Source organism: Leptospira ryugenii (assembly GCF_003114855.1).
Classification (GTDB): Bacteria; Spirochaetota; Leptospiria; order Leptospirales; family Leptospiraceae; genus Leptospira_A; species Leptospira_A ryugenii.
In genome coordinates this window covers 207,080-260,492 of record NZ_BFBB01000005.1, presented here as the reverse complement: position 1 = coordinate 260,492, position 53,413 = coordinate 207,080, and the positions used below count along the sequence as shown (strand labels likewise).

Below are 53,413 nucleotides of genomic sequence, written 5' to 3'. Positions count from 1 at the left end.
TTATAGCCAAACCATCGCAAGCCTCACAGAGCGAGAGTTCACTGTGACCCAGACGGCCCAAAACCCACTCAACCAAATCGCAGAGATAAGCACAACGAATCCTGGCAAAAAAGGCTTAGCACCCGATGCTATGGATTTGGGCTATACGGTTCGATTGGACTTGGGGCAATCGTTATCCCCAAACATTGGTTTGTCTTCGGTTCCAAAGGTTCCAGTTGCAAGACAAACCTATTCTCTCTTCCAAGCAAACTCTCAGCTCAAAGTGGAAACCTCTGTAACAGAAGTGGATGTGGCAAGCACCTTCCAAAAGACAAGCAATGGGATTTACCAGTACAGCCAACTCCTTTCCATGAATGAGAACAATGACCGGTCCGCACTCTTTGAACAAAGGAGGATGATCAACCAAAATGCATATAACATTGATTGGGGGGCAAGGTCCGTAGCTCGTTTTGATGACAATGGTAATCTTGAAGGGGATGCTAGATTCAAAGACATCCTTACCATTCTCACAGACACAAAGAAGTCCAAACCTCTCATCGACTCCTGTATGGCAGATACCAAGAAGTCCTACCAAGATTGTTTTAACAAAGTTCATGGCCAAACTCTCGATAGACTGATAAAGATAGATGGAAGCCTCCGCTTTGAAGATGGGATGATCGTTCGTTCTCTTACCGAAAATGAGAGTAAGCTCCTTGGTCTCTCTCCGATCCAAGATCCAAAACAACCAGACGCTAGGCATGGAATCTGTTATATCAATCCTAATGACCCAGAGTGTGTTGCCTTGAAGTTACTAAGAAAGGACTTCGATGTGGATTTTAACGAGAGCACACGAGTCGCGACCTTCACCAAAATCATCAGCAATGGCAAAATTGGTGGCCGCAATGCCAAAGGAGAATACATCAGCGGGACGCAAGCAGAACGCAGAAGTATGTATCTATCGAGTGTAGATCCAGTTATGGCTCCGAAAGGCAAAGACCTCTTTGACATCTGGGGGAATGATGATTGGAAAGATGTGGAAGCACAAAACATGGCTGTCAACCAAACATTTTACAGCCGTAAGCTTACAGCTGATTCTAAAACCATCCAAAGCTCTGTTGCCTCTATCTTAAAAGTAGAATCAGAAAATGATGCCAAGTTCCGCAAAGCAAAACAAGACCAAGAAGCCCAAGATTCCCTCATCAAAGACCTGATCATAGCCTACATCTCGGGTGGGATGGCTGGTGTCAAAGGAGCCATCAAAAGTAAAGTAGAAGATAAAATCAATGCAAGCCTTGCCGAAGCCTGGGCACGAGCCTCAGGTGCCGACGAAGACCAGATCTCTATGCTCGCGGATGCTGTGAGTTTTTTGCGTGGGAAGGTGCAGGAAAAGAAAATCAAAGATAGAGCTAATTCGTTTTCCACAAACAATCCTTTGCGTGCGATCGAAAACTCTTTTGCAAAGGTTAATAGTTTTGCCAACAACGTTTCGGGAGGTTTGACGGGAACGATGACAGGCCTTATGGTCTCGGCAGGAACCACCATAGTCAAGACGATGGCTAAAGCGACGGATTCAGTATTTAATGCCGTTGGACCTGGGGTTGCAGCAACGATCAATCCGATGTTAACTGTAACAGGTAAGGTGATGCAATCTACTTCTGATTATCTGGACAAACAACTTCCAAAAATGACTGGAGGAAAAGACGCGATCAGTGCCATACGCGCCAATGAAAAAGGCCTCATCCAAAAGTATGCAACGACAGCACTCGCGACAAGCGCGGGACTCCCACAGGAAGTGGCATCCAATATCATAGGAGATTACGTTGGTTCTCAGGCAGCAAAAAAAGCAAGACGTGCTGTCGCCTCTAATCCTTTAGGAAATGTAGCATCACAGATTGTCGGTGTTGCAGGTGGAATTATCAAAACTGCGGCTGCTGGATTGGGTATGAAGGAAAGAGACCTCCAGCAGGTCTTTAGCCAAGGGAATCGGATTGCGAATGCGGGGAGTCTTGATTCTTCCACTGCAGAGATTCAATCCGAAGCCATGATGAACCAGATGTTCGGTATGAAGTCATCTGCCTTAAGTTATACGTCATCCACACCCACACTCAAAGACAAAAATGGATTTACGAAGGAACTCTTCCAAAGAGAAGCCGTTAAACAATTATCAGTTGGCATGAGTGAAAATGAAAGAGCCATCCTAAATTCCGCTTTTCGCGCCAATGTCAGCAAACGTGAGCAGAGTAGGGCAGACAAAAAGGCGCAAAAAGAAGCGGCAAGGTCAACAGCGATTACAGTAATTACAACGGCAGTTTCTTTTGGTGCCCTATCAGCGCTAGGGCCCTTAGGTTCAGCTATCCAATCTGGAATCAATGCGGTCGGCAATGTTGTATCTGCAGGTATCAATGCGGTAGGTGGGGCAATTAGCTCTTTAGCACCGACACTCGGCAGTATTGCAAGTAATGTTGGGTCTTTCTTGAATGTGGCAGCTGCGTCAGCACCTCAAGTGGGAACAGCTGCGATCCAAACCACAGTGCAAGTCATTGATGGAAGCCGCAATGGACCAGAGGGTATGTTAGCTGGTCTTGCCAATGGAGTTCTGAGTTATTTTGGTAAATCAGGTTCATTCGACCTCGGTGATGTAACCTCAAGTCTCGGGCCAAAATTAGGAAAATTTCTCAGTCACTCGGCAGTCGGAGTTGGTGTTACCTATGACAAACAAAACAAATGGGGAGCTATGATCGGACTTGGTAGCGGATCGGTGAATGCCAATATAAGCTTTTCTGAGAAAGGAAATACTACCATATCTGGTTCCGCCGCACCCATTCCAGGCATGGAGAAATTACAATTTACCGCAAGCACAACGACAAATGGCTCTACCTCCATTGGAGTCAATGTGAACGCCGGGAAAGGCCCAAGGGAAGGCTGGAATGTGGGAGCCAATTACGATATCAACGGGGGAGGCCTATCTGGATCTATAGGGTATACAGACCCCAATACAGGCCTAGGGCTAACATCTACCATTGATCAGTATGGTCTCTCCACTTCAGCCCAGTTGAATGGGATTAACCTTGCGACCAATGGACCCAATGGCTTTGTGATGGAAGAGATAAACTGGGCCGAACAAAATATCAACTTAGCGCAAGATAGGACAAATCGATTGCAAGAAAGGGCCAATCTCATTGCAGACGGAGTGCCACCAGCCGTTGCCGAACGTATCATGAATGCGCAACTCAATAATGAGACGTTGTCAGAGTCTGACCAGGCACTTGTTAACCGAGCTCAAGAACGTCAAATCTTACGGGATGCCGGCAAGTCCGATGAGGATATCAATAAAATGAGCCCAGGGGAAAGGGGAGACCGCGTGGCCGACTTATCCAAACCTCGTCCCTATGACCCAGAGACAATCGCCGTCAGTGCAGCGGCAAGCATAGGAACCTTCTTTGCAGGAGCTTTTGCCTTTGCCGGAGGTGGAAATGCAAACAATGGAGGAAACCAAACACCGACAAACAACCCTGCAGTTGCCGAACGACCTGTACGGATGAGGAAAGAAGAGGAGGGGGATAGTGAAGTCGAGGTAGATAGGGATGGGATACGATTAGATAATAATGAACGCCCTGTTTCTTTAGTTGATGCTACTGATAGAAATCCGTTTAGCCAGTTTTTTGTTCCCGATGGATATCAAAACGGTTTTTATGATCCTAGACTCGATCCTGACTATCGTCGACCTGGCCAAAGTGATGAATCTGAAGAAACTATAAACCACGTCATTGATCGCAATACGAGAGGAATTTATAAACTTAGCGAGGAACAGCTAGAGACTTATAGAGAAAAGGAAAAAAACCTTGATAAAAAACTCAAAGCTTCTGAGCCACCAATCAAATCAAAAACGGAGAATTTGTTAGCCTCGGAAGAAAATGAGTTAACGAATCTTCGTAAAAAGAGAACAGAATTAACTGAGGCTTTTAAACAAAAAATGAGGAATGATATACGCAATAGTTCCTCGGATTCTCCATATAAGGAAAGTGCGGATTTGGCAAAGGTGCGCAAAGTATACGAAGCTGAACTTGCAAAGTTAGATAAAGGAATCAAATCACTAAACGCCAAAGCGGATATTCCATTTAAGACACCTGTTAAACCATCAGATATTGTGGCTGAAGCAACAAGCCGAACAAACTATGAAAAGATAATGGGTCTCTCAAAAGATGAGGCTATCCAAAGAAATCGAGAACTAACGGAAGAGAGAGCTTTAAAAGGTAAGGTGGACAAGGATCTGCAAGACCAACGTTCCACGATAGACGGATTAAATAAAGCAGTCAAATTATTGGAGGAAAAACAATCTTCTAGCAAACTTTCGGAAGCTGAAAAAACTAGACTAGGATCTGAAAAGAAAAATCTCCAAGAAACAGTGGAAAGAGAGCGACAAGTATATGCTGACAAATTAGCAAAGCAAGAGTCTGTCTATAAAGAGGCATTTGAAAAGAAAACGAGAGAGTCCAAAGAGATAATCAACAAAATCTATGATGATCAAATCAAAATCAAAGAGACGGAGCTAGAATCGAAAAAGGATAGTAAAGAAAAAACTGATATCGATAGAGTTAAAAAATTAAAGGCAGAAATAGCCCAACTGGAAACGAATAAAAATACGGCGATCGATTCAATTGATAATAAGTATAAATCCAGTAAGGTTATCGTAATGGATCAGCCACAAGATGCCATCCCAGATAGGTATGCGAAATTTCATGATCCAAAAGCATTGATTGATCGCCATACGAAAGCGAATTTGGAGTTTATCAATGAAAAATTGTATTCTGAAGATAAACCGGATTTTACAATGAAAGACCTACCTGGAAATCCACCTCGTAAACAATTGATCATAAAAGATAGCAACGGTCTTGAAAGTGGTGTCATCATCTTAGGAACGGAAAGTGTAAATCAGCATAATGATTATGGAGAGAAAGTTGTTGTAATCTCTGATCGTTTAGAAGATATTCCAGCTGGTCATTGGGATTCTGATCTCGGGAAGTATGTCTATATACAAGCTGGAGGTAACACATGCCAATCGTATACATTGTTAGGGCAAATGGTGCAAGAAGGTGTTAAATTTCGCGACAATTCGGATATGGGAAGGAAGCTGATACATGAATTGACAAGGCTCCAATACCAAATGGGAGAAACAGGGAATATGTCAAAAGATACAATTAACGCCTACAATAGAATTTTAGATCAATTTGGGTTGAAGGCTAGAAATATCATGGATGATAAAGCAATCAAAACGATTGAAGATAAGCACAATGCCATCAAAGAACAATTGAAAAAAGGAAAGATCGTGAATTCGGGAATGTATTTGGATGCGCCGCCAGCGGAACCTAAATATAATGAAAAAGGTGAGATAAAAGAACCTTCCCAAGGTCATAGAGTGAACATCGTCGGATTTGATGACGAAAGAGGAGAATGGATCGTAAACGATTCTAATAGAAAAGATCAGCTAATACGATACCCATATGGTAACTATGAACTCGGAAATCGTTGGTCTACCGTTTTGGAGAAAAAATAAATGAAACGTTTATTTCTATTTTTTGCATTTATGGCATCATCAGTATTTGCGGGTGATGGTGAGGACTTAGAAAACGTTCGGAAAAAAATAGAAAAACAGAATAATGGTTTTATGACTGGAACATTGATTACTTCAATAGAAGACAACTGGTTCTATGGTGTACATTATTATAAAAACGATGGTTCTTTTAAGAAGCTATTAACGCTAAAAGAAAGAGAAGAAATTATCGAAAAATTTGGTGATCGGCGAAGATGGTTTGTGAGCAAATGGCAAGGCAAGCAACCTGCAATCTATGTTTCTGCCGATTATGTCCCAGCATTTTATAATCAATCAAGTCAAAAAAATAACAAGCTAACAACCGATTTGAAAGATCATTTTGATTTCTATTTTAAGAATTATTGCGAATTTGATGGAGTAGTTGATACTCGTTATGCGCGGATTAAGAAGATGCGGCTTACCTATTTCGACGCACCTTATACTGCTATAAACAATATGATGAATATTAAAGTTGTAGGTAATTTCAAGAAAATTATCAGTTACGATATTGATATCAAAGAAGACGATAATGTCATTGATGCGATGCAAACATACTATCCAATTAAACCGACGACCTTATTCGGAAATATTTTTGCCATCCAGTTGAAGGTATTAGAAGTATATCCTGGAGAGAAAGAGATGCCACTCTGCACATCCGATTATTATATGGGACGAAAAGGCTTGGGAACTTACGATGAGATTTTAAAACAGATAGATGAGTTGCCGGAACTTAAAGGGAAGAGGAATCCGTATTAAGCACTCCCCCGCACCACCGACCGAAGCGTATATCCTTTGCAAAGCAAGGATTGGAGCGAAGAGCGGGATCGATTGTTGAAAAACGTCACGATCCACTAACCCTTCCGAGGTGCCTGACTCTTTCTGTCCTCCGTATTCTGGCTATTCTTTTGGCGTAGAAAGTGGTTCCATAAAAGTGAGCTTTGGAGAATTCTTGATCAACAAGTTCAGAAATGCAGATGTTGCCTTCGGAGTTAACACAGCTCCCGTATTAGATCAGAATGGAATGCGTGGCTACAATTCCGAATTAATCAAGAGATATGACGTAAAAGGCGTTAAGATGAAAAATGATTTTGAAACAATCGGAGTTGGCGCTGATGGCAAGATAACTGGAGTGACAAATCCAATTAGTGTGAGTGGTGTAAAGTCTCATTTAGACAGCATACCGCTCTCTGAAGGTGATGTCACATTGCAGATATATGGTGATACAAATGAAAACCAAGGAGCGAATCATTATTTTGTTGTAAAGCGAATCAATGGAGAATGGTATAATTTGAATAATAATGGTAAACGAGACCAGGTAACAGGATTGCCACCTAAATTGGATTATGGGCAGATAAGCCCGGACAAAGGAGTAAAGGTATATGGAATTTTTAAATAAGTTTAGAATCACAGTCAGCTGTCTAATGGTTTCTTTAATTCCAATAAACTGTCAAAAATTTGAAGAAATAAGTGACAAAGAGCTTTCAAAATTCGATGGTATTTACGATTTCGAATTCAATAATAGTTCATTTGAAGAGAAGTTTGATGAAACTAAGAAAATCAAATTTCATTACATATACAATTGTGCAGAGATCAACACTGAAAGTAAGCAACTAATCATTCAGCTAACTAAAAATACAGAAAAGGTCTTTTTTGACATAAAAAAAGTCGATGATACTCACTGGGTTTTTATTTCCAAACAGGGAATCATGGATGGAGATTTAGGTCTCTCTTACGGACAACATCGCGAAATTGGATTATCCTTTACCGATGTAAAGGGAAGGAAAAGAACGACATCGATTAGTGCAATTGGGGATAAAAGCCTCGAGGCATGCATTGAGCGAAACAATGCAAATTATGACAATGAAATCCAATTTGTGAAAGAACAGAACAATGATGGGGAGAAGTAAAGAATTCCTTAAATCCCCCGCACCACCGATCGACCGAGCGCCCTCGTCGAGCGAAGAGCGGGATCGGTTCCACAACGGGATTTTTCACCCACTTTTTAGTCCGAGGTGCCCAAGCCTCTTCTCCCCTATAAAATAGGCAAAACCAAAAAGACCTGGCCTCGAAACCTGCTTGACAACATTTCATCATATGATGAAATGAACGAGTATGTTGGATGAAAGCTGTGACTCTCACGAACACCGTCCCGTGGCGGAGCTACTCGTTGATCTGAGCCCTTTGGCCTTGGAAAAAGCGGCCCGCCTCTTCCGCGCTTTGGGAGATGAGGCCAGACTCTCGCTTTTGGTTCGTTTGGCAGAACGAGAGGCTTGTGTCAGTGAGATCGCTGAGTCTACCGGGGAGGGTGCATCCACCATTTCCCAGAGGCTTCGGCTTTTGCGCGGGGAGGGGCTCGTAAAACGGCGGAGAGAGGGCAAACACCTCTACTATTCTCTCGTAGACGAACACATACAAAATTTACTAGCGAATGCCATAGACCATTCGCAAGAACCAAGAAGGAGCTAAGTATGAGCCACCACACTCACGAAAACCACAACCACGTCCATGGGCCCAATTGTGGGCATACTGCCATCCAACATGGCAGCCATATTGACTATGCCCACGATGGCCACTTGCACCACAACCACGAAGGACATTATGATGAGTGCGCAATTGAAGTTGGCGCAGAAAACCCAGCTACGTGTACCTCAGGACACAGTTGCACAGGCCATGATGCCTCCCATGTGCACGGACCTGGCTGTGGGCACGAAGCAATCCCTCATGGCGACCATATTGATTATCTTGTGATGGGGCATTTACACCACCAACACAACGGACATTGTGACCACCACGGTAAACTTGAGTTAGTTGGTTAATCCCTCTTTTCTAAAATGGCAAAGCCACATGTCTGTGGCTTGTCAGAGAATTCTTGAGAACTGAATGGATGGCTAGGCAGAGGATTGTGTATTGGTTAAGGCGCAATAGAAAAGAGATACCGTTCAATGACCGCTTTCAACTTTGCTTTGTCTAGAGGTTTGGTTAAAAAATCATCCATGCCAGCCCCTTTGCAGAGACTTTCTTCTTCTTTTAGGGCAGCAGCTGTTAGGGCGACGATAGGCACATGGCTACCTGTCTTTGATTCTTCACTCCGAATTAACTTAGTGGCTTCGATCCCATCCATAACAGGCATCTGCACATCCATTAGAACCAAATCAGGCCTTTCGAGTAGATAAGCATCCACAGCCTCACGGCCATTATGTGCCTCAATAATCTTGGCATTGGGAACCAAATTTTTTAAAAGAAATTTCACTAGGAGTAAATTGGTGTCCACATCTTCCACAGCCAAAATCTTAAATTTTACATTTTGTTGGTAGCTGCGTTTTGCCTGGTCTTGTTTGGGCTTTTCCATATCCAATTGAGGATTTGGCGAATGAATCGCACATAGGAAACTGAACAAATCATTTGCTTTTACAGGTTTTGTTAGCTGAAACCGTATCCCAAGCAAGTCACATTGTTTTTGCAATTCGGCATCATCGGAAGAGGAATGCAGTAGGATAATAGGTAGCCTTTCTTTTGGTATGCCCAAGGTATTTCGGATTTCGGACACAGTCGCCAAACCATCTAACGATGGCATATGGTAATCACAAATCAGGACATCGAAGGAATCTTCTTTGAGTTTCTCAATCGCATCTATCCCTCTCGCCACAGAAGTAGTTGCCAGTTTCCAAGATTCCAATGTCTTTTCTAAGATATAGCGATTGTGTGCATTGTCATCAACAATGAGACAACGTTTGATTTTGGAAAGAGCGGTCAGGTCGCGTGCCTCACCATGTAAAACATTGGTTTCAAACGCAAAAGAAAACGTACTACCTTCGCCCAAGGTACTTTCCAGTTTGATTTCTGTTTTCATCTCTTTTGCGATCATATTGGAAATGATCAAACCCAAACCAGTTCCGCCAAACTTCCGTGTAACGGAGCTATCGGCTTGCGAGAATGCTTTGAATAACTTTTGTTTTTGTTCGTCTGAAATCCCGATCCCAGTGTCTCGAATGGCAATGGAAAATACCCCCCTTTCTCCTTCTGTCTTCTGAAACCTGACCTTGAGTTCGACCTCTCCTTCTTCAGTGAACTTAACAGCATTGCCAAGAAGGTTAACTAACACTTGTTTGAGCCGGATGGGGTCTACAAAGGCAAATCGCGGTATATCCTGTTCGATATCTAAAAGGATTTCCAAATTTTTATTGCCAGCGGAGTATTTAACGATGTCCACAGCTGTCTCGAATAACTCGAGTATGTCGCACTGGATGGATTCCAGCTTCATCATACCCGCTTCAATCTTCGAAAAGTCAAGGATATCGTTGATGATATCCAAGAGTGCATTCCCAGAGGCATTGATGATCTCAACGTGTTTTCTTTGGATGGGGGATAGTTCCGTTTGGTTCAACAAATTCGCAAATCCAAGCACTCCATTGAGGGGTGTCCGGATCTCATGGCTCATATTGGCTAAAAATTCGGACTTCGCTTTGCTTGCTGCCTCTGCTGCGATTTTTGCATCATTGATTTCTTTTTGGATCTGCAGACGTTTTGAAATGTCACTAAACCAACCATAGGCGAGTCTTTTACCATCGGTAGTCTGGAAAAAATTTGCGGTGATTTCTACTGGTACTAACCTACCACTGGCAATTCGGTGTTGGCTTTCGAAACTCATTCGTCGCCCACGGCTCAAGTCATCAATCCACTCCTCGAGCCTGTCAACAGGAAAGACAGGGTCCCAATCCCGGATCCGCCATTTGTAGATATCTTCCTTTCTTGCACCAAAGTGTCGTTCGGCGGCTTCGTTGACATAGACCATTCTCCCTTGCTCGGAGAGATCCAACATATAAAAACAATCTCCAGAATCTTCAATCACACGCCGGAAGAGCTCCACTTGAGCAAGAGTGTTTTTTAAGTCCTCTTGTGCCTTTTTTTGTCCGGTTATGTCTTGGAAGGTTCCATAAATGCGTAGGCATCGGCCCTCTCTCATTTCAGGAATGCCGATAGTGCGCACCCAAATCGTTTTGCCTCGGTAAGTAACAAACTCTAATTCTTCATCATAGGGTACACCGTGTTCTACACAATCGTGAAAGACTTCCTTGATCCTTTCTCGGCTCACACCTTCTTTATAAAAATGTAAACTGCTCTCTGGATTTGGTACATAGCCCAGAGGCACCTCATGGATTTCCGCTGTAACTTCGGACCAAATCAGCTCTTGGTTTTGTAGATCCAACTCCCATCCACCCACACGAGCTACCTTACTTGTTTGGTCTAAAAAGTCCTTGGTGCGGCGGAGTGTTCGTTCGAATTTTTTGCGTTTGGTGATGTCTTGGTGGGTACCAAACATCATCAAAGGTTTGCCATCTTCCGTCCAAGAAAAGACTTTGCCTCGGTCATGCACCCATACCCAAGACCCATCCTTGTGCAACATCCTTGCCTCAAATTCATAGAATTCGGACTTTCGTTCGAAACAATGTTGCAGGAGACGATTGGACTCTGCTAAATCATCGGGATGGACTAACTTCGCCCATGTTTGGATGCTAATGGGCTGGAGTTCTTCTAAACTGTAGCCAACGATTTCCGCCCATCTTTCATTGAAGATGGTTTCTCCGGTTTGCACATTCCATTCCCAAGTCCCGACATTTGTGCCTTCGAGTACTGAGTAATAACGATTTCTAGTATCTATAATGTCTTGGATGGGCCTTGCTTCTGCCAAAACAAATTCTACATATCCCTTTTCATCATAGATAGGTTTTAGGCTGAAGATAACGGTTGTAACTTGGCCATGCGAAATTAAATTGGCAACTTCATACACAATCCGTTCGCCAGAAAGTGCCTTGGAGAAATTGTTTCGGAGATTGTTTTTGATTTCAGAGGAGACATTCCACCAATGTGTATCCCAGAGTGGTTTTCCGAGCACCTCTTGCTTTTGTATCCCAGCAGTTGTGAGAGCCGTTTCATTAATGTCTAGGATCTCGCCTCTTTGGTTGAGAAAGCTGGTAAAGGTATATGTTGAATTGAAAATACCTTTGAACTTTAGCTCACTTGCTTTGAGTTCTGTGATGTCTTGAAAGCTTCCTACCAAATTTCGATTTAAAAGTTTCCCAGTGCTCCTAACCCATTTTTGGTTTCCTTTGGCCGTGATGAAACGACAGACAACGTCAAAGGAGCTATTGTCCTCGATTGCTGTTTGGATAGCAGTCGTGATGATGGCCCTATCATCTGGATGGTAAAAATTGATACCAGTTTCCACAGAGGGAATGTGTTCGTGTCCCACCTCATGGATGTGGTAGACTTCTTCTGTCCAGAGCACCTTCCCTGTATCTAGGTTCACTTCCCAAGATCCGATTTGATTGGTTCTCTCGGTCTCTTCCAAGAGAGCTACATACTTTTCTAAATTGTTTTGAATCGTTTTTTGGTTTTGATTGGCTCTTCGTAATTCTAATAAATGGATGACTTGTCTTGAGAGGCTTCGTAGAAGCTGGATTTGTTCTTCGTCCAATGCCTTGGGTTGATCATCTAGCACACATAATGTGCCTATTGCATGTCCTTTCTCTGTTAAGAGCGGAATGCCTGCATAGAATATGACTTGTAAAGGGCCCGTCACCAAAGGGTTGTCAAAGAAACGCTCATCTTTACGTGCATCTTGAACGATAAAGGCTTCTTCTGGAAGGTTGATGGCATGTCCGCAAAACGAGACCTCTCTGCTAGTCTCTCGTTCTTCTAATCCATGGTGGGATAGAAACCATTGTTTGTCTTCGGTCACCAAAGATACCAAGGCAACTTTGGTTCCACAAATCCTTGCTGCCATTTGGGTCAGGAAGTCAAAATCCGCTTCTTCCTCTGCACCTAAAATAGCAAAGGAATGTAAGTCGCGGAGTCTTTCTGTCTCATTGGATGGGATATCGGGGGCTTTCATGGCAAAGGGCTGGGAATCCTAATTATCCCAAGGTCCATGGGAATCCTTCCAAGAACTCTGTCCACAAGAGAATCTGGTTCTGTATACGATAAAGAACTGGGAGGACATGTGTATCACTTCCTTTCCTTACTTTAGACGGAAGCAAAACGAAAAAAAATCAGGAAGGAAATGCAGCTTTTTTTTCGTATCTCTGTACATGGGAATCCAAGAACACAATGAACCAGCTTCGGTCATCTTAGAGTGGATCATCCAATCCAAGTACTTACCCGAAGGAGAGATCTTAAAACTAGCTTTAGAATCCGCTGTCCGCATGACAGAGAGTTCTGTGGGCTACATTCATCTGTTAGATGAGAACCATATAGCGCAAGAATTTTATACTGGAAGCGAAGAAGATTTTCGCAATACTCATTTTACAACCCACGAAAGTATCTCTGTTTTTGAAAAAGCGGAGATTCGTCTTGTTTTGGGAGTGGGCAATAAAGCTGTTCCTTACGACGAAAGTGATAAAAAAGTATTGGTCTTTGTTGGAAATGAGGTCTGGCAAATCATCTTTCGCAAACGTATGGAAGAAGACCTTCGCAGGCGTGAAGAGCAATTGCATGATGCTCAGGACCTTGCCCAAATTGCTTCCTGGGAATTTGACCTCAGCAAACAAAAATTCACATACAGCCCCCAATTCCCAAAGATCTTAAACGTAGACCCAAACACCATCCCCGATGGTCGGCATATGTTATTTGCTCGGATACCAGCAAATGATAGCCAACTGCGAAAGCATATAGAAGAAATGTTTTTGGGCCATCTTTTGGATGGAGAAAATGAAATCTCCATTGAGATGTTGGGAAAGGAACACCATTTACATCTTCGTTATAAGACCTTAAAAGATGAAGACCACATTCCGAACTTTGTGTACGGAACTATACAAGATGTGACCGAACAGAAAAAGTCTGAACTGAAAATCCAACATAGTGAGTGGAATTTACGAAGCATCATCGAATGTTCACCAAACGGTATCCTCATCTTAAAAGGAAGAAAGATACAATTTGCCAACCGAGCCTCTGCAAAACTTTTAGAAACCCATCTCTTTGATCTATTGGATAAAGACATAGCTAGAGTTATACCTGTCTCTGAACTCAAATCATTCCGAGATTTTTTGTCTGAACTCGAGGAGGCAAGCTCCCTTGGCCGACTTCTCGAACGAAATGTACGCTTGAAGTCCGGAAAAAAACGTTGGTTGGGCATCTGGACCATAGAGATCATGTACGACGGTGATGTGGCAAACTTGGTCCATCTCATTGACTTGAGCCGACAAAAGGAACAGGAACTTCAACTTTTACAGAGTGAAAAATTAGCAACGATAGGACAGTTGGCCGCCGGTGTGGCTCATGAAATCAACAACCCCGTTGCCTTCATCCGCAGTAATCTCGAATGTATGGTCCAATACCAAAAAAGCCTGGAGACATTTTTTGACCTCTTCCTGAAACTCCAGAACACGAAAGAGACTCCAGAGTTTGTGAAACTCTGGAACGAACTGAAGGCAGTGTACTCGGAAAACGACATGGAACAAATCCTCAGCGATATGCGATCCCTTGCTTCCGAGTCTCTGGAGGGTGCAAAACGAGTCTCCGAAATTGTATTGGAAATCAAAAGTTTTGCTCACGTAGAAAAAGAAGAAGGGCCAGATGATTTTATCATCAACGATGTCGTTCGCTCTTCTTTGAACTGGATCTGGAACAAAATCAAATACGATTGCGATGTGAATCTCAAGTTGGCTCCCAATTTACCAACGGTCCAAGGCCGTTCGCAACAGATTGGCCAAGTGTTACTCAATGTTCTGTTAAATGCAGCCCATGCGATTGAAGAAAGAAAACGAAAAGACCCAGTTTTTGCCACATCTTCTGGCAAACCAGGGAAGATAGAAATTGAAACAAGTATTGTCAAATCTGCATTTGATTCCGGTGCAGATGGAATTTTGATCACAATTGAAGACAACGGAATTGGAATCCCCAAAGAAGTTGCTAACCAAATCTTTGATCCTTTTTTCACCACAAAAGAAGTGGGAGAAGGAACTGGATTGGGACTTAGCATCTCGGTGGATATCATTAAAAAACAAGGGGGGAGAATCTTTGTAGAATCAGATCCTTATAAATTTACAAAGTTCTCCATTATGTTAGTAACGAAGTCGGAGAAGGTAGTTAACAAGGAGTAGGTTATGGACTTTGATGAATTTATGGCACTTGCCATTAAAGAAGACGAAGAGAAAAAAGAAAAAGGAAACCAAGTCACAAGCCAAAGCAATCCCAATGGCAGACGGTATCATATTGTTCTTGTGGATGATTTGCGCAATATCTCAGCCAGTATGAAGCGAGAAATTTTATTGGCGGCAAAATCTAGCGATCTTTCTGTGTATGTTTGGGAATTCCAAGACCCTGAGGTCGCCCTACAGAAAATTCCCAAAATCAAACCAGATCTTTTGATCACTGACATTAAAATGCCGTATTTAACAGGTGATAAATTGGTAGAAACTGTGAAGAAACAGATGCCAGATTTGCCGGTGATCGTTGTTACGGGATTTGCCACCAAAGAAAATATCCTTTCGGTCTATAGAAGTGACAAAAATTCCATTGTCCTCTCCAAACCTTGGGAATCAAAACGCTTAATGGATACGATTGCTGGTTTGATCGGTGCTCCTTTGGAATGGCCAATCGAGGTTGAAGCAAAAAAATAAATAAAATAATCGGTTGAATGAAAATTCACCCTTTGTTTCCTGTTAGAGTAAACAAAGGAAAATTAAGTGAAAACATTCATTCTACCGATTCTGGTTTTGATCCTATCCTGCCGAAACGCGCAATCACCTGATGCCGATGCCCTCCAAGGCAAATCAGATGAGACGGCGGGCGCGGTTGTCACATTTGTTTACGGTAAGGTCCAAGTGAACCGAAAGGGCATGGAATGGAATGCGAAAGTAGGCGACCAAATCCGAGTGGATGATTTGATTTTGACCAAGTCTGGATCCATCGACTTACAAACCTATCGGGGCGAAGTCATCCGTATCAAAGAAGCCTCACAAGTAAGTTTTACAGCACTCCCAGGCAAAAAGAGTGAAATGAACACTCTGCACGTTGTTTATGGAAATTTACTTATCAAAGGTGCCAAACTAAAGAACAAAGAAGAGTTGAAGATAACCTCGCCGACAATGGTTGCCGGTGTGCGTGGAACTACTTTTGCGTTTGAGCTCGTCAAAGATGGAGTCCCTAAGGTGAAAGTTTACGAAGGTGCCGTGGCTATGGCTTTTCGTACGCCATTTCGTACCATCAAAGACAATTCTTTAGCAGACACGGAAGCTTGGAAAGAATTGGTAAAGAGTTTGGATGAAACAGAAATCATCCTTGAGGCTGGAGAAAATTCAAAGGTAAGCCCCAAACTGAATGAGCTTGTATTTATCATCAACCAAAAGGTTTCGGAAAAACTTCTCAGCCAATCAGATATCGAAGCATTTCAAATGAAACCTGAGGAGATCAGCAAAGAAAGCTTCACCCAAACACCACAAGAAAAGGCAGAGATCAAAACTTTGGTGCAATTGGAAGACCAGAAGATCGAAAAGGCATTGTCCGCAAGCGACAGTACCGACCCGACCCTAGCGGAAGCCATCAATTTGGAACATGATACCAAGAGAAATGCTGCCTTCCAAGAGATTGCCTCGGAGGCAAAAGAGCAAGATTTGGACAAAGAGTCTGAGATCCAAACCTATTATAGCATACTCGAGTCCATCCACACAACCAAAGGTGAGGTATTTACTGGTGCCATTATTGCCCAGTTAGGCGATACACTCATAGTTCATACAACGAAAGGTGTTCGGGAAATGAAGGCTGACGAAATCGAATATATTGAATATAAGAACTTTAGATTGAAGGCTAAGGCAAAGAAAAAATAGGCAGAATCGCCAGGCCCTCTTAGGGCATACAAAAACCGGCACGAGGTGCCGGTTTCTCCAGGAGTTTAAGAGCTAGGATCTATCTCCATCCTTCCGACTTAATTTGTCCATGGTCCAAATACAAACCAGAAGTTCCTACAGAAGGAGCTCTAAAGTGGCCAGAGTATTGGTAGTAGGTAACGTTACGGTTGAATGGCCAAATCCCTTCGCTTTGTGTTAAAGGAGATTGGCATTTGCTTAAACCGCCAGTTCTGTTGTAACCGCAAGAAGAGTGATAGGCAACTGCATAGTCGTCTTCCCCTGGAAGGATAGCGGAAGCACCGAACATTCCTTTATATCCAGGAACATGGAAGATACCTACCGAACCAGTGTTGTTATGGTTGAAGGCACCACGAGCTGTCCCCACGATGAGAGACTTGTCCATTGCATTTCCTGCGAAACCAAATGTAATCGCATTGAGAGCAGATGCCAGTTCTGAACCACCAGAGGCAGCAGCAAGAGCAGTCACCTTTGTGAGGTTGAATCCTCTAGAAGAGGCAGTGCCTCCTAAATTTGACAGCCAAAATTCAATGGCATAGCAACCAGCAGAATGGCACACGATTTTGCAAGAGTTGGATCCTCTGCAGTAGGTAGAAAGACCAGTTGTGATATTGGTTTGTGCACGAGCAGAACCATAGGTTCTAGGGTCAGTGGTCCCATCGTATCCGATGAAGATCTTGGATCCGCCGACAGAATTTGTAGAGGAACCCCAGTAGTTGTTCACATCATTCGTTCCAATTCCGTTGTGGTTGGAGGAGGACTTACCATGGATAAAGATGGTGTGGGTCTGTGCACTCAAAGATCCTGCCAGCAGGATGCTCATGAGGAGGGTAAGGCTGAGGAAAAGGTTTCGCTTGGTCATTGTTTTCTCCCGATTTGGTTTCAAATATTGTGAAATATTGGCAATTCTGTGGCAAGTAAAATTTTATCGAAATCCCTAAATTTTCCAAACGGTGTTCATTCCCCTGGCTTTTCTTAAAAAAAGGCAGACAAATTCCAAAAACCAGTACATACCTTTCGCATCGATTCAGGTTGGGATGGGGGAAAACATTGGAGTCCATTAAAGAAGCAAGTGAACGTTTGGGTTCGGTTCGCAAAGAGATCCACAAAGCCATAGTGGGACAAGAGGAATTGGTCGATGGTTTGCTTCTTGCTCTCATCGCCAATGGGCATGTGCTCATTGAAGGTTTGCCTGGTTTAGCAAAGACTCGGGCAGTCAATCTACTCTCACAAGTTTGCAAAGTCTCTTTCAAGAGAATCCAATTCACCCCGGACCTTCTGCCCGCAGACATAGTGGGCACGCGGATCTTTAATCAGAATAAGGCGGGGTTTGAAAACCAATACGGACCTATCTTCGGCAATTTTTTATTAGCCGATGAGATCAACCGAGCACCCGCTAAAGTACAATCTGCACTCTTAGAAGCTATGCAGGAAAGACAAATCACCATTGGTGAAGAGACAAAACCTCTCCCGGCTCCATTTTTGGTGTTTGCAACTCAAAATCCCATCGAACAGGAAGGTACATATCCATTGCCAGAGGCACAATTGGATCGCTTTCTCTTAAAGTTAATAGTCTCATATCCAAAGAAAAAGGAAGAATCGGAAATTATTAAAATGGTGGTATCGGAGACAAAGATCCCAGATTTGCAAGCCATACTATCTGCTGAAGAAATCCTATCTTGCCAGAAACTGGCGCGAGGGATTCACCTCGAAGAAAAACTCATAGATTTCATTGCCGAACTTGTTCTTTCCACTCGCAATCCTGAAGAGTATGGCATGGCAGATTTTAAACAATGGATTTTACATGGAGCAAGTCCACGGGCTTCTTTAGCACTTGCACAAACGGCGAGAGCAGCCGCACTCCTAGCAGGTAGAGATTTTGTGACTGCTGAAGATGTGCGCCAAATTGCTCCCTCTGTGCTACGGCATAGAGTTTTGTTAAACTATTTAGCTGAGGCAGAAGGCATTCTGGCAGAGAACTTTATCTCAAAAATTTTAGCTACGATCAAAGCACCAGCATAGGCCATGTCAAAAGGACCCGATCATAGTTTAGATTTGATACGAAAAGTACGCCTTTTGGATCTAGTTTCCAAAAAGAATGCAATCTCCCTCTTGGATGGGCATTACCTTACTGAAATTTCAGGTAAGGGAACTGAATTTAAAGAGGCAAGAAAGTATGTGATGGGAGAATCCATCAGGCTAATTGATTGGAATATGACGGCTAGGCTCGGAGAACCGTTTGTAAAAGTTTTCCAAGAAGAAAGAGAAAGAAATATCTATATCGCTTTGGACATCAGCCCAAGTATGTATCTCGGTTGGCAGGAGAGAACCAAGATCGATTATGCGGTAGAACTCGCCGCAACACTAGCTTATTCTGCCATCAAATCTGGAGATCGATTGGGTTACCTTTTTTTCCAAGACAAAGTAGTAGCAGAAGCACCTGCCAAACGAGGAAAACGTCAATTTTATCATTTTCTTAACCAGATGGTACGCTATAAGGAGAATCCACCTAGTTCTGGTAAGACGGACATTCGAGCAGCCATCCATAGCTTACAAAAGAAAAAAGGCCATCGTTTTGTGGTTTTTCTAATTTCAGATTTTATAGATTTGGATTTACCGGATGATCTTCGTTATTTGGTGGCATCTCATGATCTGGCATTGGTTCATGTGTATGATCCTTTTGAATATACAAATTATAAATACTTTCGATTTTTAGGGAATGATCCCGAAAATCCTATGCACAATGCATTTGTTAAGAAAGAAATTAGGAGTTTAGTAGAACAGGAAGCCCATCTCAAGGAAATTTCAAGCAAGTATGGCTTAACATGGTCCTCTTTTTCAACAAACTCTGATCCGAGCCGAATGCTCAGACACTTTTTTGAGAGCAAAAAAAGGATATCGCGCTAGTGGAAATCTCCTCTTCTTTTTTGAATCCACTCCCCATTCTTTCAGAAGGAGAGGTGTATTTTTTAAAAACCATTCTTCCCATCCTTCTCGCATTGCCATGGGCGATAGCTATCCTTTTTCTATTGATTCGTTTTTTGCTTCGTTGGTTGTCTTCCTTAAAACCCAAAGGATTGCCAGAAGAATTTAATAAGAGGTCGATTCCGCATGTCCAAGAGACACCGTATCAGTGGAAAACTCTCAAACTTAAAGAAATAAAGGAATTGGCTCAAACAAATCCTCGTTTGGCGATTATGGAATTGAGTTCCCATATCAGAAAAGTAAAACACCAGGGGAAACATGAAAATCTCTCTTTGGAACATTTCATTCTTCTTCCCAAGAAAAAAAAATCACATAGATTTACGGATATTCGGTTAGAAAAAAAATCACTTACCGGAGACCTAAATTTACTGTATGTCGATATTGTTTTACATTCCTATCAAAGAGAAGAGCCGAGTGTCGCCTTGGCTGAAGAGCTGATCAGTCGCTATTCAGGTTTTAAGCAAGGTGGCAAAAAAACATGATAGGTTTTGATGCTCCTTATTTTCTTCTCGCATTGGCATTGCTCTATTGGATCTATAAAAGAGGATTTAGCACTCTGTTGCTTCCCTTCTCTCCCATATCCTGGTTAGGTGATGGTAAGGTTAACCGAAGTTGGAAGCTCAGCTGTGTTCGCTATAGTGAATTCATTTTCTATGGCAGTTTGGTTTTGGGATTATCTGAACCTTACATTAGCGTAAAACGGGATTCAATCAAAACAGAAGGGATAGATCTTTCCATTACACTCGATCTCTCTGCCAGTATGCAAGCAGCTGATTTCAAACCCAATCGATTGGAAGCAATGAAAACTCTAGTCAATGAGTATTTAGAAGACACTAGAGGCAATCGCACTTGTGTTGTTGTCTTTAGTGGACAAGTATATTTGCATTATCCGTTTTCATTTAACAAAAATGCACTCCAAAAGGCTATTTCGAGCATTCATTTTCAAACCTTCGAACACAATCGTGCAGGAGGCACACATATAGGAGACGCAATTCTATTTTCACAAGAAGAGTTGTCCCGCCTCAAAGCAGAAGGAAGGGAGCAGGCGATCGTATTGATTACAGATGGCGAAAATACGGGAGGCCTCGATCCAATCCTAGCAGCAAAGCTCGCTTTGGAAAATGGCATTCATCTCTATATCATCGGTATGGCGAGTGCAGATCTCATCCCGGTCTTTGAGCCTGATGGAGACCCGTACATAGGTTCTGATGGAAAACAACTTGTGACAAGTCTCAAAGATGAAAGTTTACAAGCGATAGCTGATGCCGCCGGTGGGATGTATTACCGTGCAAAAGAGGGCCAATCACTCAAATCAATTCTATCTGAAATCAATGCACTCGAAAAGAAACCTCTAGAGGTAAGCCAAGTCAAAGAAAAGATCTCACTTAATTTAGTAGTTACATTTATCATTTTTTTCTCTTTCTGTTGTTATTATCTAGGAGCCAGTTTTTGGATCAGGAGGCCTGTTCGGTAATGGCTTTTGAATACCCACTTCTCCTTTTTCTTTTGCCATTGGGATTTGTTTTCTCAATTTGGTTGTTCTATCTTGAATTTTTTGCAATTAAAGAAATTGAACAGTCTGTACACAAAAGTCGTCTTCATAAAATTAGTGCTTTCTTTCGTACAAACAAAATCGGGGACGTCACAAAAAACAAATTTTGGATCTACCAAATCTTCTTTTGCCTATCCTTTTTATCTCTTTTACTTTCATTTTCTTTTCCTTATGAATCTGGTGATGCAGAGTTTGAAACAAAACAAAGTGCTGCGTATTTTGTTTTTGATGCTTCCTGGAGTATGCAGGCTGAGGACACTTCCAATAAAGAATTCTATGAGTTTATACCTAGGTTTCGGTTTGAGGAGGCTCGTTTTCATGCGATGAAAGTATTGAGTGAGCGAGACGATTTCGCATTTGGTGTCATCACGTTTGCTGGTGAATCGGCACAACATAGCCATCCCATCGCCGATAAGAATTGGATTCGAAAGATTCTCTATGAACAGATGGGAACACATAATACGTATTATAGTGGTACAAACTATTCTGCGGCCTTTTCTGATTTGCTAAGTTCTTCCAAATTTTTAGGGCAGGGATTTCAAGTGATTCTATATTCTGATGGCGATGCTTCTGAAGAAGAAAAATCCAAAGCCCTAGAATCATTGACGATGTTCCAAAGATTGAAAATACCAGTGCATGTCATCGCATTAGGCCAAATCACGGGGGCCGAAATTGAAATGAGTTACAATTATCTAAACGAGGTGGAGCAAATTTCAGACGTGGTAACGGATGCCTCGGGTAAAAAATACGAAAGTGCCAATGAGATATCTGTGCAAAAAAGGATGAGCTTTCCTGACTATGCATTTCTCAAACAAATCGCCGATCGTACAGGAGGCGTTTACATAGAAGTTGAAAGCGAAACAGATGTCCTTAGCAAATTATATGAAGCACTCGAAGCTTCCAAAGACAAAACCCAAATACTACTTTGGGAGGCGGGATCCAAAAAGAGTTTGGTCCATTGGTGTTTTTTCCTTCCATTTTTATTCTTTCTCTATGATCTTATTTTTATCAGAAAGGTGATTCAAATTGGAAAAGTTAGCTGAGGAAGATCAGATTGTTCGCTTGTGGCGTAAGTGGAAATGGCTGTTTTTCCTCATTCTATTGGCCATTCAAGGTGGGATCTACCAATGTGCACAATCCCGTTTAAGCCATCCCTCAATCTCGCCTAACCAGGCGGGTATGCGCCTTTATCTATCCAACACATTCCCTGAAGCTGAAGAGAAATTCACCGAAAGTATTTCCTTTGGATTTCGTACTCATATACCCTTATTTAATTTGGCCTTATCATTGGCAAAACAATCAAAATACCAAGACTCACATGAACTAACAGAATCGATACAATCCCAAAATTGGTTTTTTTGGGAAGCCTACCATCTGGATGGACATAATTTATTCTTTTGGGGTAAGTCAGTTTTAAATGAAAAGGACTGTGATTACCAAGAAACAATTGTTTTGTGGGAAGCTGCGCGTGGAAAACTATTTCGCAGCTCTATTTTTTCCCTGCTTCAACTCAATCTGACCATGTCTATGGAATCTCAAACTACTATGGCAGAAGTAGCTAAGCATATCAAAGCCTTGCCTGCTTGGCGTGAAAACTGTCTGAACCCTCCAAAGAAGGGTGAGGGAGGGGGAGAAGGAGAAGGTGCAGCATCCAATGCAGAGAATTCTTCTAATCATCAGACCTCTTCAGATCCAAAAGGCAAAGAACAGAACTCCAAAGATTCGAAAGACAATCCGAAACAAAAATCGAATGGCCAAAAAGATTCAGATACAAACGAAGATAGAAAAGATAAAAATTCCGATGTAGCAAAAGGTGATAATCCTTCTGATTCTAAGGATGGCAATCAACAATCCCAAAAATCCAAATCAGAGATCGAAAAGAAAAAAGAAGAACTAAGCACAAAAAGAGAAGAAAAACGAAACCAAAACTCACTTGGAACGGAGGAGAGAAAAAAAATCAATGAGTCAGCCTCCGATTTGTACAACTCCGATCCAGAAAAGGGATATTGGAATCGCGACTACTACAGACATATCCAAGAGATACCTCTACGTGCAAAAGGAGAGGATTTAGAGAAGGCCATGAAAGAAGCCAAACCTTAAATTTGTTTATAGATTGGCAAAATCACTTTGAAACAGGTATCGCCTGGTACACTCTGTACTTCGATATGACCCATATGTGCATCGATTATTTTTTTGGCTGTTGGTAAGCCGAGGCCTGTTCCCATACCGAACTCTTTTGTCGTAAAAAAAGGCTCAAAAATATTCGGTAGATTCTCTGGACTTATGCCTTCTCCATTGTCCTGGATATTCAATTCAATAGTATCCTCTTTGATTTCTGAATGGATTTTGATGATTCCCCTTGTCTTGGCAGTTGCCTGGATAGCATTGTAGATTAAATTTGTCCAGACCTGTACCAATTCGTCCGCATAGCCATAGAGTAAAATATTTGGTTCTAAATCTACGATTATCTGAGCATCCTTAGGCCAAACATTCGCATACATCTGTAGCACACTTTCTATTCCTTTATTCAATTCAAAGACAGAGCGATTTTCCTTTGGACCTGCATAGGAATAACTTTTTAAGGCAAAAACAATCTTGGAGGACCTCTCAATGGCTGTCTCAATCATAGAAAGGTGGAATTTGCTTTGTTTGTATTGAAGGGCTTGGATGAAAAATTGTCGGTTCTTTTCTTCTTTGAGTAGGCTTTTTTGCCTCTCGGGAATATACCTTACATTCAAATCAAAGCAAGAATCAGCTAATGACTGTGAGTCTTCAAATCCCAGGTCATGTAGAATCGATGCCAATTCTCGTTTTTGTTTGATCTTGGATACCTGTCCTTCGGAAGGATGCTCCATTCCAGACTCCACCAAATGGTGAATTTCTTCGGCTTGTCGAGAATTTGGAGAGGCTACGAGTGGAGGATGGAGGATAGGGTCTTGTTTTAAAATAGAAACACTTGCTTTGATTGCCGCCAAAGGGTTGTTAATCTCATGAGCAACTCCCGCTGCAATTTTTCCGAGGACAGACATACGTTCGGCTACCAATAAAGCTGATTGAGTTTTGTTTAACTCTTCGAGTTTTTGGTGGAGCTCTTCCGTTCTTTCTTGGATCAATGTTTCTAAATTTTCAGTTGAATCCTGGATTCTGGCAATCATCTCATTAAAACTTTTTGTGATCACTCCGATTTCATCAAACGTCGTGATGGGAATTCTTGTGTCTAAATTTCCCTTTCTCATCTCTGACAATCCATACAGAAGACGGTTGAGTGGGATAACAATGTTACGTTTATGGAGAACAGGATATAAAAAGAAAATGATAACCAATGTGATAGAGAGAGTTAAAAGTAAAGAAAAAACAAATCTATGTATTTTCCATCGATAGTCAAGATAGGAAAGTCCTATTGAGTAATGGATATTGTTGGCGATGAAATCTCCAATCCAAAAAATCCCTTCATTTGTTTCAAATAAACTTACCAGATCATAATTTTCATAATGAGCAGCACGAGAAGTAAGCAATGGTATCTTGCTTATATTTTGATTAGTTTTGTTGATAATTGTTTGGTTTCGAAACAGATCAAAGACAAAATCAGTATCATGAATGATCGGATATCTGACTCCTTTCTCGATCTGAATTTTAATAAAATCTTTTTCTCGATCAAATTCTCTTTGAAAGTCTCTTTTTGATCCAATAAAGAGAATATTTGCAATGACAGATAACACTAGATATATGAGGGCTACGTTGAAGGCCATGATCTTAAAACCAACATTACTTGGGAAATTTTCTTGGTTTAGAACATTTAATATGACGGCTGTGACGGAAATAAAAGTTGTGTTTGTCATTAAAAACAAATACGTTTCGTTGTTTAGATAGCCTAAATCCACAAAGATATTAAAGAAAGCCATACAAAGTATGGCAAGGCTTGCGAGAAGAAAGATATCGATGCGTGATTTGAGTTCGTTTTGTGATTTGGATCTTTTTAAAATAAGAGTGATGATCGCGGTAGCTAGCTGAAGACTCACGACAATCGCTACAGATAGAATACTCGCGTATATGAATGGGTCAGAGGATTTTTGTTCTGGTACATAAAATTCAAATGTGGGATCAAATAAGATTTTTCTATGGAAAAAACCCCAAAAATTAAATAGAGAAGCAGCTATACTGAGAAATATAGAAAGGCGTACAAAACGTATCCTAAGGGAAGGGTTGATGTCATTGCCAAAACGAAAGGAAGCTGAAACGAGAGAAGTTCCAAGAAAAAGAACTGCCGGGTTTTTCACAAAAATATATAGATACGCGGTCCACGGGCAGAGCAAGGAGTTACAAAGCGCCCAACTCATGCTCCAGAGGAAGAGGCAAAACAAAAAGATCTGGTAGTCCAAAAATGATTTCGGGAGGCTTTCCCGCTTTCGGTGGAAATAAACGAACGACGTACCCATTACGGCGGAAAGGCCAAAGTAGTAAAAGCTATAGAAATTGAGTAACAAGTTCCCCTCGAATTGTGACCGCAGTCTCTGCGGGAGGATGGGGAGGGAAAGCAGCATTTTTATCGTTGGTGCACCGCACAAAAAAAGGGTCGACTCCGCAGGCCCTCCTGGAATGCTGGTAAATAGATTGTGCACTGCACAATAAGCGGTGAAAGAAATGCGAAATATAACCAAGACATGTATCCAATCCCTTTTCCTATTCTCTTTATTGGGTTTGGCTCTTTTTGAATCCTACGGAAAACCAAGCGTGGAAAGCGACAGAGCTGCACAAATCCGTGAAGTAGATCAAATTGCCTCCTACATTGGAAAACAGCGGTATGGCCTCTCCCGGAGCGAAAAAGAGGAATTGGCGAAAGCTGTCTACGAAGCTTCGTTTTTATTGAAATTCCCTCGAGGTGCCAAGTTTGCTGAGGAATCAAAGATAGACTCCGTTGCCTTTCTATTGGGAGTGATCCAGACAGAATCCCAATTTAAAAGAACGGCAAAATCAAAGAAAGGTGCTCTCGGGTATATGCAGTTGATGCCTGATACCGCAAAGTGGTTGGCAAAGAATAAGTCCATCCCCTACAAAAATGCAAAAGACCTCTTTGATACGCGAACGAACTTAAAGCTCGGTGTTCTTTATTTAAATGATCTCATGGAAGAAACTGGCTCTCCTGCAGATGCTTTACTTGCTTACAATGCGGGTTTATCGGGGTTTCGTAAATGGGGAGGTCTTGCCTCTTATCCAAAATCAATTGCACTGCACTATCACTCTTGGAAAGAATTCAAACAGTCTCGAGTATCCTATGATGCTTTAGCACTTCTCAAACAAGAATAAATTTTACTTTACAAGCTCAGAATTTGCTCCAGCTTCTAATCCGTTTTCAAAAGAAAAGGTGGTTAGAATATGGAGCTTCTTCGCAAATACGGATTGTATTTAGCAATTGTATTGTCTCTAGTGATCGTTATTGTTTATTTTGTTTTCAGTGATGGGCAGGATTCTCTTTCAGAATCAAAACAAAGATCCAAACAAGATATGATGTCAAGCTCTAGTGATCCATCTAGCAGCAATTATACGGGTGGAGCAGACAACAACAGCGGCGATATCCCTGATGATGGAGCAAGCCCAGAAATTTTAATACAACAGTATGAAGAATGGGCACAGTATCCTCCTTTCTCAAGGCCCATGTCAATATTGAATCATGATTTGGCTTTCCCCTTCATCATAGAAAATTCACCAGACTATCAATTAGACCAAAAGACAAAAGAGCCAAATGGTTATGTCTGTTTGTTCCAACCAAAAACCTGGTCGGTAGTTGGAAACAAAGATGTTATGTATGTCACCCTCGAATGCCGAGACAAGGAAAGAAACCGAGTGAAGATCTCTATAGACTCTCACCAAGTTTTCCGCGAGTGGGAAGGCCAGAGATATGGAACAGTGAGTGCAGAAGTGAATGATAACGGTACCGATGGCGACCAAACGCGAGGGGATAATATTTACACCTTTTCTTGGAAACCAACCAAAGCAGATTGGGGACAAATGTCTTTGGTTTCGAACATTACGTACGGTGCAGAAGGCTTAAAAACAACAGTAACAGCCAGTTTCTTTTCATCGCCATCCGTACCTGCAGAGTTCAATGGAGTATTCTCTGATGGAATCCAAGATGGTTCATTGGTTGTGAGAGCTGTAATGAATGTCTATAGAAAAGGAAAATACCATCTTGAAGCCAATCTTAAGGACGAAAAGAATGGTGAATTTATCGGCTATGCAATCTATGATGGCGATCTTAAAGCAGGTAGCAACGAAGTAGAATTTATTTTCTTTGGTAAGATTTTACGAGATAAAGATTTGGACGGACCGTACATCGCTACCTCTTTCCGAGGCCATAGGGTGAATCTTCCCATTGATCCCGAATGGTACAACCAGGGAGAAGAAGGCTTACGGAAATTGCAAGCTGCCAAAACAACAGAACCAGATAGAGAGTTAGTGTATCCATACAAAGACGAGTACAAAACTAAAAAATACAAAGTAGAGTCCTTTTCGAGTGCCGTTTGGGATTCGGCTGATAAACAGAATCGTCTGAAACAATTGCGATCTCTCCAGTAAATCATGTATGTTTGCAGAAGTTCTTCAAAACCTTTCCTCCCGTTTCAAAAAAAGGCCTTTCCTCTGGGGGGGGCTTCTTTTTCTGATCTCCCTTCCCGTCATCCTTCACTTTATCTTTTGGGGGCTTGTTTCTGCTAAAGCACCCCTCTACGAAAAGACAGTCCAACACAAATCGATCACCGCAAAGGTCCTTGTGGTGCGAGACCAATACGGCATTCCCCATATCAGAGGGGAAGATGCGCACTCCACCTACTTTGCATTAGGTTATGTTATGGCACAGGATCGGCTTTTCCAAATGGAGGTGCAAAAAAGAGTTGGTTTAGGCACATTATCTGAGTTATTTGGGGACAAATTAATAGAATCAGACCAATTTTTAAAAACACTTCTTCTCAAAAAACGAGCAGAAGAGTATGTGAATCAACAAAAACACATTAGCCCTGAAGCTTGGGTTCACTTGGATTCTTTTCTTTCAGGAATCAATGCCTTCGTAGATGAAGGTGTGTATCCAATAGAATTTACTATCCTTGGAACAAAACCTGGGCATTTCGATCGTGTGGATGCGATTGCATTCTTGTATTATATGGGTTTCTCATTTGCTGAAGGTATAAAGTCGGACAGTTTGTTCACAATTTTAGAATCCGAGTTAAAGAATCGAAATGTGAAAGAGCTTTTTCCTCGGTATGATTTAGAGACGGAGGCTGTTACCATTATAGAGTCGCAGCCAGGATCGCCTAAATTGGCATACAAGCCTTCTTTGTCCCCTGAGGATAGTAAGTCTCAAAAAGCTTTCACCAAAAACAACCTAAACCAATTGTTTACTCTAAGCAAAGCCATCCAAGATCTCAAGCTTCCTATTGAGCCTCTAGAAGGAAGCAACTCATGGCTTATTGCGCCTTCTCGTTCGCAGAGTGGTGGAGCAATCCTTGCCAATGACCCACACATTGCGCTTTCTAACCCTGGGACTTGGTATGAGGCACATCTACAATACCCTGGTTTCGAAACATATGGATACTTTCTTTCTATTGTTCCTTTCCCTCTCATTGCGCATAACCGCGACAAAGCTTGGGGTCTCACGATGTTGGAACAGGATGATGTGAATTTGTATTTTGAAACCATTGAAAATGGTAAGTATTTGGCGAAAGGGAAATGGCTTGCTCTGGATATATACAAAGATGATATCAAAAAGAAAGATGGAACCACCCAGCCCTTTCAAGTTGAAATTACAAACCATGGACCAATCGTCACCAAACTGATCAAAGCTTATACTGGTAGGCCAGTCAGTTTGTTTTGGGCAAACCACCACTTAGACAATCCGATACTAGACGTATTGTTCCTTTTAGGTAAGGCAAGCAGCGTAAAAGAGATGGATGATGCTTCTTCTTTGATCTCTGCTCCTGGATTAAACTTTAGTTATGCGGATGTCAAAGGCAACATTGCCTATTATTCTGTAGGTCGATTCCCGATTTTAAAATCCGGCAACCCTCGGAAAATACTGGAGGGAAGCACAGGCGAAAGTGATGTGATTGGATATGTGGCCTCAGCCAATAATCCTAAACTAAAAAACCCTGCCAACGGAATCATCATAACGGCGAACAACCAAGTTACAAAAGCAAAGTTACCAGGACTGAACTCGGTAGAGGGCAATTGGCAACCTGCTGACCGTTTCCTTCGATTAGCAGATGTTTTGGGAAGGCAAGCGAAATGGTCTGTAGAAGAGTTATCCGATTTACAAAATGATACCTTTTCTTCCTTTGCTCCTACCTATTTGGAAATCATCCTTCCCCACCTAAAAACCCAGAAAGACCCTCTTAAGGTGGCTGCTTTGGAATTGTTGACAAAGTGGGACCATACTCATGGACCAGAGTCAAAGGGAGCAGTTGTTTATGATGTTCTTTACTACAATGTTCTCAAGCGTTTGTTACGTGATGAGCTCGGATCAGAGAAATTTTTGATCTACGGAGAAATTGCTGAGTATTGGAATGCTTACCGTGGTTTCATGCGAAATCCAAACTCGGACTTTTGGGATGACTTAGGCACCCCAGATAAGAAAGAAACACAAGCCGAGATCTTTCAGCTTGCGTTTGAGGATACTGTGGATTTTTTACGGAAAGAAGTATCTTCCTCTCCGAGCCTTTGGACTTGGGGGAGGTTGTATAAGATCCGCCACCCGCACCCTCTGGGAGTTGTTCCTTTAATTGGTAAGATTTTTGAAATCGGTCCTATGCCCGCAGCAGGTGGGGCTGAGGTTGTGAATAATTTGAAACACAAATTGATGAAAGAAGATTGGGTAGCAGCCTCTGGTCCTTCCAAAAGACGTGTGATCGATTATGGAAATCTGGACTCATCAGTCACTCAATTGCCAATCGGGAATAGCGGAAATTTAGCTAGTCCGTATTACGGTAATTTGGTGAAGGATTATAACGAAGGGAATGCTCGCCAAATTCTTTTAGAAGAGTCAAAATGGACCAAAGTTAAAAAGATGGAATTTCTTCCTTCCCCTTAGAGTTTCTTTTCCCAGTCCGAGATTTTTTTCTGGATGTCTGCCAGATCTAGTTTATCGGATTGGGATTCCTTACCTACAGATTTCTGTTTTTGAAATTTTTGAATGTAATAGTATATCCCAAACAATCCCAAAATGGCGAGAATGGATAGCGTTAGGTTGATACCTGTAGCATCTGGTTTCGCCATAATGGCATCTCCAAACCCATATCGGATCGAATCAACCATCCCGGAATTTCCTGAGTCTTGGAAGTGTTTTACGATAGGATCTTCATTTACGGAATCCCCAAAACCATTTTTAAGTCCATCAATGATACTTTCTTCCGTTAAACCTCTTTTGATTTGGTTTTCTATGAAGGTTTTTAAATATGCTGACGCGGAACACATATTAAATGAACATGCTTGTATCGGAAGACTTGGTAAACAAATGCATCTTACTTTATCTGTCACCGATAGAAATATCTTTATTTCCTTCGGATCTTTCAGGCTAGTTGTGGTTACTTGTGAAAAAAGACCACTTGAGTATAGCAAGAGAAAAGAAATGAAATAGATTTTTTTCATACAGCTACTTCACTTTTTTTCTTCTTTAATTCACCAATAGGTAACAATAGGAACAATCCTGTTAAAAAATACATGACACTTCCTAGCCAGATAAAGTTTACCAAAGGATTGATCCAGATTTCTAGGTTGGCAACGAGGCGCTTCGGAAATCTTAAAAAGTGTGCCAGTTTTTCTTTCTCTGTGCTACCCGTGAAATAATAATTCATAAAAAGTAAGGGTAGATCAGGATTTTCAGAACTCAAATCTGCTTCTTCTATCGCACCTAATTGTATATAAAAATCTTCCTTCGGTAAATTGAGAATAGCAGGTTCGCTAGTAGGTATATGTGTTTCAAATTCTCCAGTTAGGTGAGAGATTTGAGGATAAAATCTGCGTTCGGTTGCTAACTCGGCAGTTTTTTCTGCACCACGGTAAATGACAAAACTTGCCTCTTCAGAAACGATTACATTCTGTATGTTTGGCTCGCTACCCAATCCACCGATGAGAACAGGTTTGATTTTGAGCGCACTCGCCTCTATTTGGTAGGCACCTAGTATACCCTTGTCAATGGAAGTGTATTGAATCTCCTCTGAAGTCGGAGGGTTTAATTCATAAAAGAATTTGATAGAAGTGTTTTGTTTGAAGGCATTGCCCGCATAGCCAATAAAAATTAAAACGAGGGAAAAATGTACGAGATACCCACCATACCGACGTTTGTTTTTTAATAGAAGTTGCATGGCGGAATATAGGTAAGCTTCGCCTGGATTTTGTTCTTTTCTTGCCTTTACACCTCTATGGTATTCCTGGAAAATCCCAGCAATGGTAAAGGTACCCACAGCTATAGTAAGAACCGAATATACTTCAGAAAGTGTATCTCCATAACTAGAGCTTGGTTTTGTGAAGAGCCTAGAATAGACTAGGATATAGCTTAGTCCTCCTAAAATCCCTGCCAAAAAAGGTTTCCAGAGTGTGCTAAAGAATACAGTGTCTGCACCCTTACGCCAAGCCAAGAGTGGAGCAGAACCCATGAGTAGTAAAAGAAAGATACCTGCAGGTACACCCCATGAATTGAACCAAGGGGCTTTAAATTCCTTTCCATAGAGGAGCGGAGAAAAAACACCTAACAAAATGGATGCGGTAGCCAAAACCAATAAGAAGTTGTTTAATAAAAAACTACCCTCTTTTGAGGTGATGGCTTCGAGGTTCCTTTCTGGTTGAAGAGATTTTCTACGGTAGAGAACGAAACCCAGGAAAAAGAAAAAGCTGATCAGGATAAAAGTAATAAAAGGGGTTCCGATTGTTGATTTGGAGAAACTATGAGGCCCTTCCAAAACACCTGACCTTGTGATCCAGGTGCCCAATAAACTAAAATGAAAGGCAAGGATGATCAGGATCATATTCCAAAATTTCAACATCCCTCTTCGTTCTTGGATCACCACAGAATGAACAAATGCCGAGGTGAGAAGCCAAGGCATCAAGGAAGCATTTTCTACTGGATCCCATGCCCAATACCCCCCCCAACCCAGCTCTTCGTAAGCCCACTTAGAACCGAGGAGTATTCCTGTTCCCAAAAAAAACCAGGAAAACAAAGTCCATTTACGAATGAACTTCATCCAATCTTCCGTTAGGTGACCAGAAACCAATGCTGACATTGCAATTGCAAACGGAATGGAAATGCTAACATATCCAATGTACAGGATAGGTGGGTGGATGATCATTGCCCAATGTTGTAAAAGTGGATTGAGTCCTCTTCCTGCAACCGCTTCCGGAATAAACTCACGAAATGGTTGTGCATCTGCATAAAACACAGCTAAAAAACTGAAAAAACCTGAAAGACCAGATAAAATCAAATGCATCACCGGAATCCGATCTTGGATCGATTTTCTTGTCTGCCAAAGGACGATAAAGGTAAACAGGCTTAAGATCAAATTCCAAAATAGCAGTGAACCTGATGACCCAGACCAGATCGATGTCATTTTATAAAATAGAGGTAAATGTTCACTTGAATGCATCACAACATAATAGTTGCTATAGTCTGATCGCATTAGTTGAGTTAAAAGAACTAAAAAAGTTAAGAATATAATGAGAGGATTGACCATCAAAGCAAGGCGGCCAATTTCGATCGCCTTTCTCTCTTTTTTTAGAATACCGTAAAGGGTCTGGATAAAAGAGAAGGTAAGAACGGCAAGTGAGGAGGCGAGTAGTAGAGTACCTAGATTATTCATTGTCCCTCTGCGTAACCAGCTTCGTACTTGGAGGCACATTTGGCTTCCACATGGCTCGCTACTAGTACACCTTTATCCCAACGTCCATCGACCCGCGCTCGCGCACCTTCTTTAAAAGCGTCCGGTAGAAGTGTCTCCCCTGTAAATAAAACTGGGATCTGCCTCTCATTGAGTTCCAAAACAAAACGAGCCTTTTTCCCTTCCCGCACAAGAGTGCCTGCCTTCACAAATCCTCGGACTCGAAGGTTCTGGTCTGAATAGTCATTGGCGCTAGCAGCAAGTTCCGAAGCATCTAGCAGTAAAAAGGAAGTTTCCTTGGAAGAGAAATAGGCGATGCCACCCAATGCTCCGCCAATCAGAAGGAGGAGAAGGAGAAATTTTTGATTCATACAAACCTTTAGACAGAAAGTCTCTGCTTAATAGTTTTTGGGTGGCTTGGCGGGAGTCAAGTCGATCTAATCCATGTAAGCCTTGAAACGATAGGCCCAGATCCCGATCCATTCTTTGGTTGCGATGGTAGAAAGCTCCCAATAGACCAGGGAGGGAACCCAAAGATCAAAAGCCGATGCATTTAGGTTGAGAGCTCTGTAGTCTGTGGGATAGGCAAACACTGCCACTCCTTGCTTTTCAAAGCATGCCTTGGCTCTTGGCATATGGAAGGCCGATGTCACAAGTAGGCTTGTTTCCCTTTTTTGGAGGAGGAGTTTTTCCTTGGAAAACTTTGCATTCTCAAAGGTATTTCTCGATTGGTCTTCTAATAGGATACGACTTTCTGGAATCCCTAGGTCCAAGAGGATGCGTTTTGCCCTCTCAGCCTCCTTTAGCTCAGGAGAAAACAGAAGTCCAGATCCGCCTGAAAACAAAATAAATTTGGCCTTTCCATTCCGGTAGAGGCGAACGGCATCGATCAATCGGTCTGCTGCATCCGTTACTTCGACACGTTCGGAATGGATTCCCAGTGGGTTGATCATTCCGCCTAACACGACTATCGTTTCTACAACGGGTACATCTTCCATAGGAATAGGAGGGTTTTGTTTTTCGAGTGATGAAATTAGGAAGTTCGCAACCCAAGCATTGGAAAAACCATACACAAATAGCCAAAGGCAAAGCCAGTGCTTTCGTTTTGTGGATCTTTTCAGTGCCAAAAGCAAGAAGCAGATAACAAACAAAGGAAAAGGAAATAAAAGAGGGCTTAGCAATTTGGAAAATGTGAAAAATACCGTATCCATTCAGATAAAGGATAGGGCCATCCCTTCTTTTGGGAAATCACTTTGTAACCGATTCAGTTTAAATCCTCGGTTTTTCCCCTGAATTTTCTCTCATTCCCCTGGAAGTGGGGGAGTGTTTGAGTAAAAACAAGAGCGTAATTCTTTTTTTTGTTCCAGGGAAAGCCTCTTTCGGTTATGCTAGCCTGAAAAAAAGGATGGTGAGCATGTTACGAAAGCTCCTTTTAGTCCTGGTTCTTCTTGCCATGTTTGGATTTGTATCCACACAATTGTTTGCAGAAGATCCAGTAGTTACGGAACCTACCAGCGTACAAGAAGAGACTGGTCATTCTTCCCATGGAGAATCAGTCCACCAAGAGTTACCTTATTGGTCAGTGATCCCATTTGTCGCAATTCTCTTGAGTATTGCAATTTTACCGATTGCTTCTCATAAAACAGAGCATTGGTGGGAGAATAACAACAATAAACTGATGTTGGCGGTTGGCCTCGGGTCCATTTCTTTCATCATATTACTCGTGTATGGGTATGGGCACAACATCTACCATACGATCATCTTTGATTACATCCCTTTTATTATTTTATTAGGGTCTTTGTTTTACATCTCGGGCGGGATCGTGATCAAAGGAGACATCGCAGCGACTCCTCTCAACAATTCTATTTTTTTGTTAATTGGTGCCTCGCTTGCTTCCTTCATCGGAACCACTGGTGCTTCCATGTTACTCATCCGACCTCTATTAAAAACAAATTCGGAACGAAAGCATGTGGTACATACGGTCGTATTTTTTATCTTTCTAGTATCCAATATAGGTGGTTCCTTGACTCCATTAGGTGACCCTCCACTCTTTTTGGGTTATTTGAAAGGTGTTCCATTTGATTGGACATTTAAACTTTTTCCTGAGATGATCTTTGCCTCCGTAATCCTTTTGGTAGTTTATTTTATCTGGGATACTCTTGCTTACAAAAAAGAGTCCAAAAAAGACATCCAAAGAGATATAAAATCGGCAACACCAATTTCAATTGGGGGACAGGTAAACATTATATGGTTGTTAGGCGTCGTTCTTGCAGTTGCCTTTCTAAATAGCAATTACATCCCTGCAATCAAAGACCATCCATCCCTCGGTTTCATCCGTGAAGCGACTTTGATCCTTTTGATTGTAGCAAGTAAGTTTACTTCCAAAGAAGAGTTCAGAAAGTACAATAACTTTACACTCCACCCTATCCAGGAAGTAGCTTATCTCTTCATTGGTATTTTCATTACCATGATACCTGCTCTCGTTCTACTTGAAGCACATGGCAAAGAACTTGGCATTACAGAGCGTTGGCAATTCTTTTGGGCGACTGGGATATTCTCATCGGTCTTGGACAATGCACCTACGTACTTAACGTTCGGTTCTTTGGCATCAGGGCTTTTGACTCCTGCGGGTGCTGATGCATGGACGTTGGGCCAATTCATAGGCAATGCACAAGCAGAAGAGATATTGAAAGCAATTTCGGTTGGCGCTGTGTTTATGGGTGCAAATACCTATATCGGTAATGCGCCCAATTTTATGGTGAAATCGGTCGCTGAAGAAAATAAAGTTAAAATGCCGTCATTTGGAGGCTACTTGGCTTATTCAATGGGAATCCTAGTTCCATTGTTCATTGTAATCACCTTTATCTTCTTCACCTAAATTGCCTTGGGTGTGCGGGGTTTTTAGCCTCGCACTCTCAACTAAGCTTTTTCTGGTTCTTTTTCGTTTAAAGCTTCCAATCGATTCATCCCCATTCCCAATCCTATTCCCGCCAAACAAGCAAGTAGTGGCAACCAAACATCTTCGGTAGACTGAGGGAGAATATTTTTTGCAGTAGCGATTTGAATGTCTCGTTTTACTTCACCTGATCGCCCAACAATTGTTTGTCCATTGGCATAATCCTTGAAAGGCCAAAGGATAAAGAAGGAGCCTAAAATCAATCCTAACAAAAAAGTCATTGTATGTGATTTGTATTTCTGGAAGAGCCACTTTACAAAGTGAGTAAACACTATGAGACCAACCAAACAACCAATACCAAAGGCCATTAAAAAAACGATCGAAGAAAGTTCGGTTATAGTGGAAAGTTTTCCAATGACAATTTGGTATTCTCCTAGAACTAACATTATATAAGAGCCAGAAATGCCAGGCAGGATCATTGCAGATATAGCAATCGCACCAGTTAATAAGGCAACAAGTGGATTCTCAGACCCAACATTTTCTCCCATAAAAAAAGAGGGAACGATAGTAAGAACAATGCCTGGGAGCAAAAATAACCAAACGACAAAACTATGCTTTTCGATCAATTTGTAAGGTACGGAGAGAGAAGGTAGAATCAATCCAATAAACAATGCCAAAGTAGGCGCCGGATGGTTTTGCAAAAGATACTGAATGAGTTTTGCCCCGGACACAACGGAGATCAAAAGCCCAAGTCCCAGAAAGAGTAAAAACCAAAGGTCTATGCGTTTCATTTCAGAAAAAAAGGAGGATTGTTTCTCTTTTTGCCAAAAACCAAATATAAATTGTAAAGTGATTTTGATTGTATCTAGAGTGATGGATGTAATAGCACCTAACAACCGATCATACAGACCTAAAATTAAAGCAAAAGTTCCACCTGAAACTCCAGGGATTAGATTTGCGATTCCGATGAGGAAACCGTTCAAAATGCAAAAGAGGATTTCTTTCTTTGATAGAGGCATAGGAATAGAGCCTATCTTGCCACTAAATTAAGCAATATTTTTTCTTCTATTTAGGACTGATTGTCTAACAAAAACATAAACGACTACATAAAGAAAAATGATAAGCAACATCCAACCCTCACTGCTTAGATCTGTTTTTATGAACCCCAATTGATAGCAAAGTAGCAAACTCCAAGCCGGTAGATTCGAAAATACCATGATAAGACATACCATCGCTTTTGTTATCTTAAGCTCTGTTAAATATTGGTACAAATGTTCTCTATGCGCAGAGAAGAGAGATTTTTTTTGGATTGCTCGCACAAACAAAGTGATGAGCCCATCCGTCCAAAAAGTAGGTGAGAGAAAAAAGTATATGAAAATAGAATCAGAAACCTTTCCCAGGCTTTCTTTTTGAAAACACAATGGAAGAAAAGCTAGGAAAAAACCAATGCTAAGTGAGCCACTATCGCCCATAAATAATTTTGCTTTTGGATAATTGTAAAAAGCAAATCCGCTAAGAGACACACAGAATAAAAAGGGAATTAAAGCATAGGATACTTCCATTTGGAAAGAAATGCCCAATAGAACCGGTAAAAATAAAAATCCCAGTGCCAGTGTCCCCACCAAATAAAGGTCCAAACCATCCATAAAGTTTATAAGATTGATAAAAAATACAATGGTAGTACTACCTAAGAGAAGATGAATCCATTCGTTTCCAATTTGTATACCGAAGAGAGAGAATTGAAACTTTAGAGCGTGTAGTAGGTAGAAAACAACTGAATATTCCAATAAGAGTCTTATAATAGGTGTTAGATGAAAAATATCATCAAAAAAACCTAGCATGCAAAAAAAGACCAGTCCAAATATGAAATAGTACATCTTTGGTTCTGCCGGAAATTTTGGAATAAATGAGATAACATCTGTTTGTTCCAATAACAACCATAAGAAGACAGAAATGAGAAAGCATGGTATGAATACCATTCCTCCAGACTTTTTGGTTCTTTCTGTATGAAGGCTTCTTTCATTGGGAATGTCTTGGATTCCAAAATTACTAAACACATAGAAAGTATGTAGGAGTATACTCAACAAAAAAGAGGAACCAATAAGGACTAGAAAAAGGGCGCTCATCACCCCAAATTTCGGAGAGTGCCAAGTTTTGGCAGTTTTTTATTGCAAAAAAGGGTACACATTCCAGTTTTAAATTTATGTTTCAAGGCGTCTACACTGCAGTTATCACCCCTTTTCGGGGCAAAAAAATCGATTATGACCGATATTTTGCCATACTCGAAAACCAAATTCGCTCCGGGGTTGCTGGCATAGTTCCCTGCGGCACTACGGGTGAATCACCTACGCTCTCTCATGAGGAACACAAAGAACTCATACAGAAGACAGTAGAGGTAGTTGCAAAGCGAATCCAGGTCATTGCAGGCACGGGTTCCAATTCAACGCAGGAAGCCATTGAGCTAACCGAAAGCGCCTGCAAAGCAGGGGTGGATGGGGTTTTGTCCGTTAATCCTTATTACAATAAACCAACACAAGAAGGACTTTTCCGCCATTTTTCAGAGGTAGCCGATCACTCAAGTGTTCCTGTTATGCTCTACAACATTCCAGGCAGGACAAACGTAAACCTATTACCCGAAACTGTGCAAAGGTTGGCTTCAGTCAAAAATATAGCATCGATCAAAGAGGCTACGGGTGATTTAGGACAAATGGCTAAGGTGGTATCTCTTGTGCCACCAACCTTTACCTTACTTTCAGGTGATGACAATTTAACGCTTCCCGTTCTTTCGATCGGAGGGAAAGGTGTTGTTTCAGTAGTCAGCAATTTGTTCCCAAGAGCATGTGTGGATATGGTCTCGCTCTTCCACCGTGGAGAGATCGAGGCAAGTCGAAAGATTTACTTCAAACTTTTGCCTGTATTTATCAATGCATTCATCGAAACCAATCCTATCCCAATCAAAGCGGCCATGAGTTGGTTTGGTTATTGTGAGAATGAGCTCCGCTTACCGATGACGCCCTTAAGCTCCGGAAAAGCTTCCGATGACTTCAAAACAATTGTATTTAAATTGAGAGAGGAAGGCATTGTCTAAAATCAAAATAGGATTGATTGGAGCAAATGGTAGGATGGGCAAAGCCATCATACAGGTGTTAGCGGCTTCAAATCGTTCTACACTCTCCGCAAGTGTTGTCAAAAAAGATTCCGTGTTCGTCGGTTTAGATTCAGGCATTCACTCTGGCCTAAAAGAAAATCAGATTTTATTCCATTCCGACTTGGCGAAGGCCTGCGACGCATCCGATATTCTCATCGACTTTAGTTCTCATAGTGCATTTACAGAGAATTTACAAACGGCTGCTCAATACAAAAAACCAATCGTAATCGGAACCACGGGACTAACAGATGTAGATCGAAATTTAATCAAAGATTTATCTATGCAAATCCCTATCGTATTTTCACCCAATATGTCTATTGGTGTAAATTTACTGTTTAAGCTGACAGAAATCGCAGCCAAAGTTTTAGATGAAGGATTTGATATTGAGGTTTTGGACATCCACCACCGTCATAAAAAGGATGCCCCTTCAGGCACTGCTCAACACTTGAAAGAAATCCTTTTGAAAAGTTTGGATAGAAATGAGAAAAACGTTATCTATGGTCGGCATGGTATGTACCCTGAGCGTGACTCTAAAGAAATCGCAATGCATACCATGAGGGCAGGCGAAGTAATCGGCGATCATACTGTATATTTTTTAAGTGCAGAAGAGAGGATTGAGATATCACACAAAGCCCAAGACCGAAAAACTTTCGCGGTCGGGGCAGTGAAAGCCGCGGAATTCCTTAAGGATAAGTCAAAGGGTCTATACAATATGTTTGATGTTTTAGGGATCTAAATTGGATTTTTTAAGAGGATTGTATATAATTCCATGGAGTAAAAATTATATCTCAATCACTCTTGATGTACTCATCGTTTCTTATATTATTTATAAGACATACACAACTCTCCGTAGAACGAGAGGATTGCAACTGTTATTGGGCGTGGGGCTCATTTGGATCTCTGGTAGTTTAGCTGAATACTTTAATTTTGAACTCTTAGAATGGATTCTTACAAACATCCGACCTGCTTTGGTTTTTGCCATCATCGTGCTCTTGCAGCCAGAGTTGAGAAGATTGACAGGAGATTTTGCGAAGTTAAAGTTTCTCCGACTCTTTTTTTTAAAGCCTGTTTTTGACCTAGACCCTATCATAGATGCCGTGAGAGCAATGGCCTCGGCGAAGATTGGTTCATTAATCGTACTCGTAAAAGATATAAGCTTAAAGGATATATCGGAAAATTCAGTTCCTTTGGATTCGATTGTAAGCTCAGAACTTCTACAAACCATTTTCTTTAAAAATTCACCATTGCACGATGGTGCAGTGATCATAGAACAAAATCGCATCGTATCTGCAGCATCTTACTTACCGATGAGTTCTAATATGGAAAATACAACAATGGGAGCTCGGCATCGATCTGCTTTGGGTTTGAGTGAGGAGACAGATGCAATTGTCATTGTTACTTCGGAAGAAACAGGAGAAATCACTGTTTGTTTTGCAGGTGAAATGTTTCATCCAGTAAAGCCATTGGAGCTAAAGCCATTGATCAACCAATTGATGTCAGGTGGGCAGAAGAAGGTAAATCTTGACTTAGATAAAAAAGTCAAGAAGGAGAAATGATTATATCAATGGTTGTAAAAGTATTAGAAAAACTGTTGAGAAATTGGAAAGCAAAGATTGCATCCTTTCTAATTGCCTGCATTTTTTATATCAATCTTCAGAATTCAAAGATATTAATCAAGACGGTAAACGTTCCTATAGAATATCCGAAGTTAAGTGGAAACCTCTCCTATTCAAAAAATGCGGAGAAAACCATCCCTGTAAGAGTGGAAGGCTTAAAGGATGTTGTAAATTATTATTCTCAATTCATGAAAGCCGTGATTGATCCTGAGGACGTTCAGTACGGAGTCACAGAAGTTCCTATCAAAAAAATTGTAGGAGTCCCAAGTGGTGTTAAAGTCACAAAACTTAAAAAAACAGTGCCTGTAGAGATAGAATCTCGTGGACTTAAAGTTGTTCAGCTTGAGGCTAGTTTTGAGGGTAGTCCACCACCTAATTTTGAAAAGTTGACTCAAATTTTAAGTCCTTCCAAGGTAACTATCAGTGGTAAACCACAGGATTTAGAAAAATTGAATAAGATCACTTTACCAGAGATCAATCTGAATGATAGGAAGGAACCATTTGCTAAGACAGTGCGCATTCCTGACTTACCTAAGGGGATAAATTTACTCGGATCGAGAGATGTTACCGTAAATGTGAACATCATTCCTATGGCCTACAAAACAGGTGAACAGACTGCAGCTGGTATTCCTATCGTTTGCACCGGGCTTGATCCGAGATTGGAAGCTGAGTTTTCTGAAGACCAGATAGCAATCCGATATTTTTCAATCAAACCAATCCGTTCTGCTCAAATTCTCACGGGACTTGTAGCACAAGTTCCCTGCAATTATACCTATGACCCGATCAAAAATAAAATTGTACCTGATACTCAGCCACAGATTGCAAAAGTGAGAGTCATCAAAAGTAAAGATCTTAAAAATACAGAGATTTTACAAATCAGTCCAGAAAAAATAGAAATTCGTTACCGTGTTCGGGATACAAACTCTCTAGATCCAGATAACAACGATTCAGGCGATGAAGGTTCTACTTTGGAAGAGCCTCCATTTTGGAAAGAAGGAAATAAAAGTTAAAGTTCTAAGTTTGCAAAGACTTAAAGAATTTATGAATCTCCTCATATGAGCCCTTTGCATTTTCCCATTGCGGGTAGTGTCCGATCTCTGGCCACCTTATGATGCGTGCATTTTTTAATTTCAATTTTTCTAAATAATCAACTAAATGTTTTCCACTCACTGGATCACTTTCCCCATTGATAAACAATAAAGGAACTTCAGTTTGTTCTATTGCTTTGTGCCAACGATCTGCATATTGCTTTCTATCTTTAATATAGTGCAATAGCCGATTGCCTATTTTCACATTTCCTGGATAAGTTACAATTTTCCAGAGAGAGGCTAATTCTCTCTCTTCTGGCTTTGTATTTGGTCCAAAGACTTCTGAAAACGCCTTTGAAAATTTTTTAAAGTTAAATAACTTCGCAAGGAATGCTCCAAGATAAGGAATCGTTAGTAATTTCTGTGTTGTTGTGGGTCGGTGGAGGTGAGGAAATAGACCACCATTTAAGAACACAGCGCCATCTATTTCATATTTTTTTGTTTTTGGATCAAGGTGTCTGGCTAAGATTTCTTGGCCCACACTTACAGCATAATCATGGAAAACAAATTTTACCCGTTTCAGTGCATTTTTCTCAATGAAGGATTCTATAATATCCGTTTGTTCTATGATGTGGTAATTGTGTTTTTCTGGTTTTGAAGAATAACCAAATCCTAAAAAATCGATCGCAAAACAGTTATAAAAACGGCTAAACCCGGCAAAAACTTTTGAATAATCCCACGAGGAAGTAGGAAATCCATGTAATAAGAGTAAGTTGGAACCTCTTCCTTCATTTATATAAAAAATTTGAAATTTGTTATAATCAAAATACTTCCCACTTGCTAGCCATTCTGTCGCATTTCGTTTAGGGAGATTGGATTCATTCATACATCTAATGTAAAAATTTGATTTAGCTATGCGTCAATGAAAAACTCCTTAGAATGGGGATTCTGCTTGTCGATACTCTAATTAATCCAGTTTATCATGACAACGTATCCATTACAATTTTTTCAAGTTCCCACTGGGCCAATGAGTAACTGGGATTATTTTTGGTACCAAATCCCATTTGGAGCGCCTGGAATCATAACCTTTTTGGTCGGTGTTTTTTTAAGTTATTTTGCCTTTCAGAAATTTCGAAATTCGAGTGGAGATGAAAGGATCTTTAATTTTAACTTGGCTGTTTCCTTTGTGAGCTTTGGATCCATAGGTCTTGTTCTTACACTTCGAGCCTGGATACAAGACATTGATTCTCTTATTTTTTGGAATGATGTTCTTTACTTTTTAGTTGCACCTCTGGCACCAAGTGGACTCTATCTAGCCTATGCAATGACAGGGAAAAGGACAAAACTTTTACTCTATTGGTCTTATCTTCTTTGGATCGCATCATTAGTATTGTACTTTGGTATTCTGATAGGGAAGGGATTTGAAAGGGAGATATTTGAATTTCCGTTTGGTAAGTATCCAAAAGGGAGTGCCTTTATTCGTCCATGGGGAATCCTAGCTCCCATCGGGTATTTATTCTTAATACTTCCAGCTTTTATTCGCTACTATTCAATCATGAGAGCGAATTACCATCCTGCCTTGATCCATGGGGTAAATTTACTTTTTTTGCTCATAGTGTCAAATGCTCCCAGTATCCTAGGATACAAAGTGTACCCAGGTGGATTCTTTCTCTTCATTCCAATGTTGATGGTTGCCTATGGGGTTTTTCGTTCAGACTTTTTGGATGTAAACGAACTTCTCTTTCAAAAAAATGGAATGTTTTATTTTCTTTTCGCTCTACTTTCTTTTGTTTTAATTTTTATTTCATTTGGTGTTTCCTTTGGTCTATCTCCCTTGTCATATGAGGCATCGAAGTGGTATCCTTGGGGCATTCCACCCGTTTTGAGCGTCTTCACGGCGGTCTTTCTTTCCATCATCGTTGCAGGTGCAAATCCATCTGCGCGTTTGAACCAACTATGTGCGTTTGCTTTGATTCTGACCGGTTTCTATGTAATGCAGTCTGTTCCGCTTAAATTAAATGTTTCATATGTGGTACAACTTCGTGTATCTCAAATTACCTTTGTTGCTTTTTCTTTTGCACCTAGCATCATGGTACGTTTGGTTTTTGAAGCTGTTTCTCAAAAAGAACCCAAATGGATTCGAATCATTGATGCTTTTTGTTTCATTGGAGCTATGTTATCACCATCCCCATATCTTTTTGTTGGCTATTTCGTATACCCTTGGTCAAGGGTACATCATGGTGGTCCTGCAGAAGCTTTAATCGGTGTTACTGGTATTCTAGGTTTTGCCCTTGTCCTCTGGACTTTCTTTCGAAATCGAGGATTCATAAACTTTGCCTCAAAGTGGATCATTGGATCTTTTATGTTATCATCTGCTATGCTTTTATTGGCACTTTTACCTTCCCATGGAATTCCTTTAGTGCCGATAAGCGATTTTCAATTTATACCTGCATTTATTCTTGGTTATGCGGTATTAAAACATGGTGCTCTATCTTTGGAAGGAAGGACCATACAACTAAGCCAAAAATTAGCTAATCTTGGATTGCTAACAATGGGTATCGCAGGTATCCTTTACTTTCCTCTGATCCGAGATCATTATGGGATGGGCGAGTCTGCATTTCATTTATTAATGATCGTACTTCCTTTGATCCTATTCAATTATCTAGTCATCTACATAATGTCACGTCCTCTAGCAGAAGAATTGGATATTAGCTATTTTCTTTTGGATTTAGAAAAACAAAAAGCAGATGAAGAGAGAGAAAAGGCATTGATTGCACAAGATAAAGCAGAAGAAGCACAAGAAGAATCAGAAAAGCTTTTGCTTAACATTTTGCCTTTTAAAGTGGCTCAAGAGCTAAAAGAAAAAGGCTCGGTAACTCCAGCGAGGTACGAGAAAGTTACCGTGCTTTTTACAGATTTTAAGGGATTTACAAAAGTTGCAGAAGGAATGGAAGAACAGGAACTTTTACAAGAGTTAGATGCTTGTTTTACTCAATTCGATGAAATCATTCTTAGGAATAATTTAGAGAAATTAAAGACCATTGGAGACTCTTATATGTGTGCTGGTGGTTTACCTGTTCCAAATTTTACAAATGCGATTGATTCTTGTCTGGCAGCATTGGAAATCCAAAGTTTTATGAACCAACTCAAAGAGATTAAAATTTCTCTTGGTTTACCATTCTGGGAATTGCGTTTGGGAATTCATACAGGGCCTGTTGTTGCAGGGGTTGTGGGTAGGTTTAAGTTTGCTTATGACATTTGGGGAGATACCGTAAACACTGCGTCTCGAATGGAATCAAGTGGGCAGACTGGCATGATCAATATTTCGAGAGAAACCTTTGAAGATGTAAAATATTTTTTTGAAACCGAATACAGAGGCAAAATCTACGGAAAGAATAAAGGCGAGTTGGATATGTTTTTTTTGCATAGACTGAAGCTAAAATATTCAGTAGACCAGGATGGAAAGGCTCCCAACCAATTGTTTCGCGATATATACGCAAAACTTCATGGCGGAGCCAAAGTTAGGTGGAAATCGGTGGAGCGAACCGATTAAGTTTGCTCCTCTTCGGCAAGCCAGGTTCTTAAGAGCTGCGCTACATCCTCTGGCTTTTCTTTCGCGAGATTGATAGCATTCTCCAATAACTCTCTTCGTAATTTCTCATCGAGAGATAATTCAACCTCAGCACCACCTTCATCCATGACACGAAGGGCTGCCTCACGCATCATCTGCTGTTGTGCTGCAAGCTCTTCTTCTCTGAGTCTTCTTCTTCTTGCGATCTCTTTTTTAATCGCTCTGTAAACGAGAACGGCTAGGATGAGAAGGATTAGAATGATGAGAGAGGCAATGACCATATTTCGAATAGCTCTTTGTCGCTGGAATTCTTCATCCTCTAATCGAAATTGTTCCGTGCGATCTTTAGGAATGGTTATTACGCTTATCTGATCTCCTCTAGACCGAGTGTAACCGATTGCTGCTTCCAAGTTTTTACGGATAAGTTTGAGATCACTTTCCGAGACAGGTAGGTATTTCCTTTCATAACCCAATCCATCTTCTCTCTCTTTTCTTTCCCAAAGACCATCAACAACAACAGACAATCCGATTTTGTCGATTTTCCATGGTTGTCGCTTTATATCTTTTACTCTTTTGTTGAATTCATAATTATTGATATTTTCATCTTTAGAATATTCTGCTTTTTGATAGTCGGTATCCTTATATCCTGGCGGAAGGTTTGGTTCCGTACCTGCGGGACCATCTGGTGTGAAGCCTCTTCCCTTAAATGATTCTTTCGTTTCCTTTGATGAAACCTTAAGGGAATATCCATCAACTAACTTTCTTTCCGAGTAGGGAGTGTCTGGGTTGTCATATTCCGCAACAACAGGCATCACCTCATTTTCTGTTAGAGACTCTTGGTCCCAATTGAGGCTGTATTCAAATCTAGTAATGTCGACTCTGTCTTCACCACCTAAATACCATCTTAAAGTATTTCTTATATCAATGAGCCTCTTGACTCTTTCTTCTTCTTCTATCCTAAGTTTCTCTTGGACAATCCGTAATTCTAATTTCTCTTTTTCTAGGTCTTCTTCGAAATCAGAAATGATCTTTCCATCGGCATCTGCCACACTTACATTTTCAGGCTTCAGTTTTGGAACAGCTCGTGCGACTAAATTCACGATGCCTTTCACTTCTTTTTTACTTAAGCCTTCTACACCAGGGCGAAAATGTAAAATTACACTCGCCTTGACTGGATATGAGTTTGATTCAAATAGATCAGCCTCGGGCATGGCAATGTTCACATCGGCCTTTTCAATAGGGCGAAGTGTCATGAGTGATTTTTCAATCGCTCCCTTGAGAGCTCGGTACTTCTTTATATCTTTGTCGAATTGTGTCTCCGTAAACTTTTCAATATCGAACAATTCCCATCCTGAGACTCCTGCCGGGATTAAATTTTCTTGTGCGAGTTTTGTTACGATTTCTTGCCTCTGGTCAGGGTCAACGGTGATGACTGAAGTATCGCTTGAACCATAGCTATAACCTAAAGCATCTAACTTTTTTGTTACTTCAGAAAAGTCCTTTGGGTCTAAATCCTTGAACAGAACGATACGATTTTTTTGTGAGGAGACATTGGATAAGATAACAACGGCAACAACAATGACTAAGACCACTCCACCCAATATTAGCTTTTTTGTGTTGTCTAGTTTGTTGAATAGTTCTTTGACTTTGTCTAAAATTTTCTGTAAGGCTTCGGGCATAGTTTCACATCGTCCTGATTAGAGACATAATGTTAAGATTCTCGGGAAATGTACAAGCTTTTTTAAGCAAATTCCCTCCCAGAACCGAAAAATCTTTAGGTTTGTCGGTTTTTTGCAGCCTGCTTGGAATACTTTCTCTGGTAGACAAAACGTATGGCTCGCGCCTCAAACCAGGGGACCGCCTTCCCCCCTCCCAAAATCCTGGCCTCGATAAACGATTTACAAGCCTTTTCGAAAACATGGCACACTGCATGTAAGTCATCGATCGTTTCGTGAGCAAGAAAGGCACCCATCCCCTGCAAAAGAACTGCATTTCTTCCTTTCATCTTTTTTACAAGCAAAGGGAGGAGTTTGTCAATTGGCAGAGTGGAGGGAATGACAGGGACGTCTGGTCCTACGATTTGCGCCATATCGTCTAAGAAGGGTTTTACTGTTTCACCGGCTAAGGAACAGGTTTGGATATTTTCCTGGAAAGAATGGACAATGGCATTGCATTCGGGACGTGCCCTATAGATGGCTAGGTGGTAGGGGAGGTCTTCATGCGCGGAATCGGGTTTGGTGACTTCCTCTAAACTCACCTGTATCCATGGTTTGGCCGATTTAGCTTTGGCCCAGAGCAAAAAGTTTTTGGTTTTGGGGTTTATGTAGACTTTGTTCCCAACTCGGATGCTTAGACTTGAGTCTTGACTAAGAATCCCTTCTTTGGCCCAAGGCAATATAAATGGATACAGATCGTCCGGATGTTTTGGTGCACGCATTAGAATACCCCGACTCCGAACGTGGATACATACCATTCCCTTATATGTTTGGCAGAGTATTTAAGGCCGCTCCTCATTTGAAATTCTCTCTGTACCAATGCCTGCGCTGCTGTTTCCAATTCTAATGCAACGGCAAAGGCATCTTTCATATCTTTACCAATACAGAGAACACCATGGTTAGCTAAAAGTACTGCTTTGCTTCCCGATCTTTCCAAACAGGTGATGGCTGAGCGAATCAATTTTTTGGAGCCTGGAAGTGCATAGTCTGTGCAAAGGACTTCTCCCCCTATGGTTTCCGCCATAGATTTGCTGAGAAGAGGAATGTTTCGTCGTGCAGAAGCTACAACACTAGCGTGCAATTGATGGGTATGGATGATCGCATGGACATCTTGTCTCAATACATAGGTTTGTGAGTGAAGTCCTTTTTCATAGGAAGGTTTGATCACACCTTCGTGCTTCAAGTTATGCATATTTACTTTTACAATGTCTTCAGGTTCAAGGTCCTCATAAGTTCTACCGGTTGGTGTGATGACAAAATGATCTTTGTCGATCCTTTGGGAAATATTGCCCCAAGTTCGAGTGATCAATCCATCTCTTAACAACTGTATACCGGTGTCTCTGACAATTTTTTTTGCAGTTACTAAAGAATCTTTCATGAATTAAATTTCACTCCTTCTACTTTTTGGAAAACCCGCTCGAACCTGAGGAGAGCTTCGTCTATTATTTCGTCCGTGTCTTCCGCACTTGTATAGAGTCGACTCCCTGCTAGGGTAACGAGTCCCTCTGACATATAGGCAGCTCCCATTTCTTCCATTGCATGTTTTCTTTTTTTTGCCTCCGAGATGGTCTTCCAAATAGTCCAGAATTTTTTTAAGTTAATATCTAACAACATAGTGGCAACAGTTTCCAGGTGGCAGATAGAACCTTGGTTAAAGGCAACGAAGGGAAGTTCGTACTTTGCAATTAACTTTTTTAAGCCATTAGTTAATCGATCTCCTGCGCGGCCCGCTCTTTCACAAGCATTTGATTTTTCCATCTCACAAAGGGTGATATAGCCTGCCAATGAGCTTAGAGGATTGGCTGCCATGGTGCCCCCAATCAATGCTTTTTTAGCTCCAGTTTGTAAACCGGCAGAAACAAATTTCATAAATTCTTTTTTTCCGCCGAGACCGCCTGCAGACGGGTAGCCGCCCGCTACAACTTTTCCAAAGACAGTCAAGTCCGGACTAACTCCAAAATAACCTTGAGCCCCACTCAATCCAATACGAAAGGCAGTTACGACTTCATCGAAAATTAAAAGTGCTCCAAAGCGATCGCATAGTTCGCGAACTGCTTTATTAAAATTAAAATCAAGAGGTCTTGTCCCACTTTCTGGTCCAATAGGCTCCATAATGACTGCCGCAGTACCACCAAAGAAACGGTTTTTCTTTAATACGGATTCTAAAGAGTTCAAATCGTTCGGATAAAACTCTTGAGTATATTTGAATATAGATCTTGGTACTCCATGTGCTTCAAAATGTCGAGAACCTGGAATGCGAATACCATAGGCAAGTTGGTCACTCCAGCCATGGTAGGCTCCGCCCATTTTCACAATGTTTTTTTTCTGAGTGGCAAGTCTTGCTACCCGTATCGAAGCCATACATGCTTCCGTTCCAGAACCTAACATCCGAAACATTTCCACTGAAGGAACAAGTTGTACGATTTTCTCTGCGAGTTTATATTCATACTCATGGAAAAGTCCTGTGACTGGCCCTGTTGTGTTTAGAAGTTCAATTACCTTTTCTCGGACGATTTGAGGATTGCTTCCTAAGACCGTTGGACCGCCTGCCTGTAAAAAATCTATGTATTCATTCCCATCTAAATCATAAAGATATGCGCCTTTTGCCTGCGTGAAGACAAGTGGAAAGGGATGATTGAAAGCAAGGTTATGTTGTACTCCACCTGGAATGAAGGCAGATGCGGTATCGATCATAGCTTTGGATTGTTTGCATTTTTCTCCGAAATAGGAGTCTATGATCCTTTGCATTTCCTCCTTCCGAATGGACCGGATGGGAAGTTTCACCAATCGTCTTAAATCGGAATAGACTTGGGAAACGTTTGGATACTCGCTAATGGCAAACCCTGTCATGATTCTTTCCTTATTGCAAATTCCAGTTGACAATGAGTGAATACTCACTCATTGTCAAGGCATATTTTTCCTGTCCAAAACTTTCTTTTCGCAAGAGCAATCTGCAAGATATACTCCTCTGGAAGGATAGGATCAGAAATTTAGGAGAGAGTAGTGGGAAAACATTTCAACGAGATTTTTGAACGGATTTCCGATGAGAAGAGAACTCGGATTTTGAACATTGCCATTTCTGAATTTGCGAGCAAAGGCTTTACCAATACAAACACGAATACCATCGCAGAAAAAGCAGGAATTAGTGTTGGTTCTCTTTATAAGTATTTTGAAACCAAAGAAGATTTTTTCCTTACCGTCGTTGACTATGGAATTGCTCAACTTGAAGAAACCTTACGTTCGGTTTTGTTAGAGCCACTGGATTTATTGGGAAAAATTGAAAGGATCATTCGGATCATCCAAAAACATTCGAGGGAAAATGCGGATATCATTCGCTTATACAATGAGCTAACATCTGAAAGTAAAAAAGATTTGATCTCTCGTTTGTCAGGTGAAATGGAAAGTCTATCAGCAAACTATTATATAAAGTTAATTGAAGATTCGAAACAAGATGGACTTATCCGAGAAACGGTTGATAGTCGTCTTGCGGCTTTTTTGTTGGACAATTTGTTTATGACATTGCAGTTTTCTTATGCCACAGTTTACTACCGTGAGAGAATGAAGGTATATTTGGGGGAAACAAATGTGGATGATGATGAGGCCGTTGTCCGTGGGATGATGGATTTTATCAGAGGGGCTATCGCACGGATCTAGTTCTCCCCACCCTTCATTGGGTGGGGCGGCCACCCGCCACCCAATGAGGCCTTCCTACACCAACCCGATTTTCTTTTAAATCCAAATTACAATAATCAAAAAAAAATCATTTAGAAAGTTCATATTTCTCATCCCTTTGCCATCCAAGGAGATTCCCGCAAGCGTAGAACCAAAATGATTGTGAGGCAAGCCAATCCAAATAACACATAGGAAAATTGGATCATACCAAAAAGATGTAAGCCCAAAATAAAGATGATCCCTGAAATTTGTCCGGCTAACAGTAATAGTCCTTGGGAAGTAGATTCTGGTGCTGGGGAAGAAATCTCAGCCGCATAGAGAAACCCGATCGGTGCGCCGATTCCCAATAGAAAGAAACCTATCAAAACAGATGCCAATACCAATGTCGGAAAGGAATCATAAATTACAAATATGCCAAGTCCTAGAACAAAGCCAATCATTGAGATGATTAAAAAAATTTTTCTTTTTTGAAAACGATCCGAAAAAGGTGGGATACAAATGGCTCCTATTATTCCGGAGACTAAAATAGATCCACCTAACAGGCCTGACTGTTCGATATCAAATCCTTTTGCCTGTCCAATTTGGTCGATGCAAGTACTGATCGCGTTGAATACCCCTAGACCTATTAGAAACAAAAGCAAAACAAATTTAAAATCCTTTACCTTGCGTAAATGTTTGATTCCTTCTCGAAAAGGAATCTCGCGATCCTCGCCATGAGCCGCTGTAGAATGTTTGGGTTTCTCTCGGATGACCAATAAAGAGAGAATGGCTGAGATTATACTTAGAAAAGCATATAGTGAGAGCAAACCTTTGATACCTGGGAAAAGCAAGTTTACTTGAAAGCTATAGGGACCCACAAGCATTGCCGTTATGATTCCTATGAATTGTGCTAAAGTTCCGAGTGCAATTGCGCTTGCCCTTTCTTCTAAAGGAAACCACTGGAAACTTAACTTTGTAACAGCATTTAAGAGAAAAGGTTGAGCAATACCCAAGCCAACCTGTGTACAACAAACCAAAGCATAGGAATCAGACCCTAAACCTTTCGCCGTTCCGAAGAAAGCGGTCAGGATGGCGCCGATTCCCAAACCTTTTTGGATGCCATAGCGATCGATAAAATACGATGCTGGCAATGCAAGGAATAGATACAGGACTAGATACACTAAAGCAAGGAAATCAATGGCAAAGGCACTGGTATGGTAGAATTCCTGGGCTTCTCGTGCGATAGGAGCAAAGCTTAGCCATTGCAAGCAAATGGTAGCGGTCAGGAGAGAGTAAGCGAATAGGACTAACCAACGGTAGGGATCTTTTTGGTTTGTTTGGCTTTGCATGGGCTAGCTCCTTCAACAATCCACAATATAGAAAAATGGATTGCTTAAAAAATTGAGAATCTGGGACAATGTGAGTCACCACTCACTTTTTGTGTCTAGCAAAAAAATGAGGGTTTTCCTGGAGGGGGGTACATTCCGTATGAAGGAAGATTTGATTCTAGCTTATGATGTAGGCACGACTGGCCTAAAAACCTGCCTCTTCCGATTTTCAGAAAGAATTGAGTTAATCGCCTCCAGCTTAGAAGAATACCCCATCTATTTAAATCCTGACGGGGGAGCAGAGCAAAACCCCGAAGATTGGTGGAATGCTATGGCAAAGACCACCAAGCAAATATTAAATGATCCGAATCTATCAAAACATGAAATCATAGGTATCTCTTTTTGTACACAAATGCAGGGATTGGTTCTTGTTGATGAGAATTTTTCTCCCATACGTCCTGCATTCAGTTATATGGACCAAAGGGCAAGGCAGGAAATGAAGTCAGGCATCCAATCTGGTTTCTGTATCCAAGGATTTAATCTCAAAAAACTTTTATTATCTCTTTGGATTACCGGTGCAGTTGCGGGTTCTGTAAAAGATCCTATTTGGAAGTATAAATGGGTCCAAACACATGAACCACTTCAATTCAAAAAGATTAAATGGTGGTTTGATGTAAAAGAATATTTGTTAGCGAAGTGTACTTCCAAAGCTGTTATGACTCGAGATAGCGCCTTCGCTACTTTGCTATACGATTCCAGAAAAGGAAAAGGAAATTGGAGCGAGACTCTTTGTTCCCTGTTTGGAATTCAAAGAAACCATTTGCCGACAATCATCAATTCAGATACGAAAGTAGGCGGCTTAACACAGGAGGCAGCCTCTCATCTGGGACTAAATGAGAACATTCCAGTGTTTGGAGGAGGAGGAGATGCCTCACTCATTGGTATTGGCGCAGGTGCTGTGTTAAATGGAGATACACATATTTATGCAGGTACGTCCGGTTGGGTTTCCACACGAGTAAAAAAAAGAACTGTTGATCTCTCCGCAAGAATGGCATCAATTGTTGGCGTAAATGAAGAGTCATACCAATACTTTGGCGAGCAGGAGACTTCTGGAAAATGTTTACAATGGGTAAAAGACCATTTAGCCCTCGATGAAATTGATTTATATTTGGAAAAGAAAAAGATCACAGATGGTCCAGAAGCTATCTACGAAAGTCTTTTTCATTTTATGTTTGATTCGATAAAGGATGTACCGCCTGGCTCAAATGGTGTTATCTTTACACCCTGGCTGCATGGAAATAGAAGCCCCTTTGAAGATCCGAATGCACGAGGCATTTTCTTTAATATTGGATTGCACACCGGAAAACGAACTCTGATTAGAGCAGTGATGGAGGGCATTCTCTTCCACAAACGATGGTTAATTGAATCAATGGAAAAAAAAGTAAAAACATCAAATAGGATTCGATTTGTAGGGGGAGTGGCGAGGTCTGAGTTAATCTGCCAAACATTAGCAGATATTACAGGTAAAGTCATAGAACGTATCCATCATCCTGAAAACGCAGGAGCCTTTGGCGCTGCAGCTATTGTTGCGAAAGGATTGGGCCGCATTGAGAATTTTGAAGAGATCAAATCCAAGA

General features: G+C 41.2%; 41 protein-coding genes (1 of these 41 only partly in view). 26 read left to right on the top strand and 15 right to left on the bottom strand.

All coding sequences use genetic code 11. The features are described from left to right. The first annotated feature begins 43 nt into the window (after window positions 1-43). From DI060_RS19185 to DI060_RS19065, 6 genes are all read left to right on the top strand, one after another. The gene (locus DI060_RS19185) at window positions 44-5,533 is read left to right on the top strand and encodes a hypothetical protein (RefSeq protein WP_244594371.1); all 5,490 of its coding nucleotides are present in this window, start codon (window positions 44-46) and stop codon (window positions 5,531-5,533) included. Beyond that, entirely contained in the window at window positions 5,534-6,325 is a 792-nt protein-coding gene (locus tag DI060_RS11040) for a hypothetical protein (RefSeq protein ID WP_108976553.1), read from the top strand. A gap of 193 nt (window positions 6,326-6,518) precedes the next feature. Next, window positions 6,519-6,965, top strand: a complete 447-nt coding sequence (locus tag DI060_RS11035; RefSeq protein WP_135355045.1) for a hypothetical protein — start codon at window positions 6,519-6,521, stop codon at window positions 6,963-6,965. Further along, the gene (locus DI060_RS11030) at window positions 6,949-7,476 is read left to right on the top strand and encodes a hypothetical protein (protein WP_108976551.1); all 528 of its coding nucleotides are present in this window, start codon (window positions 6,949-6,951) and stop codon (window positions 7,474-7,476) included. Before DI060_RS11035 ends, DI060_RS11030 begins: the two co-directional genes overlap by 17 nt. A 205-nt stretch (window positions 7,477-7,681) precedes the next feature. Next, window positions 7,682-8,035: an ArsR/SmtB family transcription factor gene (locus tag DI060_RS19070; protein ID WP_209452032.1), complete on the top strand. Its 354-nt coding sequence runs from the start codon at window positions 7,682-7,684 to the stop codon at window positions 8,033-8,035. 2 nt (window positions 8,036-8,037) lie between these two features. Beyond that, window positions 8,038-8,385: a hypothetical protein gene (locus DI060_RS19065; RefSeq protein ID WP_209452031.1), complete on the top strand. Its 348-nt coding sequence runs from the start codon at window positions 8,038-8,040 to the stop codon at window positions 8,383-8,385. Between the two features lie 95 nt (window positions 8,386-8,480). Here the strand turns inward: DI060_RS19065 and DI060_RS11020 are convergent, their stop codons facing one another. Continuing rightward, complete coding sequence (locus DI060_RS11020; protein WP_108976550.1) at window positions 8,481-12,461, bottom strand: PAS domain S-box protein; 3,981 nt, start codon at window positions 12,459-12,461, stop codon at window positions 8,481-8,483. A gap of 196 nt (window positions 12,462-12,657) precedes the next feature. Here DI060_RS11020 and DI060_RS11015 point away from each other — a divergent pair, with 196 nt between their 5' ends. The 3 genes from DI060_RS11015 (at window position 12,658) to DI060_RS11005 (ending at window position 16,392) form a co-directional block, all read left to right on the top strand. After that, complete coding sequence (locus tag DI060_RS11015; protein ID WP_167836986.1) at window positions 12,658-14,667, top strand: PAS domain-containing sensor histidine kinase; 2,010 nt, start codon at window positions 12,658-12,660, stop codon at window positions 14,665-14,667. Window positions 14,668-14,670: 3 nt separating this feature from the next. Continuing rightward, window positions 14,671-15,186, top strand: a complete 516-nt coding sequence (locus tag DI060_RS11010; RefSeq protein WP_244594370.1) for a response regulator — start codon at window positions 14,671-14,673, stop codon at window positions 15,184-15,186. 66 nt (window positions 15,187-15,252) lie between these two features. Further along, the gene (locus DI060_RS11005; RefSeq protein WP_108976548.1) at window positions 15,253-16,392 is read left to right on the top strand and encodes a FecR family protein; all 1,140 of its coding nucleotides are present in this window, start codon (window positions 15,253-15,255) and stop codon (window positions 16,390-16,392) included. 79 nt (window positions 16,393-16,471) lie between these two features. Here the strand turns inward: DI060_RS11005 and DI060_RS11000 are convergent, their stop codons facing one another. After that, window positions 16,472-17,293 (bottom strand): hypothetical protein, encoded by an 822-nt coding sequence (locus DI060_RS11000; RefSeq protein WP_108976547.1) that lies wholly within the window; start codon window positions 17,291-17,293, stop codon window positions 16,472-16,474. A 188-nt stretch (window positions 17,294-17,481) separates the two neighbouring features. On the opposite strand from DI060_RS11000, the gene DI060_RS10995 reads away from it, so the two are divergent. Genes DI060_RS10995 through DI060_RS10970 form a run of 6 tightly spaced genes read left to right on the top strand, consistent with a single transcriptional unit; the run spans window position 17,482 to window position 23,068 of the window. Then, window positions 17,482-18,453 carry an AAA family ATPase gene (locus tag DI060_RS10995; RefSeq protein ID WP_244594369.1) on the top strand — a complete coding sequence of 324 codons (972 nt, stop codon included), beginning with the start codon at window positions 17,482-17,484 and terminating at the stop codon, window positions 18,451-18,453. 3 nt (window positions 18,454-18,456) lie between these two features. Next, window positions 18,457-19,338 carry a DUF58 domain-containing protein gene (locus DI060_RS10990; protein ID WP_108976545.1) on the top strand — a complete coding sequence of 294 codons (882 nt, stop codon included), beginning with the start codon at window positions 18,457-18,459 and terminating at the stop codon, window positions 19,336-19,338. A gap of 20 nt (window positions 19,339-19,358) precedes the next feature. After that, complete coding sequence (locus DI060_RS10985; protein WP_135355044.1) at window positions 19,359-19,898, top strand: hypothetical protein; 540 nt, start codon at window positions 19,359-19,361, stop codon at window positions 19,896-19,898. Beyond that, complete coding sequence (locus DI060_RS10980) at window positions 19,895-20,890, top strand: vWA domain-containing protein (protein WP_108976543.1); 996 nt, start codon at window positions 19,895-19,897, stop codon at window positions 20,888-20,890. The genes DI060_RS10985 and DI060_RS10980 overlap by 4 nt, the downstream gene beginning before the upstream one ends. Then, the gene (locus DI060_RS10975; RefSeq protein ID WP_108976542.1) at window positions 20,890-22,011 is read left to right on the top strand and encodes a vWA domain-containing protein; all 1,122 of its coding nucleotides are present in this window, start codon (window positions 20,890-20,892) and stop codon (window positions 22,009-22,011) included. Before DI060_RS10980 ends, DI060_RS10975 begins: the two co-directional genes overlap by 1 nt. Then, entirely contained in the window at window positions 21,995-23,068 is a 1,074-nt protein-coding gene (locus DI060_RS10970) for a hypothetical protein (protein ID WP_108976541.1), read from the top strand. Before DI060_RS10975 ends, DI060_RS10970 begins: the two co-directional genes overlap by 17 nt. Here DI060_RS10970 and DI060_RS10965 read toward each other — a convergent pair. After that, a complete protein-coding gene (locus DI060_RS10965) occupies window positions 23,065-25,305 on the bottom strand; it encodes a HAMP domain-containing sensor histidine kinase (RefSeq protein ID WP_209452030.1) in 2,241 nt (746 codons plus the stop codon). The genes DI060_RS10970 and DI060_RS10965 overlap by 4 nt on opposite strands. A gap of 304 nt (window positions 25,306-25,609) precedes the next feature. On the opposite strand from DI060_RS10965, the gene DI060_RS10960 reads away from it, so the two are divergent. The 3 genes from DI060_RS10960 (at window position 25,610) to DI060_RS10950 (ending at window position 30,044) form a co-directional block, all read left to right on the top strand. After that, window positions 25,610-26,272, top strand: coding sequence for a transglycosylase SLT domain-containing protein (locus tag DI060_RS10960; protein ID WP_108976539.1), 663 nt, complete (start codon window positions 25,610-25,612; stop codon window positions 26,270-26,272). Window positions 26,273-26,341: 69 nt separating this feature from the next. After that, window positions 26,342-27,541 (top strand): hypothetical protein, encoded by a 1,200-nt coding sequence (locus tag DI060_RS10955; protein ID WP_108976538.1) that lies wholly within the window; start codon window positions 26,342-26,344, stop codon window positions 27,539-27,541. Between the two features lie 7 nt (window positions 27,542-27,548). Next, a complete protein-coding gene (locus DI060_RS10950; RefSeq protein ID WP_108976537.1) occupies window positions 27,549-30,044 on the top strand; it encodes a penicillin acylase family protein in 2,496 nt (831 codons plus the stop codon). Here the strand turns inward: DI060_RS10950 and DI060_RS10945 are convergent. From DI060_RS10945 to DI060_RS10930, 4 genes are all read right to left on the bottom strand, one after another. Then, window positions 30,041-30,601, bottom strand: a complete 561-nt coding sequence (locus tag DI060_RS10945) for a cytochrome c-type biogenesis protein CcmH (RefSeq protein ID WP_108976536.1) — start codon at window positions 30,599-30,601, stop codon at window positions 30,041-30,043. The two genes, DI060_RS10950 and DI060_RS10945, sit on opposite strands and share 4 nt — an antisense overlap. Then, a complete protein-coding gene (locus tag DI060_RS10940; protein ID WP_108976535.1) occupies window positions 30,598-32,805 on the bottom strand; it encodes a heme lyase CcmF/NrfE family subunit in 2,208 nt (735 codons plus the stop codon). Before DI060_RS10940 ends, DI060_RS10945 begins: the two co-directional genes overlap by 4 nt. Further along, window positions 32,802-33,194, bottom strand: a complete 393-nt coding sequence (locus DI060_RS10935; RefSeq protein WP_108976534.1) for a cytochrome c maturation protein CcmE domain-containing protein — start codon at window positions 33,192-33,194, stop codon at window positions 32,802-32,804. Before DI060_RS10935 ends, DI060_RS10940 begins: the two co-directional genes overlap by 4 nt. 66 nt (window positions 33,195-33,260) lie before the next feature. Further along, a complete protein-coding gene (locus DI060_RS10930; protein ID WP_244594368.1) occupies window positions 33,261-33,950 on the bottom strand; it encodes a YdcF family protein in 690 nt (229 codons plus the stop codon). 266 nt (window positions 33,951-34,216) lie between these two features. Between DI060_RS10930 and DI060_RS10925 the strand changes: the two genes are divergently transcribed. Further along, window positions 34,217-35,701: a sodium:proton antiporter gene (locus tag DI060_RS10925; protein ID WP_209452033.1), complete on the top strand. Its 1,485-nt coding sequence runs from the start codon at window positions 34,217-34,219 to the stop codon at window positions 35,699-35,701. Window positions 35,702-35,742: 41 nt separating this feature from the next. Here DI060_RS10925 and DI060_RS10920 read toward each other — a convergent pair whose 3' ends face one another. Continuing rightward, entirely contained in the window at window positions 35,743-36,702 is a 960-nt protein-coding gene (locus tag DI060_RS10920) for a DUF368 domain-containing protein (protein WP_244594367.1), read from the bottom strand. A gap of 63 nt (window positions 36,703-36,765) precedes the next feature. Next, window positions 36,766-37,845 carry an MraY family glycosyltransferase gene (locus DI060_RS10915; RefSeq protein WP_108976531.1) on the bottom strand — a complete coding sequence of 360 codons (1,080 nt, stop codon included), beginning with the start codon at window positions 37,843-37,845 and terminating at the stop codon, window positions 36,766-36,768. A gap of 77 nt (window positions 37,846-37,922) precedes the next feature. Here DI060_RS10915 and dapA point away from each other — a divergent pair, with 77 nt between their 5' ends. The 4 genes from dapA to DI060_RS10895 are packed head-to-tail and all read left to right on the top strand — an operon-like array spanning window position 37,923 to window position 41,493. Continuing rightward, window positions 37,923-38,807 (top strand): 4-hydroxy-tetrahydrodipicolinate synthase, encoded by an 885-nt coding sequence (gene dapA, locus DI060_RS10910; RefSeq protein WP_108976530.1) that lies wholly within the window; start codon window positions 37,923-37,925, stop codon window positions 38,805-38,807. Next, window positions 38,800-39,603, top strand: coding sequence for a 4-hydroxy-tetrahydrodipicolinate reductase (dapB, locus tag DI060_RS10905; RefSeq protein ID WP_108976529.1), 804 nt, complete (start codon window positions 38,800-38,802; stop codon window positions 39,601-39,603). The genes dapA and dapB overlap by 8 nt, the downstream gene beginning before the upstream one ends. 1 nt (window position 39,604) lies before the next feature. Continuing rightward, window positions 39,605-40,423 carry a diadenylate cyclase CdaA gene (cdaA, locus tag DI060_RS10900; RefSeq protein ID WP_108976528.1) on the top strand — a complete coding sequence of 273 codons (819 nt, stop codon included), beginning with the start codon at window positions 39,605-39,607 and terminating at the stop codon, window positions 40,421-40,423. 8 nt (window positions 40,424-40,431) lie between these two features. Then, on the top strand, window positions 40,432-41,493 hold the full coding sequence (locus DI060_RS10895) for a CdaR family protein (RefSeq protein WP_108976527.1): 1,062 nt from the start codon (window positions 40,432-40,434) through the stop codon (window positions 41,491-41,493). A 4-nt stretch (window positions 41,494-41,497) separates the two neighbouring features. On the opposite strand, the gene DI060_RS10890 is transcribed toward DI060_RS10895, so the two are convergent. Then, window positions 41,498-42,397: an alpha/beta fold hydrolase gene (locus DI060_RS10890; protein WP_108976526.1), complete on the bottom strand. Its 900-nt coding sequence runs from the start codon at window positions 42,395-42,397 to the stop codon at window positions 41,498-41,500. A 96-nt stretch (window positions 42,398-42,493) separates the two neighbouring features. Between DI060_RS10890 and DI060_RS10885 the strand changes: the two genes are divergently transcribed. Next, complete coding sequence (locus DI060_RS10885) at window positions 42,494-45,064, top strand: adenylate/guanylate cyclase domain-containing protein (protein WP_108976525.1); 2,571 nt, start codon at window positions 42,494-42,496, stop codon at window positions 45,062-45,064. On the opposite strand, the gene fliF is transcribed toward DI060_RS10885, so the two are convergent. The 4 genes from fliF to DI060_RS10865 form a co-directional block, all read right to left on the bottom strand. Continuing rightward, window positions 45,061-46,761, bottom strand: coding sequence for a flagellar basal-body MS-ring/collar protein FliF (gene fliF / locus DI060_RS10880; protein WP_108976524.1), 1,701 nt, complete (start codon window positions 46,759-46,761; stop codon window positions 45,061-45,063). The genes DI060_RS10885 and fliF overlap by 4 nt on opposite strands. Before the next feature lie 95 nt (window positions 46,762-46,856). After that, window positions 46,857-47,519 carry a class II aldolase/adducin family protein gene (locus DI060_RS10875; RefSeq protein ID WP_108976523.1) on the bottom strand — a complete coding sequence of 221 codons (663 nt, stop codon included), beginning with the start codon at window positions 47,517-47,519 and terminating at the stop codon, window positions 46,857-46,859. Continuing rightward, on the bottom strand, window positions 47,519-48,175 hold the full coding sequence (locus DI060_RS10870; RefSeq protein WP_108976522.1) for a class II aldolase/adducin family protein: 657 nt from the start codon (window positions 48,173-48,175) through the stop codon (window positions 47,519-47,521). The genes DI060_RS10875 and DI060_RS10870 overlap by 1 nt, the downstream gene beginning before the upstream one ends. Further along, a complete protein-coding gene (locus DI060_RS10865) occupies window positions 48,172-49,650 on the bottom strand; it encodes an aspartate aminotransferase family protein (protein WP_108976575.1) in 1,479 nt (492 codons plus the stop codon). Before DI060_RS10865 ends, DI060_RS10870 begins: the two co-directional genes overlap by 4 nt. Before the next feature lie 150 nt (window positions 49,651-49,800). On the opposite strand from DI060_RS10865, the gene DI060_RS10860 reads away from it, so the two are divergent. Continuing rightward, window positions 49,801-50,451 (top strand): TetR/AcrR family transcriptional regulator, encoded by a 651-nt coding sequence (locus DI060_RS10860; RefSeq protein WP_108976521.1) that lies wholly within the window; start codon window positions 49,801-49,803, stop codon window positions 50,449-50,451. Window positions 50,452-50,579: 128 nt separating this feature from the next. Here DI060_RS10860 and DI060_RS10855 read toward each other — a convergent pair whose 3' ends face one another. Further along, the gene (locus tag DI060_RS10855) at window positions 50,580-51,797 is read right to left on the bottom strand and encodes an MFS transporter (RefSeq protein ID WP_108976520.1); all 1,218 of its coding nucleotides are present in this window, start codon (window positions 51,795-51,797) and stop codon (window positions 50,580-50,582) included. 139 nt (window positions 51,798-51,936) lie between these two features. On the opposite strand from DI060_RS10855, the gene DI060_RS10850 reads away from it, so the two are divergent. Further along, on the top strand, window positions 51,937-53,413 hold the 5' portion of the coding sequence (locus tag DI060_RS10850; RefSeq protein WP_108976574.1) for a xylulokinase. 131 nt of this gene lie beyond the right edge of the window; 1,477 of the gene's 1,608 nt are visible here — the first part of the coding sequence; the start codon lies at window positions 51,937-51,939; its stop codon lies beyond the right edge, outside the window.

Coding starts and splice junctions, on each gene's coding strand:
- DI060_RS11040 (WP_108976553.1), top strand. CDS start 5,534: ATGAAACGTTTATTTCTATTTTTTGCATTTATGGCATCATCAGTATTT.
- DI060_RS11030 (WP_108976551.1), top strand. CDS start 6,949: ATGGAATTTTTAAATAAGTTTAGAATCACAGTCAGCTGTCTAATGGTT.
- DI060_RS19070 (WP_209452032.1), top strand. CDS start 7,682: ATGTTGGATGAAAGCTGTGACTCTCACGAACACCGTCCCGTGGCGGAG.
- DI060_RS19065 (WP_209452031.1), top strand. CDS start 8,038: ATGAGCCACCACACTCACGAAAACCACAACCACGTCCATGGGCCCAAT.
- DI060_RS11020 (WP_108976550.1), bottom strand. CDS start 12,461: ATGAAAGCCCCCGATATCCCATCCAATGAGACAGAAAGACTCCGCGAC.
- DI060_RS11015 (WP_167836986.1), top strand. CDS start 12,658: ATGGGAATCCAAGAACACAATGAACCAGCTTCGGTCATCTTAGAGTGG.
- DI060_RS11010 (WP_244594370.1), top strand. CDS start 14,671: ATGGACTTTGATGAATTTATGGCACTTGCCATTAAAGAAGACGAAGAG.
- DI060_RS11000 (WP_108976547.1), bottom strand. CDS start 17,293: ATGACCAAGCGAAACCTTTTCCTCAGCCTTACCCTCCTCATGAGCATC.
- DI060_RS10990 (WP_108976545.1), top strand. CDS start 18,457: ATGTCAAAAGGACCCGATCATAGTTTAGATTTGATACGAAAAGTACGC.
- DI060_RS10980 (WP_108976543.1), top strand. CDS start 19,895: ATGATAGGTTTTGATGCTCCTTATTTTCTTCTCGCATTGGCATTGCTC.
- DI060_RS10975 (WP_108976542.1), top strand. CDS start 20,890: ATGGCTTTTGAATACCCACTTCTCCTTTTTCTTTTGCCATTGGGATTT.
- DI060_RS10965 (WP_209452030.1), bottom strand. CDS start 25,305: ATGAGTTGGGCGCTTTGTAACTCCTTGCTCTGCCCGTGGACCGCGTAT.
- DI060_RS10960 (WP_108976539.1), top strand. CDS start 25,610: ATGCGAAATATAACCAAGACATGTATCCAATCCCTTTTCCTATTCTCT.
- DI060_RS10955 (WP_108976538.1), top strand. CDS start 26,342: ATGGAGCTTCTTCGCAAATACGGATTGTATTTAGCAATTGTATTGTCT.
- DI060_RS10950 (WP_108976537.1), top strand. CDS start 27,549: ATGTTTGCAGAAGTTCTTCAAAACCTTTCCTCCCGTTTCAAAAAAAGG.
- DI060_RS10945 (WP_108976536.1), bottom strand. CDS start 30,601: ATGAAAAAAATCTATTTCATTTCTTTTCTCTTGCTATACTCAAGTGGT.
- DI060_RS10940 (WP_108976535.1), bottom strand. CDS start 32,805: ATGAATAATCTAGGTACTCTACTACTCGCCTCCTCACTTGCCGTTCTT.
- DI060_RS10935 (WP_108976534.1), bottom strand. CDS start 33,194: ATGAATCAAAAATTTCTCCTTCTCCTCCTTCTGATTGGCGGAGCATTG.
- DI060_RS10915 (WP_108976531.1), bottom strand. CDS start 37,845: ATGAGCGCCCTTTTTCTAGTCCTTATTGGTTCCTCTTTTTTGTTGAGT.
- dapA (WP_108976530.1), top strand. CDS start 37,923: ATGTTTCAAGGCGTCTACACTGCAGTTATCACCCCTTTTCGGGGCAAA.
- DI060_RS10895 (WP_108976527.1), top strand. CDS start 40,432: ATGGTTGTAAAAGTATTAGAAAAACTGTTGAGAAATTGGAAAGCAAAG.
- DI060_RS10890 (WP_108976526.1), bottom strand. CDS start 42,397: ATGAATGAATCCAATCTCCCTAAACGAAATGCGACAGAATGGCTAGCA.
- DI060_RS10885 (WP_108976525.1), top strand. CDS start 42,494: ATGACAACGTATCCATTACAATTTTTTCAAGTTCCCACTGGGCCAATG.
- fliF (WP_108976524.1), bottom strand. CDS start 46,761: ATGCCCGAAGCCTTACAGAAAATTTTAGACAAAGTCAAAGAACTATTC.
- DI060_RS10875 (WP_108976523.1), bottom strand. CDS start 47,519: ATGCGTGCACCAAAACATCCGGACGATCTGTATCCATTTATATTGCCT.
- DI060_RS10870 (WP_108976522.1), bottom strand. CDS start 48,175: ATGAAAGATTCTTTAGTAACTGCAAAAAAAATTGTCAGAGACACCGGT.
- DI060_RS10855 (WP_108976520.1), bottom strand. CDS start 51,797: ATGCAAAGCCAAACAAACCAAAAAGATCCCTACCGTTGGTTAGTCCTA.